This window comes from Pseudoalteromonas sp. P1-7a, from assembly GCF_001401855.1.
Classification (GTDB): Bacteria; Pseudomonadota; Gammaproteobacteria; order Enterobacterales; family Alteromonadaceae; genus Pseudoalteromonas.
In genome coordinates this window covers 1-57,671 of sequence record NZ_LKDU01000010.1, presented here as the reverse complement: position 1 = coordinate 57,671, position 57,671 = coordinate 1, and the positions used below count along the sequence as shown (strand labels likewise).

Annotated in this window: 48 protein-coding genes and 2 tRNA genes (1 of these 50 running past the window's edge); 22 read left to right on the top strand and 28 right to left on the bottom strand. The window is 41.0% G+C overall.

The window, feature by feature from the left end:
- A protein-coding gene (locus tag AN389_RS08670; RefSeq protein ID WP_408003053.1) for a S9 family peptidase crosses the window boundary here: on the top strand, nt 1–1,924 show its 3' portion. It extends 194 nt beyond the left edge of the window; 1,924 of the gene's 2,118 nt are visible here — the last part of the coding sequence; its start codon lies off the left edge, out of view; it ends in the stop codon at nt 1,922–1,924.
- 60 nt (nt 1,925–1,984) lie between these two features.
- The gene (locus tag AN389_RS08665) at nt 1,985–2,383 is read left to right on the top strand and encodes a hypothetical protein (protein WP_055015539.1); all 399 of its coding nucleotides are present in this window, start codon (nt 1,985–1,987) and stop codon (nt 2,381–2,383) included.
- Nucleotides 2,384–2,399: 16 nt separating this feature from the next.
- Here AN389_RS08665 and AN389_RS08660 read toward each other — a convergent pair whose 3' ends face one another.
- Nucleotides 2,400–3,155 (bottom strand): LytTR family DNA-binding domain-containing protein, encoded by a 756-nt coding sequence (locus AN389_RS08660; protein WP_055015540.1) that lies wholly within the window; start codon nt 3,153–3,155, stop codon nt 2,400–2,402.
- 242 nt (nt 3,156–3,397) lie between these two features.
- Here AN389_RS08660 and AN389_RS08655 point away from each other — a divergent pair, with 242 nt between their 5' ends.
- A complete protein-coding gene (locus tag AN389_RS08655) occupies nt 3,398–6,340 on the top strand; it encodes a TonB-dependent receptor domain-containing protein (RefSeq protein ID WP_055019632.1) in 2,943 nt (980 codons plus the stop codon).
- 236 nt (nt 6,341–6,576) lie between these two features.
- Here the strand turns inward: AN389_RS08655 and AN389_RS08650 are convergent, their stop codons facing one another.
- Nucleotides 6,577–7,050, bottom strand: a complete 474-nt coding sequence (locus AN389_RS08650) for a Dps family protein (protein ID WP_004585992.1) — start codon at nt 7,048–7,050, stop codon at nt 6,577–6,579.
- A 346-nt stretch (nt 7,051–7,396) separates the two neighbouring features.
- Between AN389_RS08650 and AN389_RS08645 the strand changes: the two genes are divergently transcribed.
- On the top strand, nt 7,397–7,606 hold the full coding sequence (locus AN389_RS08645) for a hypothetical protein (RefSeq protein WP_055015542.1): 210 nt from the start codon (nt 7,397–7,399) through the stop codon (nt 7,604–7,606).
- Here the strand turns inward: AN389_RS08645 and AN389_RS08640 are convergent.
- Together AN389_RS08640 and AN389_RS08635 are read right to left on the bottom strand one after the other, a co-directional pair.
- Nucleotides 7,603–8,208 (bottom strand): alpha/beta hydrolase, encoded by a 606-nt coding sequence (locus AN389_RS08640; protein WP_055015543.1) that lies wholly within the window; start codon nt 8,206–8,208, stop codon nt 7,603–7,605. The two genes, AN389_RS08645 and AN389_RS08640, sit on opposite strands and share 4 nt — an antisense overlap.
- Nucleotides 8,209–8,225: 17 nt before the next feature.
- Nucleotides 8,226–8,762 (bottom strand): YaeQ family protein, encoded by a 537-nt coding sequence (locus tag AN389_RS08635; RefSeq protein ID WP_055015579.1) that lies wholly within the window; start codon nt 8,760–8,762, stop codon nt 8,226–8,228.
- Between the two features lie 159 nt (nt 8,763–8,921).
- Here AN389_RS08635 and AN389_RS08630 point away from each other — a divergent pair, with 159 nt between their 5' ends.
- A complete protein-coding gene (locus AN389_RS08630; protein ID WP_055019631.1) occupies nt 8,922–9,689 on the top strand; it encodes an LlaMI family restriction endonuclease in 768 nt (255 codons plus the stop codon).
- Nucleotides 9,690–9,714: 25 nt separating this feature from the next.
- Here AN389_RS08630 and dcm read toward each other — a convergent pair whose 3' ends face one another.
- A complete protein-coding gene (gene dcm, locus AN389_RS08625) occupies nt 9,715–10,989 on the bottom strand; it encodes a DNA (cytosine-5-)-methyltransferase (RefSeq protein ID WP_082430548.1) in 1,275 nt (424 codons plus the stop codon).
- A 94-nt stretch (nt 10,990–11,083) separates the two neighbouring features.
- Between dcm and AN389_RS08620 the strand changes: the two genes are divergently transcribed.
- From AN389_RS08620 to AN389_RS08610, 3 genes are read left to right on the top strand one after another with little or no spacing between them, the layout of a single operon-like run.
- The gene (locus tag AN389_RS08620; RefSeq protein WP_055019629.1) at nt 11,084–12,763 is read left to right on the top strand and encodes an McrB family protein; all 1,680 of its coding nucleotides are present in this window, start codon (nt 11,084–11,086) and stop codon (nt 12,761–12,763) included.
- A 12-nt stretch (nt 12,764–12,775) separates the two neighbouring features.
- Nucleotides 12,776–14,026 carry an LlaJI family restriction endonuclease gene (locus AN389_RS08615; protein WP_055019628.1) on the top strand — a complete coding sequence of 417 codons (1,251 nt, stop codon included), beginning with the start codon at nt 12,776–12,778 and terminating at the stop codon, nt 14,024–14,026.
- Nucleotides 14,027–14,039: 13 nt separating this feature from the next.
- Nucleotides 14,040–14,798: a dCTP deaminase domain-containing protein gene (locus AN389_RS08610; RefSeq protein WP_055019627.1), complete on the top strand. Its 759-nt coding sequence runs from the start codon at nt 14,040–14,042 to the stop codon at nt 14,796–14,798.
- On the opposite strand, the gene AN389_RS08605 is transcribed toward AN389_RS08610, so the two are convergent.
- Nucleotides 14,772–15,500, bottom strand: a complete 729-nt coding sequence (locus AN389_RS08605) for an HAD family phosphatase (protein WP_055019626.1) — start codon at nt 15,498–15,500, stop codon at nt 14,772–14,774. The two genes, AN389_RS08610 and AN389_RS08605, sit on opposite strands and share 27 nt — an antisense overlap.
- Before the next feature lie 411 nt (nt 15,501–15,911).
- Between AN389_RS08605 and ylqF the strand changes: the two genes are divergently transcribed.
- The gene (gene ylqF, locus AN389_RS08600) at nt 15,912–16,865 is read left to right on the top strand and encodes a ribosome biogenesis GTPase YlqF (RefSeq protein ID WP_055019625.1); all 954 of its coding nucleotides are present in this window, start codon (nt 15,912–15,914) and stop codon (nt 16,863–16,865) included.
- Between the two features lie 813 nt (nt 16,866–17,678).
- The gene (fusA, locus tag AN389_RS08595) at nt 17,679–19,766 is read left to right on the top strand and encodes an elongation factor G (RefSeq protein ID WP_055015545.1); all 2,088 of its coding nucleotides are present in this window, start codon (nt 17,679–17,681) and stop codon (nt 19,764–19,766) included.
- A gap of 326 nt (nt 19,767–20,092) precedes the next feature.
- Here the strand turns inward: fusA and mdoH are convergent, their stop codons facing one another.
- From mdoH to AN389_RS08525, 14 genes are all read right to left on the bottom strand, one after another.
- Nucleotides 20,093–22,054: a glucans biosynthesis glucosyltransferase MdoH gene (gene mdoH, locus AN389_RS08590; protein WP_055019624.1), complete on the bottom strand. Its 1,962-nt coding sequence runs from the start codon at nt 22,052–22,054 to the stop codon at nt 20,093–20,095.
- On the bottom strand, nt 22,026–23,645 hold the full coding sequence (locus tag AN389_RS08585; protein WP_055015547.1) for a glucan biosynthesis protein G: 1,620 nt from the start codon (nt 23,643–23,645) through the stop codon (nt 22,026–22,028). Before AN389_RS08585 ends, mdoH begins: the two co-directional genes overlap by 29 nt.
- 326 nt (nt 23,646–23,971) lie before the next feature.
- Entirely contained in the window at nt 23,972–26,701 is a 2,730-nt protein-coding gene (locus AN389_RS08580) for an ExeM/NucH family extracellular endonuclease (protein ID WP_055019623.1), read from the bottom strand.
- 131 nt (nt 26,702–26,832) lie between these two features.
- Nucleotides 26,833–27,843 carry a porphobilinogen synthase gene (gene hemB, locus AN389_RS08575; RefSeq protein WP_055017876.1) on the bottom strand — a complete coding sequence of 337 codons (1,011 nt, stop codon included), beginning with the start codon at nt 27,841–27,843 and terminating at the stop codon, nt 26,833–26,835.
- A 12-nt stretch (nt 27,844–27,855) separates the two neighbouring features.
- Entirely contained in the window at nt 27,856–29,703 is a 1,848-nt protein-coding gene (locus tag AN389_RS08570) for a diguanylate cyclase (protein ID WP_055015550.1), read from the bottom strand.
- Nucleotides 29,703–30,488 carry a TatD family hydrolase gene (locus AN389_RS08565; RefSeq protein WP_055019622.1) on the bottom strand — a complete coding sequence of 262 codons (786 nt, stop codon included), beginning with the start codon at nt 30,486–30,488 and terminating at the stop codon, nt 29,703–29,705. The genes AN389_RS08570 and AN389_RS08565 overlap by 1 nt, the downstream gene beginning before the upstream one ends.
- Nucleotides 30,488–31,018, bottom strand: a complete 531-nt coding sequence (locus tag AN389_RS08560; protein ID WP_055015552.1) for a hypothetical protein — start codon at nt 31,016–31,018, stop codon at nt 30,488–30,490. Before AN389_RS08560 ends, AN389_RS08565 begins: the two co-directional genes overlap by 1 nt.
- A gap of 1 nt (nt 31,019) precedes the next feature.
- The gene (gene tatC, locus AN389_RS08555) at nt 31,020–31,760 is read right to left on the bottom strand and encodes a twin-arginine translocase subunit TatC (RefSeq protein WP_055015553.1); all 741 of its coding nucleotides are present in this window, start codon (nt 31,758–31,760) and stop codon (nt 31,020–31,022) included.
- A 48-nt stretch (nt 31,761–31,808) separates the two neighbouring features.
- Nucleotides 31,809–32,138: a Sec-independent protein translocase protein TatB gene (gene tatB, locus AN389_RS08550; protein WP_055015554.1), complete on the bottom strand. Its 330-nt coding sequence runs from the start codon at nt 32,136–32,138 to the stop codon at nt 31,809–31,811.
- 5 nt (nt 32,139–32,143) lie between these two features.
- On the bottom strand, nt 32,144–32,398 hold the full coding sequence (tatA, locus tag AN389_RS08545) for a Sec-independent protein translocase subunit TatA (protein WP_055017873.1): 255 nt from the start codon (nt 32,396–32,398) through the stop codon (nt 32,144–32,146).
- 79 nt (nt 32,399–32,477) lie between these two features.
- On the bottom strand, nt 32,478–34,082 hold the full coding sequence (ubiB, locus tag AN389_RS08540; RefSeq protein WP_055019621.1) for a ubiquinone biosynthesis regulatory protein kinase UbiB: 1,605 nt from the start codon (nt 34,080–34,082) through the stop codon (nt 32,478–32,480).
- A gap of 9 nt (nt 34,083–34,091) precedes the next feature.
- Nucleotides 34,092–34,775 (bottom strand): SCP2 domain-containing protein, encoded by a 684-nt coding sequence (locus tag AN389_RS08535; RefSeq protein ID WP_055015557.1) that lies wholly within the window; start codon nt 34,773–34,775, stop codon nt 34,092–34,094.
- 11 nt (nt 34,776–34,786) lie between these two features.
- The gene (gene ubiE, locus AN389_RS08530; RefSeq protein ID WP_055019620.1) at nt 34,787–35,542 is read right to left on the bottom strand and encodes a bifunctional demethylmenaquinone methyltransferase/2-methoxy-6-polyprenyl-1,4-benzoquinol methylase UbiE; all 756 of its coding nucleotides are present in this window, start codon (nt 35,540–35,542) and stop codon (nt 34,787–34,789) included.
- A 95-nt stretch (nt 35,543–35,637) separates the two neighbouring features.
- Nucleotides 35,638–36,624 carry a GGDEF domain-containing protein gene (locus tag AN389_RS08525; RefSeq protein ID WP_055019619.1) on the bottom strand — a complete coding sequence of 329 codons (987 nt, stop codon included), beginning with the start codon at nt 36,622–36,624 and terminating at the stop codon, nt 35,638–35,640.
- A 355-nt stretch (nt 36,625–36,979) separates the two neighbouring features.
- Between AN389_RS08525 and AN389_RS08520 the strand changes: the two genes are divergently transcribed.
- Both AN389_RS08520 and AN389_RS08515 read left to right on the top strand, forming a co-directional pair.
- Nucleotides 36,980–38,758: a DUF885 family protein gene (locus AN389_RS08520; protein ID WP_055019618.1), complete on the top strand. Its 1,779-nt coding sequence runs from the start codon at nt 36,980–36,982 to the stop codon at nt 38,756–38,758.
- A 95-nt stretch (nt 38,759–38,853) separates the two neighbouring features.
- Nucleotides 38,854–40,335, top strand: a complete 1,482-nt coding sequence (locus AN389_RS08515; protein ID WP_004587481.1) for an FMN-binding glutamate synthase family protein — start codon at nt 38,854–38,856, stop codon at nt 40,333–40,335.
- Nucleotides 40,336–40,371: 36 nt separating this feature from the next.
- Here the strand turns inward: AN389_RS08515 and mtnK are convergent, their stop codons facing one another.
- Nucleotides 40,372–41,589: an S-methyl-5-thioribose kinase gene (gene mtnK / locus AN389_RS08510; protein ID WP_055019617.1), complete on the bottom strand. Its 1,218-nt coding sequence runs from the start codon at nt 41,587–41,589 to the stop codon at nt 40,372–40,374.
- Between the two features lie 128 nt (nt 41,590–41,717).
- On the opposite strand from mtnK, the gene mtnA reads away from it, so the two are divergent.
- Nucleotides 41,718–42,743, top strand: a complete 1,026-nt coding sequence (mtnA, locus tag AN389_RS08505; RefSeq protein ID WP_055019616.1) for an S-methyl-5-thioribose-1-phosphate isomerase — start codon at nt 41,718–41,720, stop codon at nt 42,741–42,743.
- 48 nt (nt 42,744–42,791) lie between these two features.
- Here mtnA and AN389_RS08500 read toward each other — a convergent pair whose 3' ends face one another.
- From AN389_RS08500 to AN389_RS08490, 3 genes are read right to left on the bottom strand one after another with little or no spacing between them, the layout of a single operon-like run.
- Entirely contained in the window at nt 42,792–43,334 is a 543-nt protein-coding gene (locus tag AN389_RS08500; protein ID WP_055019615.1) for an acireductone dioxygenase, read from the bottom strand.
- Nucleotides 43,331–44,014, bottom strand: a complete 684-nt coding sequence (gene mtnC, locus AN389_RS08495) for an acireductone synthase (protein WP_055019614.1) — start codon at nt 44,012–44,014, stop codon at nt 43,331–43,333. Before mtnC ends, AN389_RS08500 begins: the two co-directional genes overlap by 4 nt.
- Nucleotides 44,014–44,637: a methylthioribulose 1-phosphate dehydratase gene (locus tag AN389_RS08490; protein WP_055015565.1), complete on the bottom strand. Its 624-nt coding sequence runs from the start codon at nt 44,635–44,637 to the stop codon at nt 44,014–44,016. Before AN389_RS08490 ends, mtnC begins: the two co-directional genes overlap by 1 nt.
- A gap of 212 nt (nt 44,638–44,849) precedes the next feature.
- On the opposite strand from AN389_RS08490, the gene AN389_RS08485 reads away from it, so the two are divergent.
- From AN389_RS08485 to AN389_RS08475, 3 genes are all read left to right on the top strand, one after another.
- A complete protein-coding gene (locus AN389_RS08485) occupies nt 44,850–45,992 on the top strand; it encodes a methionine aminotransferase (RefSeq protein WP_055015566.1) in 1,143 nt (380 codons plus the stop codon).
- Complete coding sequence (locus AN389_RS08480) at nt 45,980–46,753, top strand: amidohydrolase (protein WP_055015567.1); 774 nt, start codon at nt 45,980–45,982, stop codon at nt 46,751–46,753. The genes AN389_RS08485 and AN389_RS08480 overlap by 13 nt, the downstream gene beginning before the upstream one ends.
- Before the next feature lie 68 nt (nt 46,754–46,821).
- Complete coding sequence (locus AN389_RS08475; RefSeq protein ID WP_055015580.1) at nt 46,822–48,240, top strand: mannose-1-phosphate guanylyltransferase/mannose-6-phosphate isomerase; 1,419 nt, start codon at nt 46,822–46,824, stop codon at nt 48,238–48,240.
- A gap of 28 nt (nt 48,241–48,268) precedes the next feature.
- On the opposite strand, the gene AN389_RS08470 is transcribed toward AN389_RS08475, so the two are convergent.
- From AN389_RS08470 to AN389_RS08460, 3 genes are all read right to left on the bottom strand, one after another.
- Complete coding sequence (locus AN389_RS08470; protein WP_055015581.1) at nt 48,269–50,425, bottom strand: ATP-binding protein; 2,157 nt, start codon at nt 50,423–50,425, stop codon at nt 48,269–48,271.
- Nucleotides 50,426–50,541: 116 nt separating this feature from the next.
- Entirely contained in the window at nt 50,542–51,198 is a 657-nt protein-coding gene (locus AN389_RS08465; RefSeq protein WP_055015568.1) for a response regulator transcription factor, read from the bottom strand.
- 225 nt (nt 51,199–51,423) lie between these two features.
- Nucleotides 51,424–51,789 (bottom strand): histidine triad nucleotide-binding protein, encoded by a 366-nt coding sequence (locus AN389_RS08460; protein ID WP_055019613.1) that lies wholly within the window; start codon nt 51,787–51,789, stop codon nt 51,424–51,426.
- 88 nt (nt 51,790–51,877) lie between these two features.
- Here AN389_RS08460 and AN389_RS08455 point away from each other — a divergent pair, with 88 nt between their 5' ends.
- The gene (locus AN389_RS08455) at nt 51,878–52,489 is read left to right on the top strand and encodes a DUF2057 domain-containing protein (RefSeq protein WP_055015569.1); all 612 of its coding nucleotides are present in this window, start codon (nt 51,878–51,880) and stop codon (nt 52,487–52,489) included.
- A gap of 168 nt (nt 52,490–52,657) precedes the next feature.
- On the opposite strand, the gene AN389_RS08450 is transcribed toward AN389_RS08455, so the two are convergent.
- The gene (locus AN389_RS08450; protein ID WP_055019612.1) at nt 52,658–54,502 is read right to left on the bottom strand and encodes a M1 family metallopeptidase; all 1,845 of its coding nucleotides are present in this window, start codon (nt 54,500–54,502) and stop codon (nt 52,658–52,660) included.
- A gap of 133 nt (nt 54,503–54,635) precedes the next feature.
- Between AN389_RS08450 and murB the strand changes: the two genes are divergently transcribed.
- The 5 genes from murB (at nt 54,636) to AN389_RS08425 (ending at nt 57,669) form a co-directional block, all read left to right on the top strand.
- The gene (murB, locus tag AN389_RS08445) at nt 54,636–55,646 is read left to right on the top strand and encodes a UDP-N-acetylmuramate dehydrogenase (protein ID WP_055019611.1); all 1,011 of its coding nucleotides are present in this window, start codon (nt 54,636–54,638) and stop codon (nt 55,644–55,646) included.
- The gene (gene birA / locus AN389_RS08440; protein ID WP_055015572.1) at nt 55,643–56,635 is read left to right on the top strand and encodes a bifunctional biotin--[acetyl-CoA-carboxylase] ligase/biotin operon repressor BirA; all 993 of its coding nucleotides are present in this window, start codon (nt 55,643–55,645) and stop codon (nt 56,633–56,635) included. The genes murB and birA overlap by 4 nt, the downstream gene beginning before the upstream one ends.
- On the top strand, nt 56,632–57,351 hold the full coding sequence (locus AN389_RS08435) for a type III pantothenate kinase (protein ID WP_055019610.1): 720 nt from the start codon (nt 56,632–56,634) through the stop codon (nt 57,349–57,351). Before birA ends, AN389_RS08435 begins: the two co-directional genes overlap by 4 nt.
- Nucleotides 57,352–57,468: 117 nt before the next feature.
- Nucleotides 57,469–57,544: transfer RNA gene (locus AN389_RS08430), tRNA-Thr, on the top strand.
- Between the two features lie 40 nt (nt 57,545–57,584).
- Nucleotides 57,585–57,669: transfer RNA gene (locus AN389_RS08425), tRNA-Tyr, on the top strand.
- Nucleotides 57,670–57,671: the final 2 nt, after the last annotated feature.

Sequence of the window (57,671 nt, the reverse complement as noted above, 5' to 3'; positions counted from 1 at the left end):
TTTAGCAGCCGAAAATGCATATTGCGATGAGCAACTAGCCGCGATAAAACCGCTACAAAACAGTATTTTTGAAGAACTAAAAGGGCGCATCGTAAAAGATGACAACACGGTACCGGTAAAAGATGGTCAGTACTGGTACCACTCAGAGGTTCGGGGCGATGATGAGTATTCACGCCATTACAGAAGCACGAGCATTAATACTGATAACAAGCAGTTACTACTTGATGTAAATGTTTTAGCCCAAAACCATGAATTTTATGAACTAGGTGAAGTAGCGCTAAGCCCATGCGAGCAATTAATGGCCTACAGTGAAGATACCGAAGGGCGTAGAATTTACAGCGTACATTTTAAAAATTTGCAAACCGGTGAAATGCTCAGCGATGTTTTAGAAAATACCGAAGGGCAAATTGTTTGGGCTAACGACAATAAAACCGTATTTTACGTTAAAAAAGACTTACAAACGCTACTGGGTTTTCAGGTGTTTAGGCACGAGTTAGGCACAGCGCAAAGCCAAGATGTCATGGTGTACGAAGAGCACGATAAAAGCTTTTTTATGGGCTTGGGTAAAAGCCGCGATGAGAGCTTAATTATTATTGATTTAGCCACCACCGAAACAAATGATACGTGGGTGCTTGATGCCAATAACCCGCAAGGAGAGTTTTACCCCTTGCTGCCGCGTGAGGAAGGTCATGAGTTTGATATTGATAAACATGGCGATACTTTTTACATAGTAACCAACTGGCAGGCTAAAAATTTCAGACTGATGACGGCAACAAGCGAAACAATCGCAGATAAAACGCAGTGGCAAGAGCACACCGCGCACCGTGAGCATGTGTTGCTTGAAGGCGTAGAAATATTTGATGACTTTTTAGTATTAACTGAGCGCGAACAAGGCCAAGCTCGCTTTGTTGTGATTAATAAAGCCCAAGCACGCATGGCGCTTGAATTTAGTGACCCGTGCTACTATGCCGCTGTAGCGATGAACCCCGAGCCCCAGGCGCGCTCGGTCCGTATTTATTATTCAAGTCTCACCACGCCAGGAACGTTGTACAATGTTGATTTAGCCTCGGGTGAAAAAACATTACTTAAACAGCAGCAAGTACTGGGTGGGTTTAATAGTGCACTTTATGCCTCTGAGCGCTTACTTGTGACAGCACGCGATGGCGTGCAAGTACCTGTTTCTTTAGTTTATAGAAAAGACACCTTTACCAAAGATGGCACTAACCCGCTGTTTCAATACGGCTATGGCGCATATGGTTACACGATAGATCCGAGCTTCTCGAGTACTTCATTGAGTTTGCTAGACCGCGGCTTTGTGTATGCTATTGCACATGTTAGAGGCTCCGAAATGCTAGGACGCCACTGGTACGAGCAAGGTAAAAAAGAGCATAAACAAAATAGTTTTAACGACTTTATTGATATTACAAGGGCTCTTGTTGAGCAAGGCTACGGTGATAAAAACAAAGTGTTTGCCTCTGGCGGCAGCGCAGGAGGCTTATTGATGGGGGCTGTTTTAAACCAAGCGCCAGCGCTTTATTTAGGTGTAGGGTGCCATGTGCCATTTTTAGATGTGTTAACCACCATGTTGGATGAAAGTATTCCACTTACCACTAACGAGTATGATGAATGGGGCAACCCAAACAATGAACATTTTTATGATGTTATAGCTAAGTACTCACCGTACGATAATATCAGCGCCAAAGACTACCCGCATATTTTAGTGACCACAGGCCTGCACGACTCTCAAGTGCAATATTGGGAGCCTATGAAATGGGTGGCGAAAATGCGAGAGCTAAAAACGGATAATAACATATTGGTTTTTAAAACGGATATGGATGCCGGCCATGGCGGCGCATCAGGCCGCTTTAAAAGTCTAGAGGAAAAAGCGCTCGAAATGGCCTTTTTTATTGCACTAATAAATTAGCTGCAAAATACGCAAAATGTATTAAGCTTTAATGAAGCACTGATAAATATAAGGTTATTTATGTTTGGAGCACACGGAGAGTTTCAGATTTGCTCTCAGCCACCCACTATGTATTTAAAGCTCTTTGGTAGTTTTAATAACGAAGGAATTAATTTACTAACCAATGGTGTGGTTAACGAATTAAGTATGCACCCTAAAGGCGCAGTCAAGTTTGTTGTAGTTAACTTAGAAGAGTTTGAGTTAATAACGGTAGATAGTATGGACTCGCTAGAGACGTACTTTGCCAGCGTTAAAGAGCGTGGCTACGAACGCGTAGATTACTTGTATGCAAACATTATCGCTAAAAACATGTTTGAAAAAGTCTGGAACAGCAGTGATGTAGAGGTAAATTTTTATAAAGACTCAGAAAATTACCTACAACAACACCCAGACGATGAATACATAAAAAACTATTGGTAAAAAGCCATTATAAGCCCTATGCAACAGGGCTTATAATGCTCTCTAAGCAGTTTTTGTATCTTCTTGATAAATTTAATGAGATGTTGTTTTTAAGCTTAACTTTATAGTCGCCGCTATCTGTTGGCATAAGCTCCTTAATGGCATGTTTTCTAACAAGCGTGGAGCGGTGAATGCGTATAAAACCTTCAGGCTCTAGCTGTTGTTCAATGTTTTTCATTGTTTCACGATGTAAAACAGGGGCGCTGCTGCCATTAAAGTGTAGCTCTACATAATTACCCGCGCCGTTTATCCATACAATATCGTTAATATCTATTAAACGTACTTTTCCTACATCTTTAACAACAATATGTGCAGCAATAGGTTGCTCGTTTTCATGTGCTGTTTTTAACAGGCGCTCTGCTTGTGTAGCTAATGGACATAAATGAATAAGCTTCTCGAAACACTTTTCAAGCCTAGAGGTGGTTACATCGGTCGTTAAAAAATCGACTGCGCCGACTTCAAACGCAAAATTAGCAAACTCAGCCGACCTAGCAATTATGACCACTTTCATTGTTTTAGTCAGTTCAGTTAGGTGCACTATCTGAGTGGGATCATTTAAATTAGATAATTCGTAAAAAAGCACATTAAAACGAGTGGTATCTATTTGATCTAAACGCTGCTCGGGCAGCTGCGTTTGCGAGTCAAAATGGCGGTGAGCTTGTACTTGTTGAGCTAAGAATGTTGCAAGTTTGCTCGTGTTAACTCTAATTAGTGCATGAAAGTAAGTAATCATAGAAAATTCCATCTCTAAAGTGTGTAGTTATAAAGACCGTGTATTTAATAAAAAATGTTAAAAAAAATTCAATCTAACCTATAACAATCTGGGATAAATGCCTTCATCCCATAAATCCTGCTGCTTATACCAAACTAAACGCCAGTTAAATAATGCACATAGTGTCTTAAAATTATTCCACTTAATGTTTAATTGTTTGTAACTAGCTAGTTACAAAAATAACAATTCAGGGACATTATAGTATGAAAAAAATAAATAACTCAGGTTGTCGTACATTTAAACGATCTTCTTTGTCTTTAGCGCTTAGTGCGACAGTGCTAGCTGGCTTCTCTTTTCAAGGTGTAGCTGCAGAAGAAGACGAAATTGAAAAAATAGAACGCGTGCAAGTAACGGGTTCTCGTATTCGTTCAGCAGAGGCAATGTCATCAGCACCTATACAGGTGGTAAGTGGCGAGGCAATTGATGCATCAGGTTCTCTAAATATTCAAAACCTATTGCTAGAAAACCCGGCATTTGGCTCTCCGGCTATTAGCCGTACTAACTCTAACTTTTCAACGGCAAGCGCGGGTGTAGCTACTGTTGATTTGCGTAACTTAGGTTCAAATCGTACTTTAGTACTTGTTAATGGTCGCCGTTACGTATCGGGTGTGCCAGGTAGCTCGGCAGTTGATTTAAATACTATACCTAGCCAATTTATTGAGCGTGTGGAAATTATGACTGGTGGTGCCTCATCAGTATATGGCTCTGATGCGGTTGCGGGTGTAGTTAACTTTGTACTCAAAGATGATTTTGAAGGCGTAGAGTTTGAAGGCCAGTACGGCGAGTCAAGCGAGGGCGATGATGAATCGCGCCAGTTTTCTTTTACCTCGGGTTTAACTACGGGTGATGGCAAAGGTCAAGCCATGTTCCACTTAGGCTACTCAGACCAAGGCGCTGTGTTTTCACGCGACCGTGAGCGCTCTGCAGTAGATCAGTTTTCAGGTATTTATTTTGAAGACGATCCGGCGGCAAATCCAGGTTCTATTTTTGAAGCTGTAAATCCGTTTTTCTCATCATTTCCTCCGCAAGGGCGTTTTGATGCAGGCGATACACGCTTTACTTATGACCCAAACAACAACTTACAAGACTCGTTTAGCACCAATGGCGGTGACGGTATAGATGCTAACGGCTTTAACCGAAGTGGTGTACGTACTATCGCTATACCTACAGAGCGCTACCTGTTCGCCTCAAATGGTAGTTATGAGCTTACTGATAAACACAGTTTCTTTTTTGAAGGGACGTATGCTTCTAGTACCACTATTTCAGAATTAGAGCCTTTCCCGTTCGCCTCAGATGACATTTATGCTAATGGTCGTGTGCCTATTGAATTTGATGTAAATGGTGAAATGCTCAGAAACGCTTTTGTACCAGATGATATCTACAATGCAGCAACAGACACTGATGGTGATGGTGCGCGTGATATCTTCTTTGCAAAACGCTTAAGTGATGTAGGTAACCGTGGTGCTCGTGCAGAGCGTGATACATTCCGCTTAGCGGTGGGCTTTCAGGGTGAAATTAACGACAGCTGGTTTTACGATACCTATTATGTGTACGGTAAAACGAAAGAGTCGCAAGTCTCTGGTGGCTTAGTAAATGTACAAAGCTTTCGTCAAGGTTTAGAGGCCGTCATTGATAGCCAAGACTTAGATGGTGACGGCATTACCGACGAAGCGATTTGTATTGATGCAACAGCGCGTGGCTTTAATTGTGCGCCAGTGAACATTTACGGATTTAATTCACTATCGCAAGGTGCAATTGATTTTGTAAGTGCACCAAGCACGCTTTCTACATCGGTAGAACAAGAAATTATTGGCGGTAACGTTTCAGGTGATTTATTTGAGCTGCCTGCAGGTATGGTAGGTATAGCAGCTGGTTTTGAGTACCGCGAAGAGTTTTCTCGTAGTGAATTTGATGCTCTACAGCAGGCAGGCTTAAATGCCGGTAATGCAATCCCTGCAACCGAAGGCTCTTTTGATGTAACTGAATACTATGTTGAGGCGAATATCCCAGTGTTGGATGCCGTAACAATGAACGCAGCAGTGCGTTTATCTGACTACTCAACAGTGGGTAATACAGAAAGCTGGAACGTAGGTGTTGATTGGGAAGTGATGGATAGCTTACGCCTTCGTGCTACCCGCGCCCGCTCTACACGTGCGCCTAATATTGATGAGTTATTTTCACCGCCTTCGCAAACCTTCCCAAGTGGTTTAAATGATCCATGTATAGGTGTTACAAACAGCGGCGGTGGCGCTGTTGGTGATGCATGTCGTGCCGATGTGGGTGTTGCAAATAATATTGCATCAAACGGGGAGTTTACCCTTAATCAATCTGATTTACAGGGCATTAGTGGTTTTAACCGTGGTAACCCAGACTTAAAAGAAGAGGTTGGTGACTCAGTGACTGTAGGTGTGGTATTTACTCCAGAGGAGCTAATTTCAGGCCTTGACGTTACCCTAGATTATTTTGACATAGAAATCACGGATGCGATTGTATCTACACCACGTCAGTTTATTTTAGACCAGTGTTACGGTGGTGGCGATGATAGTTTCTGTAGCTTTATAACTCGTCGAAGCGGTCCATCAGGTAATAACAGTGCAGGCTCGCTTGAGTTTATCGATAGCGGTGTATCAAATAGTGGTGGTTTAGGTACAGAGGGTGTGGATTTAACACTTACTTACTCTGCCGATATTGGCCCAGGCGCATTTAGAACTCGCCTTGCATACACTTACTTGATTGATGGTTACACCATTCCGTTACCTGGTGCAGATAAAGATGAATTTGCTGGTGAAATTGGCGCATCTGAACACAAAGCTAACTGGAACTTAGGCTATAAGCTTGATGACTTTGACTTTAACTGGAGCATGACTTACATAGGGGCTGCTGACTTTGATGATCAATTCTTAAGTGGCTTTGGTATTCCTGCTGGTGGTGTGGGTATTGGCTCAGTAACCTACCACGATGTACAAGCAAGCTACCATATAAGTGACGCGGTAGAGCTATACGCCGGTGCTAACAACTTATTTGATAAAGAGCCTCCGCGTATACTGTCAGGTGTAAGTGGCTCAAGCACAGGTACTGAAACCGACGCAGGTACATATGACCCAATCGGACAAACCTTCTACATTGGTTTTAGAAGTAAATTTTAACCTTTAATACTGTTAACAAAAGCCTCAGCCATTGCTGGGGCTTTTTTATGCAAGTGCGATAAGGGTGGGCTGGATTACTTTAAAATGGTTTACGTACCGCTTAAACCAAAAACAACGCCACTGGTAACAGTGGCGTTGTTTAGTCAGTAGGGGGCGCTACTATAGTATCCGAATCGCAAAGAAATTTACGATTCTCCCTATTTGTAGCCCTCGCCTTTTGAGGGCTTTTTTTTGGCCTAGTCTAAGTACGCTTTTAACATCCATACTAGCTTTTCTTGCTCTGAAATATAATCACCCATTAATGACGCTGTACCTTCATCATCTGCATCACCTGCTTGAGTAAGTACTTCACGTTGCATTTTAATTAGTGTGCTGTAACCAGCTAATAGGTTTTCTACGGCTGCGGTACCATCGCTAATGTTTTTAGCTTCTTTAATTTCACTGACTTCTAAGTAATCAGAAAACGCATGTAATGGTGCGCCGTCTAACGTTAAAATACGTTCAGCAATTTCATCTACTTTTTCAAGCAGAAGGTTGTAAATCTCTTCAAATTTAATATGTAATTCAAAAAAGTTACGGCCTTTAATATTCCAATGAAAACCGCGCGCATTCATGTATTGAATTTGGTAGCTGCTCAATAATGTATTGAGTGACTTAACAATGTCTTCGCTTTTTGCGCTGTTTAAACCAATTGCATTTACCTGTGACATACCTTGCTCCTTGATGAACCGTTTATTTATGAACTGATGATCATTATTGCTTAGTGCTGTTAATTAGTAAAATCGTTTAAACCACTCGGTGTAATAGGTCTTAACTATTAGTAACGTAAAGCACAACAAATGACGCATACAATATAGATGGAACGAATTTATTAAAATTCTACCCCTTAACAATAAAATAAAGACAAAACATGGATAAATTATGATCTAAAACAAGTTTTCTACAAGGTTGAATATTGGCTATTTGATGTATTGATCTAAATCAGTAAATGCCTGTGGCTGTAGCGCATAATTCTCTCGAGCTATATAAATATTTTAAATTTATTGGAGAGCAATTATGGATGCAAAAACAGTAAAACAAAATAAAGCAGAATTAATAGTGGTAGGTATAGCCGTTATAGCCTTTGTGTTAGGGCTGGTGGCGCACTTGGCTGGCGCAAGCTTTGCCAATGCTGACACGTTTGGTTACATTGCCGCGCCAATGCCACTTATTTTAGGGGTAATATTTTTAATCAGTTATAAAATAGCAGAGGCGGGAGAAGGCTAGGCTGCTTCGTTAAGACACTTAATAATGTATTCAAGCACTTGGCGAGAGTAAATCATACTGGTGTGGCTTAAATGAAACACTTTATGCTCAGCCATGCCTTTAAGCTTGGTTTCATCAAGTAGTACAGTGCCGTCTGATTGGCTGCCTTTTACAATTAACGGCATTAAGCCAATGGGCAAATCGCCAGCAATACTGTAAAGCTTGGCCTTAAACGGCCAATTACCATTTTTGGTGAGTAAAAATTCAACGCTGTTTTTTAAAAAGGTTTCAAACCCTTTTTGCTTCATTTTTTTCGCTATGTGGCTGCCTTGGTGAGGCGTGCCGAGTGTAATTACTTTAGTGACGCACTGGCTCGCTTGCGAGCCTGCCTCTAAGTAAGCGCGCGCAATTAAACCGCCCATAGAGTGGCATACCAATGCAGAAGGCTCATCACCAATAAACTCATCAATTTGTTTAAATATGGTGCTTAAATTAGGGTCGAGCGTATTGTAAGTGAGATTAAGTACTTTAACGCCAGACTGTTCAAGACGAGAGCACAGCGGGCGCATAACAAAGCCCGACATATAAAGGCCGTGTAATACAATAACGTGGTTTATTTTCATACGCCCTTACCTACAATTTACATTAACTGTTGTGGTTTTATTTCAATATTAGCCGTATTAGAGCTGACCCACACATCACCATCTTGAACGGTAATGGTAAGTTTTATATTGCGGTCTGCTAAATCTGCAAGTGCCTGAGTAGCGGCGTAATCAAGGCTAAAAATACTTAAGTTTTTAAAATCGTACAACTTAGGTTGATGTTTTTGCCACCAAATAGCTTGGTTGTTTTCGCCATAGGTATAAAGCACTACTTTTTTAGCTTTATTACAGGCTTTTTTAAGGCGCTTTTCATCTGGCAAACCCAGCTCAATCCACAGCTCTATTTCCTCACTGTAGTTTACATGCCAAAGCTCAGGTTCATCGTCGGCACTTAAGCCTTTGGTAAATTCTAAGCCATCACAACTGTTTAGCGCATAGGCTAATAAGCGAATCATCAAGCGTTGTTCGGTTTCAGAGGGATGCTGTGCCAACGTTAAATTAAAGTCTTGGTACACGTGGCGGTCCATATCGCTTAACGATAATTGCGCTTTAATAATGGTAGATTTAAGAGCCATAATATCTAATCTAAAAAAATTTGCGCCAGTATAGCGCAATTAAATGAATTGCCAGTTAAAAAGTAGCTTATCGACAGCCTTAAATAATTTGTCTTTACAGGTACAAAACATTATATTAGCGATTAATTTTTTGATGAGTAAAGTTACAAGGATGATTAAATGGAGTTAAACAAGAAAAAAATTATTGAACTTTTTATCAACAATGTAAAAGGTAAAAAGCCAGAAGTTCAAGGTCGACGTCATCATGGAAGTCATGGTCATTGGTTAGAAAGACAGATGGGTATTAAGGCTAATTCTAGTAATTTAGCTGATATTTTTGGTTATGAAATGAAGACTCATACCGCATCTAAAACATCTTTTGGTGATTGGTCTCCAGACAAATCACTTTGGGGTCGCTATCGTTCTGAGCCAACAATAAAAAAATTAAATAGAGATAAAGAGTTTTTAGTTGCTTTCGGTCAAGCTAACCCAAATAAAGAAGATCGATACTCGTGGTCTGGAATGCCTGTTCCTAAAGTAAAACAGTTTAATCGATTTGGGCAAAAGTTAATCATCACACCAGGACAAGATATACAAGCAATTTACAATTACTCTGCTGATATGCGTAAAAATAAGTCTGATATAATTCCTAAGGAATTACAAAAGCAAAATTTACTAGTGGCTCAATGGACGAAAGCAAAAATAAAGCCTAAGTTAGAGCGAAAATTCAACCAAAAAGGTTGGTTCAAGTGTACTCTTAATGGTTGTGGTGTTTTTGACGCAATTGTTTTTGGTGAACCGATGAACTACGAAAATTGGCTTAATTTAGTGCGAGAAGGGCATGTTTTCTTTGATTCTGGAATGTATCAAGGAAACCGTAGACCCTATTCACACTGGAGAGCTAGCAATAACTTATGGGATAAACTAGTAGTTTCCCGCTACAGTTAATAATTTCGTATTTAAAGAAACTCTATTATTTATTAATATTTAGTAGAGTTTTTACTACTTCATTTGCTAATGCATCAACAACCTTCATACAAACAGAATTACCAAACTGCTTATATATTTGACCTTGAGAAACTGCATCTACAATATATTCTTCAGGAAAGCCCTGTAATCGAGCACACTCTCTGGGCGTTAGCTTTCTAGGGCGCTTACCAAGTTCTGATTGATCAATTAAAATCTCAGAGCCGTCTTTGTAGTAACGAGCACTGATTGTATTTGCATATTCACTTTCAGCATTAAACAGCGAGTAACCAAAGCCATTCCCTTTAGTTTTATGCTCTTCTTTTCTGCGCTGGTGGCCTGCCCATAATTTCTCCGATATTGTAAACTTATCATCACTAGGGGCTATAGCGCTTAAGTCTTCTAAAATATCACCTACTCTTGTTGGTGTTTTAGGCGGGGTCGGCCAGTTAAATAGCTCACTAAAGTCACAGTCTTTAAAGTAATTCTTATCAAACCCTACAACGAAAACGCGCTCTCTGTTTTGAGGAGCGCCAAAGTCACCCGCCCTAAGTACTTTATAATCAACCCAATAATTTAATTTCTCTGATAGCGCATGCCTTGTCTCTTCACTTAAAGGCACATCATCAGGTATTTCTAAATCAAAGTTACCCCTTAAAATATCTAAGATAGTATTTAAGGTACGGCCTTTATCATGCCCCTGAAGTTGCTTTACGTTTTCAAGAACGAAAGCTTTAGGCTTTTTCTCAGTGAGTATCCTTTGAATTTCAAAAAACATGGTTCCACGGGTATCACTAAAACCTTGTTTGAGGCCAGCTTGAGAGAATGCTTGACACGGGAAGCCTCCTAAAAGGATGTCATGATCAGGAATGTCTGAAGCAGCGATTTGAGTAATGTCACCATTTGGCATTTCACCAAAATTAGTTAGGTATGTTTTTTGCGCAAACTTATCCCACTCAGAGGTAAATACACAGTGCCCACCAAGTTTTTGAAAAGGCAATCTGATCCCACCAATTCCTGCAAATAAATCTATAAATGTAAATTCAGACTCTGATAAAGGTTTTTGTTTAAAAGGAGCACTCTCTAAATGAGATTTTAACTCTGATTCTAGATTGAATATATCAGTTAGCTTTTTTGCTGTAGGTTTATGCTCGCCAGTTTCCCACCCCCTAACTGTTCTCTCACCAGTAGAAGCCATACCAAGTAAGTTCGCAAATTCTGTACGTCCTAAGCCTAAGTTTTCTCGTATACTTTTGATTTGACTTGCTATATCTTTATTCATTGAAACAGTACTCATTATGCTATTTAACTTATCCGGTTTTAATCCTGGTAGGATAGCACTGTATAAATGATCAGACAATATGTGAGAGGGAATTTTGCTACAAAATCTCAATACCTTAATTGATAAATGTCAAAATCAATTCACCAAATTGAATTATTCTAGTGATGTTCAAATCGATGAAGAGCTAAAAGCACGACTAATAAAAGCTCTCGGCAATGTTGATTCGTCTGGAACACACGTCATAAACCCATTCTCAATCACGTTTATTGGAAAGGCAGGCCTACGTGCAGATGTACCATCTTCTGGGTTGTGGTATGCCCTTTGCTTTAGTGACTTATATGGTGCTATTTTTGAGTATAAAAGTGTTATAGATGAGATCAAAAAAGGTTTAAGAGCAGAAGGCTATAACGCAAAAGATATTGATACCTACTTGAAACAATTTCCAAGTGAGCTTTGGGGGAATCAAGGTTCAGAAATAGAGAAAGACTTTATCGAAATTTTGGATACCCTCATCACTAATACAGATGAGAAAGACTTTTTTATAAAGTTTATGTCAGATCGTGATTGGTGGATAAAAACTGGTCGTAAGTCTGAGGCTGCCAAAGGTAAAACTTTAGATCGTAGTGATGTTTATGAATCAAGTATCGCATTAGCTTGTAATTTAGTTGTAGCTAACTCGTCAAAGCTTAAAGTCCTTATAAATGCCTTTAATCAAGATATAGATTTAAAGACATACTTCTCGAAAATGAATGTAGAAGAGTTTGAGATCAAAGATAATACCATTACAGAGTTACAAACAACTTATACAACTAATAACTTAAAAGCCATAAATAAAATTTACTATGGTGCGCCAGGGACAGGGAAGAGTCATCGTATAAACAAAATAACTGAGTACCATTGTCGCTACACAACGGTTTTTCACCCTGACACACAGTACAGTGATTTCGTAGGCGCTTTAAAGCCAGTTATGATAGATTCGAATGGTGAAAAAAAGATTTCTTATGAGTTTAGACCTGGGCCATTCACTAAGGCATTAATAGAAGCCTTAAATGATACGAGTAAACATGTTTATCTTGTAATTGAAGAGCTTAATAGAGCGCCTGCCGCAGCTGTTTTTGGTGAGATTTTCCAGCTGCTAGATCGAAATATGCAAGGTGAAAGCCAATATAAGATAGAAGCTTCTGATCCCGATATGTTGCTTCACATTAAAGAAAATCTAAATGAACCAGATAAGTTTAATGAGCTTTACTTGCCTTCTAACTTATCAATTCTTGCTACTATGAATAGTAGTGACCAATCGGTCATGCCGATGGATACCGCCTTTAAAAGGCGTTGGTTATTTGAATATTTACCTATAGATTTTACTCAGGCCGGTGTTGGTAATTTCAAACTAACGTTTGCTGATGATTCAAAGCCTGAAGTACCTTGGAAAGTATTTGCTGAAGTTGTTAATGATACCTTGTCTTCCTTGCAAGTCCCTGAAGATCGCCTTTTAGGCCACCGCTTTGTATCCGATGAAGAGCTCACTACTATTGTAGAAGCTAATAATACACTAAAAGGTAAAATATTAGTTTACCTCTGGGATGATGTACTTCGTCATGGAAAGCGTGATGTGATTTTTAATACATCAGTAGCAGGTACTTTCGGTCAGTTGTCACATCAATTTGGAGAAGGTAATCCTATCTTTTCTGAAAACTTTGAGGCTAAGTTATCTGAGGCATTAAGCGAAGCGCAAAAAGTTCAAGAAGTTGTCGCAGATGAACAACCAGAATAGATTTAATTAAAAATGCGTAAATTATATCTATTTGAAGATAGGCAAAGCATTGTTAAAGCTATGCCCAAGAAGCTAGTTCAAAATTTGAATAAGCAGGGGCTACTTTACGGTAATGGACAAAAAGTTATGTTTTGCGGCTTAATTAACTTTGACGATCAAATTGCTGTATTTCTTCCCCGAAATAGTGACTATGTAGAAATCGATGAGTCAAGCACGAAGAAAGTATGTGCAACTTTATTGAAAGCACTTAAACGTTATTTAGATGATAAAGATAATGCCATAAGTGCTGATGAATTAGTTGATGAAGGTATTCATGGGCAAGAGTACCTAGGCTTAATATTTGCTTTATTTGAAGACTACTTCAACAACGGTCTTTTCACACGTAGAGTATCTGAAAGGAAAGTAAACTCAGGGAAAGTAGATTGGAACCGTACGATTAAGCAATCTATACCGTATACGTCTGGTGATAGTCCTGTTTACTTAGAATTAGCAGGTTCTATCAAGCGAGTATATTCCAACTGTGAAACCGCGAAAATTCATGCGGAAGTTTTACGTAATTTAGATCAAAAAGTCGGCTGGTTAATTAACGATGATGATGGAGCTATAACTAAGCAGCTTATCGATGTCCCTACCTCATTAATGGGTAATGATGCGAAGATTTATCACCTAAACAATGAGTTAACACGCGCTTACTCTGACCGTGATATCTATCTGATTAAACAATTAATTAGCTACCTAAAATTAGAAAGTATGTCACAAAAAAGTGATTTTTCTATTGGCGTGAAAAGGTTTGAGGGTATGTGGGAGCATATGCTATCAAAAACGCTTAAAAATATTTTTCCTATTAATAAAAAGCTAGCTAAGCCAGTATATAAAATAAATGGTGAATTGAAGTTAGCGAGTAGGAAAGGGCAAAGAACCGATATAGTTCTTAGAGATCCCTATACAGAGGACTTTACAGTTATTGATGCTAAATATTACGCTGCGAAAAGTTTAGAAACAGCGCCAGGTTGGCCAGATTTAGTCAAGCAGTTCTTTTACGCAAAAGCAGTGAAATCAATATACCCTGATAACAATGTCTCTAATATGTTTATATTCCCTGGTAATAATGGGCCAATTGAGTCTGCGTACATGGCTGAGCCAAACATGAAAAATATTTTGGAAGAAGATCTGCTAGATGATTACCCTGTTATTATATGCAGTTTTATAGAGCCTTTAGAGGTAATAAAAAGCTTCGTTTTTAAACAGTTAATTAAGTTATAAGGAAGTAGCATAAGTGCAATTATCCCCGTTTGAAGCAATTAATTTAGGTTTGGTGAAAAGCTTTTCAGATGGTTCATTACTAGACACAACCTATCTAGGTAAATCAAGTATTGATTTACATGTAAGAACAATCATTTCAAAGAATGATGATGGTAATGTGGCAACTTCGGATTCTCATAAACTGAAGCCGCAAGAGATGGTATCTTTAGTATCTTCCGAAATAATAGATGTGAGGCTAGGCTATGTCGCCTACGTCTTTTTAAAAAATAGACTGTCGCAAAAAGGAATGTTGGCATTAAACACAGGAATTGTAGATAGTGGTTTTAAAGGGCCTCTGTCCACACTAGTTACTAACTTTTCTACAAAAGAATTTGATATAGATAGTGAGCAGGAATTTTTTCGAGTTGTTTTTCATAAACTTGAGAACTTTGATGAAAAAAATATAAAAGCAGTCAAGCCTAGAGTTTATGATTACTATACATATTTAAAGTATAAAATAGAGGATATTTCTCGATTACCAAAGTATTTTTTAAACAGGGATTTGTTAAAAACCCAAATTGCAGAAGAGGTAGCAAGTAAAGCTGCTGAGATAAAGTTAGGTAAAGCAGCTATATGGCTTTCTGTTTCGTTGGCTTTAATTACTATTATAGCGCCAATAACTATTTCGAAGTATGAACTCCTTGTAACTGAAAAGCAAAAAGCATTAGAGCTTAAAATTGAGGTGTTAACCAAAAGAATAGAGTACTTAGAAAGAGTCGGGACTAAAGATTAACTCTTTTATATAGGCAAGGTTTTCTTGGCCTTTTTTTTGTTTGATAGAAAATGTTGCTATCTGTGATAGCTCAATTTGTGCATTAAAGGCAACTGAAATACCAACACTTTTAGCTAGCGCCACATCATTTTTTCCATCTCCAACAAATGCACATTCAGACGGAGGAACACCATATTCTTTTGCAATCTGTTGCATGAAGCTTGCTTTACCTTCGTTGTCTGTAGGTAAAAGGTTATAAAAATCTAGGTTACCGAAGTCATCGAAAAAGTACTCACATGCACTAAAAGCATGGTCTATCTTTAGCTCTCGCTGTACCTTATCGGCTAAAGCCTTTATTCCACCACTAATTAATACGACCTTGGCATTAGTCGCTTTTATTAATGTTATTAGCTCATGAGCACCATTATGTAATTTTGCTGACTTTACAATTTCATCTACATGCCATTTCTTTATGCCATGTTCTTGTTGAATACGAATTGTATCTTTCATCCAGTCTAAGTAGCCGTTATATTCACCAGCGTTCCACCGATCTTTTGATAACTCTTCCTCTAAGTAACATTCCTCACTAATTAATTTAGCTAAAACGGTCCAAGCACTAGGAGCAACCTTTCCATTATCTAAAGCGAAATCTTTTTGGAGTAATGTGCCCTCCATATCGAAGAACCATATTTTAGGAATGAAGTTTATTTTTGAATTGCTCATTTATATCTCTAGCTACTAAATCAAGTTCATTTTAGCATACTGATGAAATAGTCCTTAAGCTTTCTTTGTGGCTATTAAGTACTTTGTGGTTAGCAAACTATAGAGCACTCAAAGTAACTTTCAAAGGAAGTTATTAACACTAAATTCATTACTTAACCTACACAACTTAGCCAAGTAGTCTAAATCTAGGGGGGTATCTTATTGACCATTAAAAAAGAAATGAACCATGCAACATTCTTTTTTTATCAAATATGATTCTTATTATGGCTTAACCATAAACTTATGCAATAGAGCCAGTAAATGCTGTAAACTTATAAGTATTAGTTGAGGTGATAAATCGAAATTACTCACCCAGTACCCCACACAGTACCCCATGGTGTTATGGGTTGATATAAAAGGTTTATAAATCAAATGAGTAGAGCAGGAATACAGTGGTTCCCTGGGCACATGAATAAAGCCCGTAATGAGATTAAAGAAATAATGCCGCAAATGGATGTGATCATTGAAGTGCTTGATGCACGCATTCCTTACAGTAGTGAAAACCCGATGGTAGCCACGCTTCGTGAAGGCAAGCCGGTCATCAAAATTTTAAATAAGGCTGATTTAGCCGACCCTAAAATGACCCAAGCGTGGAAAGACTATTTTGAGCAAGAAAGTGGCGTAAAAGCCATTGCGTTTGGTCATGATAAAGCCGCTGAGGTACACCGCATTAATGAGCTGTGTAAAAAATTGGTGCCACACAAAGTAGGGGCTGATAAGCAAATTAAAGCCATGATCATGGGTATTCCAAATGTGGGTAAATCGACATTAATTAATGTACTAGCCGGTCGTATAGTGGCAAAAACAGGGAATGAACCTGCGGTTACCAAGGCGCAGCAGCGCATTAAGCTTGAAGACGGCATTATGCTTTACGATACGCCAGGCATGCTTTGGCCAAAAGTAGAAAACGAGAACTCGGGTTATCGCTTAGGCGCTACCGGTGCGATACGTGATACCGCGCTTGAATACGAAGATGTGGCAAGCTATACGGCAGAATATTTATTGAAAGCCTATCCTGAACTTTTAAAAGCACGTTATAAAATAGATGAACTGCCAGAAAGTGATTGGGAATTTGTTGAAATGGCGGGCAAAAAACGTGGCTGCATTCGTGGTGGTAATCAAATAGATACTTATAAAATGTCTGAAATACTCATAAACGAACTTCGTGATGGCATTATTGGCCGCATTACCATGGAAACCCCTGCCATGCGTGAAGAAGAAGAAATAATGGTCGCCGGTTTACGCGCCGCGGCAGAAGCTAAAAAGGCAGCCAAAGAAGAAGAGAAAAAACAGCGCCGTGCACGTGCACGTAAAAACCGCCGTTAATGGATTAATTTATGTGAGCATGTTGTTCACTAAATTACAGACATAAAAAAAGCCCGTAAGGGCTTTTTTAGTTTCATATCTACCGTCACCGATATGAGCAATGTAGCAAGTAAAATAGTAGGGCGGTTACTCATCATCAACATCAAGGGGCGTTGCGGTTCATAACAAGTAACCATAGCTGTTTACGTGCGCCACACGTTGTTTCAGGGTCGAGAAACAAATTAGTTCATTCCGTCACAAGTGGGTATGCATTCCCGCCTTGTTGATATTGATTATCAGTTAGATCTAATAAACTGTCAACACCCAAATGCAAATAATTCTTATTTTATTTAGTTTGTTTTTTATTCATCTTTTATGGCGATTACTTGTGTTGGTTTTTAGTCATTCAAGAGTTTGATATATAATTTGGAAGCATCGAATATAGGCAAGCCGACTCGAGTTGATTTATAAAAAAGTATTTTCTGCTTAATAAAAGGCAATTAAATAGCTATAAAGAGGCGAAATATTTATGGTTTTAAGAGATTTTAATCAAAATAAACGCGCTAGCGGGAGATTAATACGGCGTCAGTATTGTGCACTACGAAGGTGGTTACAAAATAATTAAATAACTAAGTGCACTTCAGTTTACCAGAATAAAATTCCACATTATTAATGGGTTACATAATAATCAGTGCTATTTAACCAGTGCTGAATGTAAATCTAAAAAAATTTTATTGAATTGATTGCATTTTAATCGACTTGTATGGTGATGTTCGCTTTAAGTAATGCTATACTCCCGCCGAATAATTTATCGACTTTATTAAGAGTAAAATAATGGCAGATTTATCGAAGTACAGAAACATTGGTATTTTCGCGCACGTTGATGCGGGTAAAACTACCACCACTGAGCGTATCCTAAAGCTTACGGGTAAAATTCATAAGACTGGTGAGGTACACGACGGTGAGTCAACAACTGACTTCATGGAGCAAGAAGCTGAGCGTGGTATTACTATCCAGTCAGCAGCTGTTACGTGTGAGTGGAAAGATCACCGTTTTAACGTTATCGATACTCCAGGACACGTTGACTTCACAGTTGAAGTTTACCGTTCATTAAAAGTTCTAGACGGTGGTATTGGTGTATTCTGTGGTTCTGGTGGTGTTGAGCCGCAATCAGAGACTAACTGGCGTTATGCGAATGAGTCAGAAGTTGCGCGTGTAATTTTTGTAAACAAATTAGACCGTATGGGTGCAGACTTCTACCGCGTTGTAGGCCAAGTAGAAAAAGTACTTGGTGCGAACCCACTAGTGATGACTCTACCAATTGGTATTGAAGATCAGTTTACAGGTGTTGTAGACGTACTAGAGAAGAAAGCGTACGTTTGGGATGACACTGGTCTTCCTGAAAACTACGAAATCCAAGATGTTCCTGCTGACATGGTAGACAAAGTTGAAGAATACCATGAGATGCTGGTTGAGTCTGCGGTAGAGCAAGACGAAGATCTAATGATGGCTTACATGGATGGTGAAGAGCCGTCTCTAGAAGACATCAAACGTTGTATCCGTAAAGGTACACGTGACCTTGCATTCTTCCCAACTTACTGTGGTTCTGCATTCAAAAACAAAGGTATGCAGTTAATTCTAGATGCTGTAGTTGATTACCTACCTTCACCAACTGAAGTAGACCCTCAACCTCTTACAGATAAAGAAACTGGTGAGCCAACAGGTGAAGTAGCAACTGTTTCTGCTGATGAGCCACTTAAAGCGTTAGCATTCAAAATCATGGATGACCGTTTTGGTGCACTTACTTTCATTCGAATCTACTCAGGTCGCATGAAGAAAGGTGATACGGTTCTTAACTCAGCAACAGGTAAAACTGAGCGTATCGGCCGTATGGTTGAGATGCAAGCTGATGAGCGTAATGAGCTTACAGAAGCGCAAGCGGGTGACATCATTGCTGTAGTTGGTATGAAAAACGTACAAACAGGTCACACACTATGTGATCCTAAGCACGAATGTACACTTGAAGCGATGATTTTCCCTGATCCAGTAATCTCAATTGCTGTTGCTCCTAAAGATAAAGGTGGTAACGAGAAGATGGGTATTGCGATCGGTAAAATGGTTGCAGAAGATCCGTCTTTCCAAGTTGAGACTGATGAAGATTCAGGCGAAACTATCCTTAAAGGTATGGGTGAGCTTCACTTAGATATCAAAGTAGATATCCTTAAGCGTACTTACGGCGTAGACCTTATTGTTGGTCAACCACAGGTTGCTTACCGTGAAACTATCACTCGTGAAATCGAAGATAGCTACACGCATAAGAAACAATCTGGTGGTTCTGGTCAGTTCGGTAAAATTGATTACCGTATTAAGCCAGGCGAGCAAAATTCAGGCTTTACATTCACCTCTTCAGTTGTTGGTGGTAACGTACCTAAAGAATTCTGGCCTGCAGTTGAGAAAGGCTTTAAGTCAATGATGGACGAAGGTGTTCTTGCTGGCTTCCCTGTGCTTGACGTTGAAGTAGAGCTTTTTGATGGTGCTTTCCACGCCGTGGATTCATCTGCTATCGCATTTGAAATCGCTGCTAAAGGTGCTTTCCGTCAATCTATCCCTAAAGCAGGTGCACAACTTCTTGAGCCAATCATGAAAGTTGACGTGTTCACGCCAGAAGACAATGTAGGTGACGTAATCGGTGACCTTAACCGTCGTCGTGGTATGATCAAAGACCAAGAAGCTGGCGCAATGGGCGTTCGCATCAAAGGTGAAGTACCTCTTTCTGAAATGTTTGGTTACATTGGTCACCTACGTACAATTACATCGGGCCGTGGTCAGTTCTCTATGGAGTTCGCACACTACTCTCCATGTCCACAAAACGTAGCTGAGACAGTAATCGCAGCAGAAAAAGAGAAAAAAGCAGCTAAGTAATTAGCTCTTTTACTCTAAAAAAACCCGTACATGTTGCGGGTTTTTTATTGCCTATGATTTAATTACTTACAGAGCTAGCGACTCTCTAACACTGTAATATCAGCAATGATAGCCTAAGTAAAAGCGCTAAAGTACGTGATGTAATTAAAGCCAAAGTGACCGTGGGAGCAATGACTGTTTAGTTTCGCAAAGAGTGCGCAAGAGCGGTTATTTGATTCAGTCAGTTTTAGGTGTTAATTATAAAAGGGAAATTATATAGCAGCTTGTTTAAGGTATAAAAAAAGGAGCAATCATGCTCCTTTTATATTTAGTGCGAGACTATTGCGCTAATTAAACTTCTTAATCGCTTTAGCTCTTAGCGCTTTCATCTTTGGCTGGCGAGGCTTATTAAAGCTTTGTATTGGCATAACCACTAAATGCTCTTTTGGCAGGGCTGGCACCGTTTTAGGGTATTTCCCAGGCTCTGGTACCGAAATTTCTTTTAAATGCACTTTAAGGTTGTTTAGCATAGGGTCGTTATCAACTTCGCTAGGGCAAATAAATATACCCATTTTACGCAGCTGTACCCCTAACTTAATGCTACTGGTGTAGCGTATTATTGGTGCCCCAAGTAATAGGCCCAGTAATATCGGTGATAGCCACCAAAAGAATACTGGCGTAAAGTAATAGGCTGTAGCGCCCCATACTATAGCAACTAAAGTAGAGAAGAGTGTGTAATTAAACGCTTCTTTCCACGGTACCATGCGGCCTTCGCGTGGCTGTGCATCCCACTTAACTTTTTTACCTAAAAATACACATACTACAAAGTAAGCATGGAACACCATCATAAGTGGTGCCACTATAATGGCAAACACAGTCTCTATTATTGAGCCTAGTATTAATTTAAATGAGCCACCGAAACGCTTATTTCTGTGTATGAGCGTAACTATTACACCCATTAATTTAGGCACCAGTAATATAATAATGGTTAAGTAAAGCAATGAATCTATTAGATCTGTTTTAGCTATTTGCCACGTAGGGAACAACTGATAGACCCGGTTAAAGTAGACATCGCTATTTAAAGCACGGGTTACTGCATCTATGGTGCTTAAGGCCAGCATTGATAGCCAAATAAGCGATGAAATATAAGCGGTTGCACCCAATAAAAAGTGAAACTTACTCATTAGCTTTAATTTAGACGAACCTAGTAAACCAAGGTGCTGAATATTACCTTGAACCCAACGTCTGTCGCGTATGGCGTAGTCTAAAATGTTACTTGGCACTTCTTCGTAGCTGCCTTCAATATCGCTAAGTAAAAGTACATCCCAGCCTGCACTGTGTAGGAGTGATGCTTCTACAAAGTCATGGCTTAAAATTTCGCCACCAAACGGTGCATTGCCTTCAAGCGTAGGTAAACCACAATAGTTAACAAATGCTTCAACGCGAATAATGGCATTATGGCCCCAATAGTTAGCTTTGTCGGTTTGCCAAAAAGCAGACCCCGTTGCCAGCATTGGGCTATAAAGCACAGAGGCAAATTGTAAAAAACGACCAAAGTAGGTGTCCTGGCGAACCGGAATAGGGATAGTTTGAATTAAACCCGCTTGCGGGTTATTGATCATGCTAGTGGTTAGTTCTAGCATACATTTACCCGTCATTACGCTGTCGGCATCAAGTACAATCATGTGGTCGTATTGGCTGCCCCAGCGCTCGCAAAAGTCGGTTAAGTTACCTACTTTACGGTGTTTATTATCTTCGCGACGACGATAGAAAACCTGTTTTGCAGTATCACCTAAACGCTCACATAGAGCATGCCAAGCGCTTAGCTCGTTTTGTGCTATTTCAGGGTCTTGCGTGTCACTCAATAAGTAAAAGTCAAAATTGGCAAGTTGCCCTGTCTCTTTTAGTGATTGTAAGCTAACTTCAAAGCCGGCGATAACACGGTGCGTGTCTTCGTTATAAATAGGCATAACTACCGCGGTTTTTTGCTGGGCAAGCGCGGCATTGTCCAGCTCAATAGGCTTAATGCGTCTTAAGGTGAGCGGGTCAATACGAAATAATTGCAGTACAAACCCTATTGTGCCGCTACAAAATGCTGTAACAATCCATGCAAAAGTGATTGAAAATAAAACCAATAGCGCGTATTCAAGCAAGGTCATTCCGTTTGAGCTTAAAATCTCAAACATAATGGAGATGCCGTACCCTGAAACAGTGAGTGCTGCAATGGCAAATAACCATACGCGCAGTGTTTTGAATGGCATTGGTGTGCCTTTTCCTTTATTACTTGATGTCATTTGGGTACCAAACATAGCTCCATACCTCACTAATTTCTTTGTCACGAAGTTTTAACGATAAACGCATATCTACCGGTTGATCGTCCTGAGGTGCAATTTTAAACGCTACTCGCCAACCAAGAGATTTAGGAAGTTTTTGCACTGTTACATCCCTTACTTCACCTGTTGTTAGCTGAATGTCGGCGTCAAGTGTTAGCTTTTCAGACAGGTTGTTTAAATCGGGACCAGCAAAGTCAACGGTAAATTGGCGATGGCTTTGCGGTGGTGGATTATCTTCACCTGGCAGCGCTGCGCTACCAATACGTGTGCGTGTTACACGTGCTTTTTGATGCTGAGTTAAATGGGCGTTAAAAGTGCTCATTTTGTAGCTTAACTTTAATGAATCGCCCGCTTTCATTGGCTTTTCTGGCACCCAGTAACTTACTATATTGTCGTTTGTTTCAGTGTCTGTTGGTATTTCTACTAGCTCAACTCGGCCATTCCCCCACTCACCTTGTGGCTCTATCCATAGGCTTGGGCGGTCGTGGTAGTGTGCTTCAGTATCTAAGTAGTTATTAAAGTCACGGTCACGCTGTGCTAAACCAAACCCCTTGGGGTTGGTGTACGAAAACGAGGTGACGCTTAACTGAGATGGGTTATTAAGCGGGCGCCATACCCATTTATTATCAGCTGACTGGGTTAATAAGCCGTCTGAGTCGTGTACTTCTGGGCGGTAGTCATCAAAAAACTTAGTGCTGTTTTCACCGTGGTAAAACATACTGGTTAAAGGGGCTACGCCTAGCTTTTTAATATCTTTACGGGCAAATATTTGCATATCAACATCAACTAGCATACTGGTTGTAGGGTCAATATCAAATTTGTAAGCGCCTGAAACCGATGGGCTATCAAGCAATGCAAAAATAGTGATGTTGGTTTGCTCAGCTTGGGGTTTAACAAGCCAAAACTCTTTAAACATAGGGAATTCTTCACCCGATGTTTCGGCGGTGTCGATTGCTAAACCACGCGCAGATAAACCATATACTTGATTAGGGCCAACCACTCTAAAATAAGAGGCACCTTGAAACACCATCACCTCATCTTTGTACTCGTTTGTATTAAGTGGGTAATGTAAACGAAAGCCCGCATGGCCGAGCTGCGTGTCGGCTACGCTTTTTGCTATTTCGTCTTTTAATGGGGCAGCCGTACCATCGTATTGATAAAAATCAGTGCTAAAAGGGAGGCGGTTACGTTTTGAGTCGCCTTCTACTGTATTAATTGTGACCGGTGTTTTATATAAAAAACCAGGGTGAAAGAGTTGTAGCTCATACAGGCCTTCATCTTTCCACACGGATTTTTCCTGCTTAAAGCGAATCGAGCGGTAATCTTGGTAATTAATGTTGTTTAGCGCATCTAGCTCTATATTTTTAGGAGGTGTGTATTCTTGTTCGGCTAATTTTTTAGCGCGGGCGCTTATTACTTCAAATAGGCTTTCTTGCGGAATTGCTGCATCAACACTTGCTGCTATTGCCTGCGTGCTATAGCCCCAACCAGAAAAAATAAAAAGAAGACCCAATAATGGCGTTGCTTTTTTCTGCCAAGTAGGAGGTGTTTGGGTTAATTGTTTCATTTTCATTCCTTTATAAAAACACGACTTATTTTTACGCTTAGGGTTAGTTACTTAACTACTACACAAGGGTGACGAATTTATAGTGCAACTTTTAATCCGCAAATGAAGTGTTTATATTTTCAACAGTTAGTCATATTGAAAAGGGTTCTAACTACGGCTTATATGTAAAAATTACTCATTTAATGTATTTGTTGCGCGGCTAAATCGTTCAATAGTTAATAAGCGGTATGGAAGATATTAAGGGATGTTTACTGAAGCTTGTCTGAATTACATTTTTATAAACATAAAAAAAGCCGCAAAAATGCGGCTTTAAAACAAATCGCTCGTTATTTTTTCTTAAATCTGCGCACTAGTGAAAGTGGCGCTAATAAAAGTGATAACCAAAGTAGTGATCCTGAGTCATTGTCGTCATCACCACGTAGGTTGTTGACTCTAACTACAACTGTTTGCGCTTCAGATACGTTACCTACACTATCTTCTGCTTGTACTGTCAGAGTAATACGGTTTTCAAACTCGTAATCTACTTCGCTTGCAACAATTAACTGACCTTGCTCGTTAATTGATACAGAGTCGTTACCTGATACAATAAATTTAACCACAGGTGATACATCAGCGTTAGGGTCACTAAAATCAAGTGTACCAATGACTGTGCCTATTGCGCTGTTTTCATCTACTGTGAATATTTGATCAGGTGCAATTACCGGTGTTTGCTCTTCAGGGGTAAGTACCACCTCAGATTTTATATCAACAATAACTGGGTCGTGATCAGATGCACGGTATGGTCCTTCTGCGTATAGCGTAGACTGATGACCTTCACTCTTATACTCTAGGTTGTAATCAAGCACGATAGGTTCATCAGCATTGATATGCCAATCATTTGCTGCAACAACTTTGCTTAGTAAAGACTCGGTTGCTAAAGCATGATCAAGGCTACCTGCACGGCCAGAGAAGCTATAAGAGTAGCTTAGTGTATCGCCATCAAGCTCTGCGACTACGTTTTTATAGCCTTTCTCATCAAACTTACGGATTGGATCTTCCATTGCGTAAGCGTTCATATCACCAACAAGAATGATATCTTCATCATCTACACCAGTAGGTTTGCTATCTAGCCAATCAGTAAATGCATCAGCAGCTTCGGTACGAATTTCATTCCAACATCCTTGGCCATCACCTAGGTCGTCGTTATTATCATCACCACAGCTTCCTTTAGATTTAAGGTGGGCTACAGAAACGGTAAATACTTCATCAGTTGAAAGTGACTTAAAGCTTTGCGCAATAGGTGCACGGTTGCTGTAATCAAATGGGTAATCAGTAGTAATAGCGGCTGTGCCTACCTCTTCAACTTTATCTGCGCGGTAAATAAGTGCAGTGGTAATTGCATCGGTACCAATTTGGGCTACGTTAAAATCTACAAACGCGTAGTTGTTAGCGCTGTCAGCATCGTTTAATGCATTCACTAAACTTGCAATAGCGCTAAATTCACCAAAGCCGTCGTTTTCTATTTCCATTAATCCAACAACATCAGCTTGCATTGCACTAATTGCACTCACAAGTTTTGCTTCTTGGCGAACAAACTCTTCTTCTGAGTCTGCACCACGGCTAGTAGGGAAACCACCACCTTGGCCATCACCATTAAAGTAGTTAAGTACGTTAAAGCTAGCAACGCGTAAATCGGCCTCTTCACTTTGCTCCGGCGCATCTTCACGTGCATTAGTCGCTATAAACTGCGGTGTAACAGTTGGGTGAATACGATAGGTGCTAAAGCTGTATGCAACTACGCCTGTCACTGCATTTACAGTATCGCCAGTGCGTAGTGTGTTTTCTGCTGATAAACCTGCCGCAGGGTAAGCCGTTGGATCTGAGTTTTGAGCTGTAGAGCCATCATCTAATAAGATTTTTTTAGTTAAGTTAGCTGCTTCAACTGCATTTGCAGCATCGCCTGGTAAGGCAACTTGCGTACCTTGGTATAAACGCTCAGTGGCAAGTTCTACTTCACCATAGCGACCTAAACCATAGTTGTTTGTAACAACTAACGTTTGATCTAGGCTTACAAGCATACCTTCGTAAGCTTCTAAGTCGGCTTGGCTATTTAGAGGCAAGCTTATAGAAGTTGCAGTAGCTACTTCGTCAGTACCACATACTGCAATTTGCGTTACATCTGCTAACTGGGTTGAATCATAGTATTCATCAACCGTACCTTGTACGCGAACGTGATCGCCTACATTTACATCGGTATCGGTGAAGTATACAAATAGACCTTCAGAGGTCATTGGGTCGTTATCTACATCTGCTGCAAGCGAGGTCACAAAGAAACCATCTAGGCCATCTTCACCTTGAAAATCAGCGGTGACAATACCTTCAATTTCAACAAGGGTATTAACTAATGGGCTTGCATCACCAGCACCTTGTACAGCGCTAATCAGCGTTTTATCTGCGCCACATACAAGCGGTTCTAGTGGTTCTGGCTCAGGGTCTGGCGCAGGAGCCGTACCACCGTCGCCAGCGTGTGAGCCTAAGCCGTCAAAGGTGTCAATATCAAACTGTTCCCACTCATCGCTCGGGCTAAATACTGAGGTTGAGTCAGTTCGTCCCGTTGTAATGCTATTTTTTCTTCGTAAGGTTTTATTTTGAGTTTGAACGGTATCATCAGACCAAAAAGAGCCAGGATCAACACCGACTTGGCCAAAGCTGTCAACAACCACACCATCTTTAGTTAAAACAAGGGCATCGTCACCGTTGTAATAAGTTACAGTGCTCGTTGTGTCTGCAATATCAAGTATTTCAGCGGCTGCTCCGGGGTTTGAAATGATATAGGTGGTATTGGCAGCCAATGTGCCTGTTAAATCAATTGAGTTGCCAACCGAACTACTACCATTTGAATAAAGGCCTAACGTATACCCTTCAAGAGAAAGCTCGGTATCAGCATTGTTATAAAGCTCAATCGCTTTATTGTTGCTGCTGCCTTCAATGTATTCAGAAATGATTAGATCGGCGGAGACTGGTGCACTGAGACTCGCTAATACAAGCGCCAGTGGCGTTATTTTCGTTTTTAACATTTTTTATTATTCCCGTGTATTTAAATCCCAAAATGGGACACCAGTTTAGGCAATCTAAATGACAAAAAGAATACAAATATGTTAATGATTGTAAAAAAAATTAAGGCGGCGTACCGCCTTTGATAACATGTTTACTTATTTTGCAGCCATTGCGCGGCCTGCTTGGCAAAATACGTTAAAATACCATCCGCTCCAGCGCGTTTAAATGCCAGTAAAGATTCCATAATTGTGGCCTCTTCACTCAACCAGCCGTTATCGATTGCCGCTTTGTGCATTGCATATTCGCCACTAACCTGATATGCGAAAGTAGGTACACCAAATTCATCTTTAACACGGCGGACAATATCAAGGTACGGCATACCGGGTTTCACCATCACCATGTCGGCGCCTTCTTGTAAATCAAGTGCCACTTCACGAATTGCCTCATCAGAGTTGGCAGGATCCATTTGATACGTTTTTTTGTCGGCCCCTTTCAAGTTACCTGCAGAGCCTACAGCGTCTCTAAACGGCCCATAATAGCTAGAGGCATATTTAGCTGAGTAAGCCATTATGCGTGTGTGAATATGTCCATCTGCTTCAAGTGCTTCGCGAATAGCACCAATACGGCCATCCATCATGTCAGAGGGTGCAACTACATCTGCGCCTGCCTCGGCGTGCGAAAGCGCCTGCTTAACAAGAATTTCAGTGGTTATGTCATTAATTACATAACCTTCATCATCAATAATGCCGTCTTGGCCATGAGTAGTAAATGGGTCAAGGGCTACATCGGTAATAACCCCAAGCTCAGGAAAAGCTTCTTTTAAAGCGCGCACTGTACGTTGTGCTAAGCCATCTTCATTGTAGGCCTCTTCGGCCATTAAAGATTTTTTGTCAGCAGGGGTGACCGGAAAAATAGCGATGGCAGGTACACCTAAATCAACTAATTCTTTAGCTTCTTCGAGCAGTAAATCAATCGATAAGCGCTCAATTGAGGGCATCGATTCAATTGCTTCACGGCGGTTTTTACCTTCAAGTACAAATACCGGAAAAATTAAATCATTTACCGATAGTTGGTTTTCGGCCATTAAACGGCGAGAAAAATCGCTACGGCGCATTCTACGCATGCGGGTATATGGGAAAAGGTCGAGTCCTGATTGGGCCATATTACTAAGCTCCTACTGTGGGATTGGAAAACTAATTACTTGATTTCGGCCATGTTGTTTAGCGAAATAGAGCGCTTTATCTGCGCCGTCTGTAAATAGCTCAGGGTTACTAATATCGTTTACTACAGCGCTGTTTACGCCAGCACTAATGGTTACTTTTACGGATGTTCCGGCTACGTTTACGGTATGACTCTCTACGGCCTGGCGAATTTTTTGGGCAATATCAACCGCCCCTTCTTTTGAGGTATTAGGTAGCAACACAACAAACTCTTCGCCGCCGTAGCGAGCCACTTCATCCAACGGGCGTTTTAAATGCTGTTTTATAATGTCGGCTACAGCGCGTATAACTTGGTCGCCGGTTAAGTGCCCGTAGTTATCATTTACGCGTTTAAAGCGGTCTATATCGAGCATAATTATACTCAAAGGCGTTTGTTCACGGCGAGAGCGACGCAGCTCCATCACTAATTTTTTATCAAAAAAGCGACGATTTTTAACGCCACTCAGTGCGTCTTCCATATTAAGTAGTTCAAGCTCGCGGTTTTTATCTTCTAGTTCGCGCAAAGTAACTTGTAACTCAAAGGTGCGCTCATCAACTAGCGACTCTAATTCTTTTTGTGTTTGGGCTTGCAGCGCGAGTCGCTCGTTTAATAGTGTATCTTGGGCTGCATTTTCAGCAATCAAGGTTTGTTGAGCAATAACTTGTTCGTCACGCTCTAAAATAAAGCGCTTCATAACGCCATAACATAGGCAAAATGTACTACCAAAAAAGCATATAAAAACAAAAGCTAAGCTACTTCTGCCTAAAGGGTATAAGCCAAATACAGCAACAATCAGGTACAGCATAACAAGTAAAAATAGTATAAGTGCAATAAGCAGTGCTTGAATCGGTTTTGCGGGCGTGTTTTGTTGGCAGATGTAGGTGCTGATCAAGCAGTAAATAATAACAATTGGGGTCGCCAGCAAGCTAAAATAGGTTAACACTATACTAGGTAAAGCCCACATAAACAGCAGGCTAATAGCATAAATATTAGCAATAATGGCTTGCCATTTTAGTAGTTTAGAGGCTTTAGGTTGGCACAGTTGTTTTTGTAGCGGCACAAAAATAAGCGTAGTGAGTATTAGTAAAACAGGTATCATTACTTGCTGTAATGATGGCGAATTAGGATGGAAATAACGCGCGCCAAAACCACACAAATAAGCCAGTAGCACTCCTAAGGTCAGCGTGATAATGCCAGCATAAGCAAAATACAATTTGCGTGAAAACCCATACAAAACCAAGCAACTCATGGCCAACGAAAATAAAAAACCAATAAGTAGGCCGTAAATTAAATTAAGCTTACCTTTATGGGCTAAGTAGGCATCTTGTTGCCATAAAGTAAGCGGGATACTCAGCCCAGCAATGTTGCTTACCTTAACTATTACGGTACTCGAACTATTTGGCGGCAACCTCAATTTTTCTAATAAAGACTCGCTTTTTATTAGCCGTGATGAGAGCTTAAAGTTATCGCCAGTTTGCGTGTGGGAGAGCAGTGCTGAATTATAAAAATGAAAAATATGTGCTTCATTTAACAGCGGGTTGTCGAGTGACAGGATAGGGCTAACATTCTTATTTAAGGCGTTTTTAACCGTAAACTTTACCCATACAGGGCGTTGTTCAAACCCTAAATTTAGTGGCTTATTGCTCACTGTATGCCAGTCGTTAACCTCATGGTAGGCATTGTTTGCTGTGGTGGGCGTAAACGAATAGTTTAGGGTGTCTATTTTTATTGATTTAAAGTTGTCAGAAATAACAGGGCTTGCAACACTGCAAAATGCACAAAGGAGCATAAATAGGCTAAATAGCGCCTTTGGGCTTGTCATTAGCGACCTGCTATATCGAATAAGCTATAAAAGTTAGCCGTACTATGGGCGGCAATAGTACTTGGTTCAACGTTGTAAAGTTTAGCGAGTGTTTCACACACATAACTCAGATAAGCCGGCTCATTTTTACGTGATTTAGGTTTAGGGATAATCGTGCGTGGAATTAAAAAAGGCGCATCGGTTTCTATTAATAACCGCTCAAGGGGGATACTCGGCACCAATTGTTGCAATGCTTTACCGCGGCGCTCGTCACACACCCAACCAGTAATGCCAATATAAAGGCCTAATGCTAAATAATGTTTAAGCGCTTGGGCATTGCCTGTAAAGCAATGCAGCACGCCACGTACGTTATAGTCAGCCAAAATGTTTAGCATATCTTCGCTTGCGTCACGTTCGTGTAAATAAACAGGTAGGTTTAGTTTTTCAGCTAACGCTAACTGGCGTTTTAATACGCTGCGCTGAATATCGCGAGGGGAAAAATCGCGATTATAATCAAGCCCGCACTCGCCAATGGCAACAACGCAATCGTTACTAGCAAGCTGCGTTAAAGTGGTTTCAAGTTCATCGGTGGCGTCTTTGGCGTCATGTGGGTGCACGCCAGCAGTAGAAAACTGATTATAGTGTTTAGCTAATGTAAGCGATTGTTCGCTACTAGGCACATCGCAACCAATCAGTAACATCGCTTGCACGCCCGCGGCATTTGCGCGGGCAATAATGGCCTGATGCTCACCATCAAACTGGTTATTGGTTAAATTAACGCCGGCATCAACTAACGTGTAGGTCATTACTGAGTGCGCTTCACACGAATAGAACGGTTTTGGCCATCTTTACGTAGTAAAAATGAATTAAATACACCGCGGCTAATAACCACTGTATCCGACTCTTTTAATTTAAGGCTGTCAGAGCCGATTTGGCGCCATTGTTGACCGTTATCAAGGGTAATAATGAGTTCGCCATAAGGGGCTTTTCTCACTGATGATACTGACGCTGTGACGTTTTCGTCTTTATCTTTAGTGATCTCTTTATGCTCAAGGCCAAAATCATCTGCTTTGGCAGCAGGCGCAGCCTGTGATACAGCTGCAACTGGTGCGCTTACATTTGGCGATACATTCGTTACCGCTTTAGGTGGAGTTAATGTTTTTTTCTCACTAGGTTTAGTAAGCGGTTTACCTGCCACTGTGTTGTCGTAACATAGTAAACGGTTGAAATCGTTTTCAATAAAGCTACATGCTTGTAAAGCTTGTACGTTAATTTCTTGCGCTGCAAAGGTTGGCGCGCTTAGTAAAACCAGTAGTGAGAGTAGTTGTTTTTTCATTTTATTCCTCAGATTCCTGTTGTTCTTTAGCGCTATAAAATTTCGCTAAAATTAACCCTAGCTCAAATAAAAGCAGCATAGGAAGTGCTAATAATGTTTGTGATAACACATCGGGCGGCGTTAAAAACATTGCTACAACAAATACACCTACCACAATATACGGACGTTTTTGTTTTAAACTCTGTGTGGTTGTCGCACCACTCCAACATAGCAACATTATGGCTACGGGAATTTCAAATGCTACGCCAAATGCAAAAAATAATTTAAGTACAAACCCTAAATAGCTACTAATATCAGGTGCTAGGGTCATCATTTGAGGCCCTACACTGGTAAAAAAGCCTAATATAATCGGGAGCACTATAAAGTAGCAAAAAGCAATACCACCATAAAATAACAAAATGCTAGAAGCTAATATTGGCATCAGCATACGTTTTTCGTGTTGGTATAAACCAGGTGCTATAAATCCCCAAATTTGATGCAATATCCACGGAATAGCGCCAAACAAAGCAACAAATAGCGTGAGTTTAAACGGTGCAAAAAACGGTGCCGTCACATCAGTAGCTATCATAGTGGCCGTGCTTGGTAAATGTGCAACTAAAGGGGCGGCTACAAACTCATAGATGTCATTGGCAAAATACACTAGACCAATAAATATTACTAAAATACTTAAAAGTGATTTAATAAGCCGATCGCGCAGCTCAATTAAGTGAGCGACAAACCCTGATTTAGCTTGTTCAGACATTATTTTTTATACCACGTAATAAGTTGACCACAAATAGGGGAATTAATTTCACTTTTTTTCATCGAGTTGTTCGTTAGATGACGTGCTTGAAGTGTTTTTATAGCTATGGGTAACCGACTGCGCTGCTTTTTGCAGTTCATCGACTGATTGCTGTAGCTCAGGGCTTAAATCCTTCAGCTCTTGTTGCTCTGCTTTTTTTAGGTTTTCGTGAAGCTCGTGTATACGCAGCTCTTCACTTACTTCTGCTTTAACTGAGTTGGCCATCGATTTAACTGTTTTTATCCAGCGCATTACAGTGCGAATAGCAACGGGTAATCGCTCAGGGCCAAGCACCACTAGGCCAACAATAAAAACAACAACGAGCTCCCACATTCCCATATTGATTAAACCTTAGTATCGTCTTTGGTTTTTTCAGTATTTTGCCCTTGTGTAGGTGCTGCTTTTTGAGACTCTTGGATTTGTTCAGCTTTTTCGTTTTCAGTCTCTTTGGGATGATCATCAGACATGGCTTTTTTAAAGCCTTTTACTGCACCGCCTAAATCACCACCCATACCACGCAGCTTTTTAGTACCAAAAAGAAGTACGATAATCGCTAAAACAATCAATAATTGCCAAATACTAATGCCGCCTAAACCCATGATTATCTCCAAATGATAAATGCTTAAATGTTTATTTTAAGTACTAATTATACGCCCTGTGGCACAAATAGCACTTAGTTTATGTGTTACGCCACGCCACGATAAAACTCACTACCGACGCTGCTAATGTTACGCCTGCCGCTATAAAGTCGTGCTGTAAATAACACAATGCCGACACAATCAGTGAAGCACTGCCAAATAGGCTAAGTACGAGCGCTTTGTGTGACACTTTATTTGGCTGAGAATGCTGCAATTGCGGACTACGTTTTAAATTTTGATAAATCAAATCAGGTAGTTCCGGCATTTTTTCAGCCCAAAATGGCAAGTTAGCATACATTTGTTTCATTACTGATAATGGGCCAACTTGTTGTTTTACCCAATCTTCTAAAAATGGCTTAGCGGTTTTCCACAAATCAAGCTGTGGATAAAGCTGACGCCCTAAGCCCTCAACGTATAATAATGTTTTTTGTAATAATACTAACTGCGGCTGTACTTGCATGTTAAAGCGTCGTGCGGTGTTAAATAAATTAACCAATACATGCCCAAACGATATCTCAGCCAAAGGCTTATTAAATATAGGTTCGCACACAGTACGAATAGCAAATTCAAACTCTTCTATGCTGGTATCAGGTGGAACCCAGCCTGAGTCAACATGTAGCTGAGCAACTTGGCGGTAGTCACGATTGAAAAAGGCGATAAAGTTTTCAGCGAGATAACGTTTATCTTCTTTGTTTAACGTGCCAACAATACCGCAGTCGATACCAATATACATGGGGTTTTCAGGGTGCTCGCGAGAGACAAATATATTGCCTGGGTGCATATCAGCATGAAAAAAGCTGTCTCTAAACACTTGCGTAAAAAACACTTCTACACCGCGCTCAGCCAGTAATTTCATATTGGTATTTTGCGCAATTAATGACTCGGTATCCGAGACGGGTATGCCGTAAATACGTTCCATAACCAATACATTACTGCGGCTGTAATCGCTATAAACAGTGGGGATATATAATGAGTCAGAGCCTTCAAAATTACGCTTAAGTTGTATACCATTTGCGCCTTCGCGCATTAAGTCGAGTTCATCGAGTAAGGTTTTTTTATACTCTTTGACCACTTCAACAGGGCGTAACCTTTTTGCTTCGCTGTGTACTTTGGCAAGGACTTTAGCGAGCTTTTCCATAAGTGCTAAGTCGGCATTAATTTGTGTTTTTATATTTGGACGAATTACTTTTATAACAACATCTTGGGCATTGTTATGGGCATCAACTAGCGTTGCAGTATGTACTTGTGCAATAGACGCTGAAGCCAATGGAGTTTGCGAAAATTCACTAAATAATTGGCTTATATCGCTAATTTCGAGTGACTTTTCAATTATTTTTTGGGCAAGTTCGCCTTCAAAAGGCTCAACTTGATCTTGTAAAAAGGCAAGCTCTAACGCAATGTCGTGCGGGAGTAAGTCTCTACGGGTAGAGAGCATTTGGCCAAACTTAATCCACACAGGGCCAAGCTCTTGTAAAGCTAAGCGCAGTCGCAAGCCCGCTGGCTTGTTTTTGTGCTGGTTACGTAACCAGAATAAACTACCGCGCGCAATTTTAGCGTACCACGGTACTTTTTGTTTTGGTATTAACTCATCTAATCCGTAGCTAAGTAATGTTTTAGTGATGTAATACAATCGAGCAGTCGACACAAAAAATCCTTAGCGGTTGCTAGTGTTAGAAGAGTTGATTAATGCATTTATGCGTTGTTCAATAGCGGCCACCTGCCCTTTTAATGCTCGGTTTTGTTGTTTAAATTGTTCAAGCTCTAAAGGGTGAATAGTTACAGCGAGCTCATCTTGGCATAGGCTGGTTAAAGTGGTGCTAATTTGCTGACGTGCTTTGCGCTCTTTACTGCGTAAAGCGTTTAGCTGTATGTAAAGTTGTTGTGCGGGCGCATCGCCAATATAGTGCGATAGTTGCTCAGGCCAATCTATATCTAGCCCAGAAAAGGCGGCACTGTATGCCTGAGCGACATTTAAGTCGCCTTGCAGGTCTAGCTTATCTTGACGAATGAGCTGTGTTAGCATAGCTGGGTCTTTAAGCGCCATGAGTGTATCTATATCTGCGCTGATCATACACTCTGCGCTATTTTCATCGGTGGCGCTGTAAAGGTGTAATAGTTTACCATCAAAGGTTAATACTATTTGCTGCTGCCAATTGCGGATTTCGACCTTTAAAGGTTTGTGCTTAACGGCACTGAGCTTATCTATCAAGGTGGCGTCGAGTTGCAGTACCTTATTAAGTACTCGCTCTACAAGCGAAAGTACAAAATTAGGTAACATAAAAAACTGCGAATCGGGTTTTGCTGCGATCACATGCTCGTTTTTTTGCTCAAACGCCATAATTGCCTGCCTTAATATTTAAAACCACGGTGCAGTGTAACAATACCACCGGTTAGGTTTTGATACGTTGTTTGTTCAAAGCCTGCTTCTTCCATCATTGCTTTTAAGGTTTCTTGGTCTGGGTGCATACGAATCGACTCAGCTAAGTATTGGTAAGACTCGCTATCGTTCGCCACTACTTTACCCATAGTTGGTAATAGGTTAAACGAGTAAAAGTCGTACGCTTTACTTAAAATTTCATGCTCGGGCTTGGAGAACTCTAATACCAATAAACGTCCACCTGGCTTTAAAATACGGTACATAGAGCGCAGAGCTTTGTCTTTATCGGTTACATTACGTAGGCCAAAGGCAATCGTGATCACATCAAAACTGTTATCTGGAAATGGCAGCATTTCGGCATTCATTTGCACGTAGTCGATATTGCCAACTAAGCCCAAGTTGTGCAGCTTTTCACGGCCCACTTTTAACATAGACGAGTTAATATCGCCTAAAACCACTTGGCCGGTATCACCGACGAGTTGGCTAAATTTTGCTGTTAAATCGCCAGTGCCGCCTGCTAAGTCAAGGACGTGGTGGCCTTTGCGCACACCAGAGCTGGCTATAGTTTGACGTTTCCATAAACGATGTACACCAAAAGACATTAAATCGTTCATGACATCGTACTTTGCTGCAACCGAGTGAAATACGTCTGCAACCATTGAGGCTTTATCGTTTTCGGCTACGGTTTTATAGCCAAAATGCGTGGTCTTTTGCTCTGTTTCGTTCATGATTAGTCTCTATCGTGGCAATAAAGACTAGTGTACTTGATTGTATACTGCAGGTGCAATTTGAATATGATTTATCAGGTAATTTAGCGTAAAACCTAGTGGCCAGCTGTAAAGCTACTTTGCCCCAGTGAGCGTGCTTTAAATGCCGCTTGCGAGGCTTTTTTAGCTAACTGGTTAAAGTCATCATTTTTGAGCTGCTGCGCTATACCTAAAGATAAGTTTATGCCAGGTAGCTTAGTGCCACTTTTAGAGCTAACAAAACGAAGTTTTTCTACGCCATTACGCACTTTTTCAGCAATAACATTGGCGGTTTCGGGGTCTATATCTGGCAGTAATACGGTAAATTGGTCCTTTGCTGTGCGCCCAGGTAAACCACTTTGAAAGACATATTTTTTTACTTGTTTAGCCACTTTGTTCAAAATAACTTCGCCAATTATATCGCCGTAATTATCTACAAAATGATCTAAATTATCTATTTGAATAGCAATTGCGCAAATTGATTTGTCTTGGTTGCTCCATAGTTGGGTTTGCTGCGTTAAATAATGACGTTTATACAGCCCCGTTTGTGAGTCAATAATGTGCTGCTTACGTAATTGCGCCAGCTGTTTTTGGGTTTTTTCGTGTAACTTTTTAGCTTTATATAGCTCGTGTTTAAAGTGCTTGTGTTGCTCAAGTAACGTGGCTGATTGCGTGTTTAACGTATCGAGTGCTTGGCGGCTTTGCTCTATATTATTCTCATCAAGCGTGTGCATGCACTCACTTACTTGGCCGGCAAAGCTAACAATTTGTTTTTCGGTTGATTGCGCATTGCGCGACAGTGAATCAATAACCCCATTTACGTTATTAATCATTGCCACTTGCGTGGTATGCCCTTCGTTTAAAAACTCAAAGTAGAGCTGCTCAATCAAAATACTATCAATTTGGGCTTTATTAGTAATGGCCTCATCTATGGCGTTATTTAGCTGAGGATTTACTTTACTAATATAGGTATAGGCAACGTGGTAATTTAACGGAGAGGGAGGCAGCGTATGACGTTCTAAAAACAGGCATACATTCGTCATTTTTTCTTGAGCTACAGCCATGGAATCATGGAACATCATTTTAACTACCAACTAAGTACGCATTAAATTACACATTAAAATAACTCTTCAATGAGGCGGCAATGCATCCAAGCTTTATTATTTTTTTACTACAATAATCGTTAAGCAGGCTATTTAAAAGTAAAAACCAGTATTAGTGAACTTAAATTTTTACTTTTGCTGCCTAATAGCTGATTTTATCATCAAAGAGCACGTATTTAGCTTAATTTAGGCGGGTTCGGCTTATTTTACCCGCTCCAATTAAGCGTGTGTTATTGAGATTAATCGCATTTGTCTTGCTATTTACTCAGCCTACGATAGTTTTGTGAAATCTATTGTATGGTTAAGTAAAACTAAAATGAATTATTCCTTACCCCCGCGAATTTGCCGCACACTGCTTGTGCTATCACTTTTTGGCACGCTAAGCGCATGTACATTAACAAGCCCCAATGCAAACACGCAATTTGAACAAGTGGCGCAAAGTATTGTTGATTACCGCAAACGTGTTAATCCCTACACACAGCCTGAAGGGGTTGATGGCTATTTATTACCTAATTTATCGGCCGAATTTTTAAAGCAGCAATATGAGGAAAAAACAGCATTATTAAGTCGTTTAGATGCAATTGATAGCGATGAGCTTTCAAGTGAAAACAGTATTAACCTCAGTATTATTCGTGCGCAAGTACAAAACAGTGTTGATGAATATGTATTTAATGCGCACTACATGCCGCTAACTTCTGAGTATGGGTTCCATTCTAGCTTGTCTTATATGATTAATAGTTCGCAGTACAAGCAACCACAACAGTTAGAAACGTATTTAGCCCGCCTTGAACAAGTGCCGCGCTTTTTTGAGCAAAATATACATTGGATGAAAAAGGGGCTCGAAACGGGGCTTACTCAACCACAAGCGGTATTAGCCGGGTATGAAGACTCAATAAGCGCATACATAGTGGATGATGTAACACAGTCAGACTTTTACTCCCCGTTTAAAACGAACACAGCAGGGCTAAGCGAAAACGACTTTAAAGCGTTACAGCAAAAAGCTAAACGCATCATAAAAAACGATGTTATTGCCTCTTACAAAGCATATTTAACATTTTTTACTACGCAATATCAGCCAGGTGCACGCACTACGATTGGTATTTCGCAAACCCCTAATGGCAAGGCGTTTTATAAAAACCGCGCACAGTATTACACCACCACAAATATGAGCATTGATGAAATACATCAGCTGGGGTTATCTGAAGTGGCGCGTATCCGCAGTGAAATGCAGGAAATAATTAAAGAAGTAGGTTTTGAAGGCACGTTTGCCGATTTTATCCACTTTTTACGTACCGATCCGCAATTTTACGCCACCACTCCAGAGCAGCTATTAAAAGAAGCTGCTTATATAGCTAAAAAAATGGACGCGCAGCTGCCTAAGTTATTTCATACACTGCCACGTATGCCCTATGGCGTTGCACCTGTACCTGCAAATATAGCCCCTAAATATACAACCGGTCGCTATGTTGGCTCGAGCCGAAGCGATCAAGCAGGTTATTACTGGGTTAATACATATGCGCTAGATAAGCGCCCGTTGTATGTATTAGAGGCGCTGACCTTACACGAAGCCGTACCAGGGCATCATTTACAAATATCGCTTAATGCAGAGCTTGAAAACTTACCAAGCTACCGACGTGATGCCTACCTTTCGGCTTTTGGTGAAGGGTGGGGGCTTTATTCTGAATACTTAGGTATAGAAGCAGGCTTTTACCAAGACCCATACAGCCGATTTGGCCGTTTAACCTATGAAATGTGGCGTGCAGCTCGTTTAGTGGTTGATACAGGTATGCACATGTACGGCTGGAGCCGAGAGCGCGCTATGAACTTTATGAGCGAAAACACGGCGCTTTCATTACACAATGTTAAAACCGAAACCGACCGCTATATTTCGTGGCCGGGGCAAGCTTTGTCGTACAAAATTGGCGAGCTGACTATCAAGCGTTTACGCACAGAGGCCGAGCAAGCGCTTGGGCCACGTTTTGATATTCGTGAGTTTCATCATCAAGTATTGCGTCATGGTTCTGTGCCGTTATCAGTGCTTGAAGAGCAAGTTCGTTTGTATATAAAAGCTGAGCTTGAAAACACGCAAAGCTAATTATCTAAAGGTATAAACCTTGAACAACGAAAGGTGTTGTGTCATTTTGACGCAACACCTTTTTTATTTTAAAAACAGCCATCAAGGGGCCTTGGATGAGCGATTTTATTATTTTTAGTATTGATGTATTTGCGAGTATTTTTATTGTTGCATTAGGATTAATTGTACTTACCGTTATTGTTTTCTATTTTCGTGATATTACTCAAACAAAGCATGCAATTAGGCGAAATTACCCAGTTATTGGCCGCTTTAGGTACTTTTTTGAGCGCCAAGGCGAGTTTTTTAGGCAGTACTTTTTTGCCCTCGATAGAGAAGAAATGCCGTTTAACCGAGCAGAGCGCAGCTGGGTGTATCGGGCTGCAAAAGATGTCGATCGTACCGCTGCATTTGGCTCCACGCAAAGCTTAGAGGTAACAGGTACAGTGATGTTTATGAACTGTGCTTTTCCTACCTTAGATGAAGAGGCGTTGGACCCAAGTAATGTAACGTTAGGCCCTTATTGTAAAACGCCGTACACCACTAACTCATTGTTTAATATATCGGGAATGAGCTTCGGCGCGCTCTCAAAACCGGCTGTTAGAGCGTTATCAAAAGGGGCAAAATTAGCCGGCTGCTGGATGAATACTGGTGAAGGCGGGTTAAGTCCTTATCACTTAGAGGGCGGAGCCGATTTGGTGTTTCAAATTGGTACGGCTAAATATGGTGTGCGCGACGAGCTTGGAAATTTAAGTATTGATAAACTTAAAGAAATTGCGGCGCATAAAAACGTAAAAATGTTTGAGCTTAAATTAAGCCAAGGTGCCAAACCAGGTAAAGGCGGTATGTTACCTGGTAAAAAGGTTAATGCTGAAATTGCTAAAATAAGGGGCATCCCTGAGGGTAAAGATTCAATTAGCCCAAATGGGCACCCAGAGATCAAAAAGCCAAGCGATATATTAGATATGATTGCCACAGTGCGAAACGCCACAGGCAAACCTACCGGCTTTAAAGCCGTTATTGGTGATTACACCTGGCTAGAAACACTATTTGCAGAAATAAACCATCGCGGGCTTGAATCAGCACCGGATTTTATCACTATTGATAGTGCCGATGGCGGTACGGGCGCAGCGCCACAACCCTTATTAGATTCGGTAGGTTTACCGCTGCGCGAAAGCTTACCGCTGGTTGTTAATATGCTTGAAAAACACGGCTTAACAGGGCGGGTTAAAGTCATTGTTTCGGGTAAGTTAATTGTGCCCTCTAAGGTAGCATGGGCGCTTGCTTTGGGTGCTGATTTTGTTGTTTCTGCGCGTGGTCATATGTTTGCGTTAGGCTGTATACAGGCTATGCAATGTAATAAAGACACCTGCCCAACCGGTGTAACTACCCATAACGAGCGGCTACAGCGTGGTTTAAATGTTGCAGATAAAGCCCAGCGAGTTGCCAATTATAATAAATATATTCATTACGGCGCTGGCTTAATTGCCCACTCATGTGGTGTAACGAGTGCGCGGGAATTAAGGCGTAAACACGTGCGTATAGTGCAAGAAAGCGGGCTGTCGGAGCCGCTCGATAAAATTTACGAAAACTACCAATAACGGTATTAGTATAAAAAAGGCGCTTTGGCGCCTTTTTTAATTTAGTTGGCTTATTAATAAACTAAAAAAGGCATCTTTGTTGTCGCAGCTTTTGGCATTTAAAATAAGTTGCTCACCTAAGCTCAGCGTTTGTTTTTGTACTGCAAGGCGCGTATTTTCATCTTCAATGCTGTCAATATCTACCACATGCGCGAGCCCTATGGTGCGCCTAATTAGCTCTGTTCCACAATAACCTATGGCGTCTTGTAATACGGTTTTCATAAAGTACTGTGGGTAGCCGTCGGTATTAAGGGTGTGATCTGTGCTGTGGTTGGCAATTAAAGTTAACCATTGTTGCTCAAATAAATTATAGCTTTCAACAATGCAGCTAAGTAAATGCGTTTGATAGTTTCGTCGTGCTACAAACTCTTCAATATGCCCTGCTTGTGCGCAGTAATTTAATAGTAAATTGCCAATAAAAGAGCCTATATCAAAGCCAACAGGGCCAAAAAAGCCAAACTCGGGGTCAATCACTTTAGTGGTATTGGTATCTACAAAAATACTGCCGCTGTGCATATCGCCGTGCAGCAATGTTTGCGGGTTAGATAAAAAATTAGCTTTTAATTTCGCAACTTCTAACTTAAGTGCCGTGTTATCACGCAAAGCGTGTACATGTGTAGTAAGTTGCTCGTCAAAGTGATTGCGTTCGTGATCTGTATACGGATCGCTAAAAAATAAATCTTCTGTAATTTGGCAAAGCTCAGGGTTAGTAAATTGCTGTACGAGGGCCTTTTTATGCTGGGCGGTTAGGTAAAAATCTGAATTATAAAACCCGGTATGGCTCAAATACGTAGCTACGTGCTCGGCTAACCTAGGAAATTGCTCCGCGTTATTTTGCGCGGTACGCAATATTTTTAAGTGACCTAAATCTTCTAAAATGGTAAGTGCGTAAGCTTGGTTATAGTGCAGTACTTTAGCGGTGTTTTGTGGGCAAATAGCCCCATGGTTAAGTAACACTTGCGCCTCTATACGGGCTCTATCAAGCGTGAGCGGCCATGATTCACCTACACAACGAGCATAAGGCAGTGCCTGCTTTAAAATAATGCTGTTATGGTGCTCATCGCTAATTCTAAATACTAAATTAAGGTTACCGTCACCAAATTCGTACGCAGTTAAGTGTGCGCCAGCATTAAAAAAATCATACTGTTTAGAGTCAATTAGCGAATTTACATATTCAATTGCGCGCTGCGCATCAAACGCGACATAGTTAGCCATAGTGAGTTCTCAAATAACCTTTTTGGGCATTCTATACCTTTAAATGTTTAGATGTCTACAAGTCTAACTTGAGAGTTATTCAAACTGATGTAAAATACCCTTACGCATTTTATTTAAGCAGCCTCACCATGCAAAACCTAATCGCAAGCAGTTTAAAATATGAAAACGGCACATTAAGTGTGCTTGACCAGTATTTACTTCCTCATCAGCAGGTATGGCACGAATGCCATAGTGTTGAGACGATGAAGGAGCTGATCATCAGTTTAAAAATTCGTGGCGCACCATTAATAGGCTTAGGTGCGAGTTTGCTGGTTGCTCATTTAGCACAGCAGGGGGGAACTCAAGCGGCGCTTGCAAAAGCAATTGATGAGCTTGAAGCCACAAGGCCAACCGCTGTTAATTTAATGCATTGCATGGCTACATTAAGAGAGGCCCTTAAAAGCGATGACTTTGTAGCAGCTGTGGTGTGCAGCGCAGAGCGCCTTTTTATTGAAGACATTGCCCTATGTGAGCGCATGGCAACGCGCGGAGCTGAGCTTATAAACAGCGGCGACAATATTTTAACCCATTGTAATACCGGCGCATTAGCGACTGCTGGTATTGGTACAGCATTAGGCGTTATTTACAAAGCGCAGCAACAACACGGCAATATACATGTGTGGGTTGATGAAACGCGGCCCTTGTTGCAAGGCGGGCGTTTAACCGCGTTCGAGCTTGAGCGCTGGCAAGTACCGTATACGCTTATTTGCGATAATATGGCAGCAAGTTTAATGGCCGCAGGCAAGGTAGATAAAATAGTGGTAGGCGCCGATCGTATTGCTGCTAATGGCGACTTTGCTAATAAAGTGGGAACTTATAATTTAGCTGTATTGGCGCATTTTCATGATATTCCTTTTTATGTTGTCGCGCCTTTAACTACGCTTGATACACAAACAGCTTACGGTAGCGATATAGCAATAGAGCAGCGAAATAGCGCAGAGGTACGCGGCGTAAGTGGCAGTTTTGGTGAGGCGCTGTGGGCACCCACTAATGCCAATGTGTATAATCCCGCATTTGATGTAACACCTGCAAAACTAATAACAGCTTGGGTGTTAGATACCGGTGTTTACAATAAAAGTGATGTAGAGAGTGGGGCGTTAACAGCGCTTAAGTAGTTTTTAAACAGCGCTCCACTTATCCCTTTGTGGAGCGTATTACTTTTGCTATGCGAGCAACGGAAACTGCTTCGCTATTTCAGACTCGGTGCTTTTTGCAACCCAGCCCTCGGTATTATTAAATAATCTAATGGCGGTAAACTCTGGGTCGCTCCCCATATCAAACCAATGTGGGGTAAGAGTTGGGACCGAAATTAAGTCACCTTGCTGGCATAATACTTGGTAAATTTTAGCACTTATATGTAAGCAAAATAACCCTTGGCCTTTTACAAAAAAACGAACTTCGTCTTCACTATGAGTGTGCTCAAATAAAAACTTTTCTCGCATTTGTGCCGCTGCAGGATTACCTTTTGCAAGCGAAATAACATCCACCGTTTGGTAGCCATTTTGCGCTTTTAAGCGTGCTATATCATTTTTATACGCTGCGATAATTTGCTCATTTGTGGTGTGCTCATTAATGGGTGCGGTTGCTTGCCATTGTTCAAAACGTACATTTACCTTTGCTAATTGCTGAGTAATTTCGCTTAAATCGCGGGTGTTTACCAGCGCATTACTCGGATTGTTGTTAGCATAAATTGTTAATTGGCTCATGCAAATTGCTCCAATTTAACTGTGCTAAAGTCATGTACGTATGGGTGCGCGCTTTGTGCTTGGCCATCACGTATTAAGTGCAAGGTTTTAAGCCCTGCGGCTTTGGCTGCATCAAGCTCACCTGCAACATCACTTAAAAACAAGATTTCGTTAGCACTAAAGGGGAGCTGGTTAACTATAGTGTTATAGGCTGCTTGCTCTTGCTTTGCGCCGACTTTGGTATCAAAAAAATCATTAAACAGGGGGCGTATATCGCCATAGTCACTGTATTTGAAGAGTAACTGCTGCGCCCTCACTGAGCCTGATGAATACACATAGAGTGCGGTGCCTTGAGCATGCTGAGCTTGTAAAAACTCAAACGCATCTGCGTATAGGTGGCCTTTAAAATCACCGTGCTCGTAGCCCGTTTGCCAAATTAGCCCTTGTATTTGCTTTAAAGGGGTAATTTTTTTATCTTCTTCAATCCACTTTAATAATACGCTAATGACAGTTTCTATATCGGCATCGGGCTCATTAATAATGGCTTTTACTGCAGCTATTTGTTCAGCGACTTGGGTTTTATTTTCGTTTAAGCGTATAAATGTTGCTAATTGTTTGGCTGCATACGGAAAAAGCACCTCTTTAACAAATGAGATACGTGTGATGGTGCCTTCAATATCAGTTAAAATTGCCTTTATCATTATAGCTGTGCCCCAATACCTTCTATTTTTAACCGTTCTAGCTCGCAACTAAATAAAAACTCCAGCCCCTCTAAATGACGAAGTGCTTGTTTGTAATTACTCCCTACTACATAAACGCCATGCCCACGAATTAACACGGCATGCTCAATGGGTGTATGTAAGTGGTGATCGCTAAGGAGTAAGCTTAAACGTTCTATGTCTTGGTCGTTTTCAAAAATAGGAATGCTGAGCGTATCTAAATGCGAAGTTACTCCACTGAGTGACTTTTGCATTTCGTAACCGCTTAAATTTAATGCATGGCTTTTAATTACACGTGACAGGACGGTGGCTGCTACTGAGTGAGTATGCAGCACCACGTTAGCATGCGGAATAAGCTTATACATGCCTAAGTGCAGCTGCGTCTCAGCCGATGGGTTGCCTGCACCTTTAGTGCGATTACCTTGATGATCAAGCTCAATGAAGGTGTGTGTACCAAGCTGACCTTTATCAAAGCCGCTAGCGGTAACCACGAACCCGGTTGCGGTGCGCGCCGAAAAATTTCCGCCGGTGGCGGGAACCCAGCCTTTTTGACTGATCCATTTTCCAGCTTCAATAAGTTGCGAAATAGCGGTATTGTTGTGCATACATTCCTCACCAATGAGTGTAATACCAAGGCGCAATAATAATTAATGCTTTTGAGGCGCTAAACCATACGCTAGCTGCGTTTTTACTACCTCAAAATAGCTCAGTTAATTAAGCGAATTGATATAAAGCTATTTAATTTTAGACGGCTATACTTCTGTTTTAAGCAATGATAGCATCGCTTTAAGCGCAAAACCATCATTAAGGGCCTGTCGTGTTTGAAAGTAAATTACCAAATTCAAGTGTTAGTATATTTAGCCAAATGAGTGGCTTAGCAAGTCAGCATTCGGCAATAAATTTATCGCAGGGTTTTCCTGAGTTTGATGCGCCAGAGTTACTGAAAAACCAACTGAATTTTTATGTTCAGCAAGGGGTTAATCAATATTCGCCATCCAGTGGAGTACCCCGTTTACAACAACAGATAGCCAATTTGGTGGCGCGTAAATATGCGGCAAAAATTGATGCAGCTGAGCAAGTTACAGTTACATCGGGCGCCACCGAAGCATTGTTTGTCGCTATTCAAACTATAGTACGCCCCGATGATGAAGTCATTGTGTTTGACCCCGCCTATGACTCTTATCAACCAGCCGTTGAGCTTGCTGGCGGTAAAACTGTTCATATTGCACTGCATGCACCCGATTATGCTATTGATTGGCAAACTGTTCGCAGCGCAGTGAGCAAAAACACGCGCGCTATAATTATTAATACGCCACATAACCCAAGCGGTAAAATACTTAAAAGTCATGATATAAACGCGCTTAAATCGTTAGTAAGCGATCACAATTTATATGTCATAAGTGATGAGGTTTACGAACACATTACTTTTGATGGCGACATACACCTAAGCATGCTTTGCGATGAGCAGCTACGTGAAAAAAGTTTTGTTATATCAAGCTTTGGTAAAACGTTTCACAGCACCGGCTGGAAAATGGGTTACTGTATTGCCCCTGCACCGCTTGCTACTGAATTTAGAAAAATACATCAGTATGTTACTTTTTCAAGCTTTACACCTGCACAACACGCGTTGGCCGACATGCTTGAGCAACAAGGCGAGCATGTAGATGCGCTAAGCAATTTTTATCAGCAAAAGCGCGACTTACTAGCGCAGCACTTAAGTGACAGTCGTTTTACTATTTTACCAAGCCAAGGTACGTACTTTTTATTACTTGATTACAGTGAGGTGTCTGATCTTAATGATGTAGATTTTTGCCACTGGCTAGTAGAGCAAGCTGGGGTTGCTGCTATTCCTTTAAGTGTGTTTTACAAGCAACCTTCAAATGATAAAGTGATTCGACTGTGTTTTGCTAAAAACGATGAAACTTTAATAGAGGCCGCGCAAATATTATGTCAACTTTAACGCTTACACTCGTGCAAAGTACGCTGCATTGGCTTGATAAAGACGCCAATTTAGCCATGTTTGATAAAAAATTAGCAGAGATAACCGCTAACCCTGATTTAATTTTACTACCTGAAACTTTTGCTACTGGTTTTGCAATTAATCTTGATTGCGCAGAGCCCGAAAATGGCAAAGTGCTAAGCTGGCTAAAAACCCAAGCACACAAACATAACGCCGTTATTGCAGGGTCAGTGTTGGTTGCACAAGGCGATAAAAAAGCAAACCGGTTTTATTGGGTAAAACCCGATGGTGAGGTGAATTATTACGATAAACGCCATTTGTTTCGCTTAGGGAGTGAGGGTGACTATGTCGTAGCAGGGCAAGCGCGTAAGATATTTGAAATTAATGGCTTTAAGCTATTACCGCAGGTGTGTTACGACCTGCGCTTTCCGGTTTTTCAGCGCAATAATAACGACTACGATGTAATGATAAACGTAGCCAACTGGCCTGCGGTTCGTCGCCATATTTGGGATACATTATTAATGGCGCGCGCTATGGAAAACCTGTGCTATGTAGTAGCCGTTAACCGTGTTGGCGACGATGGCAATGGTGTGGCGCATAACGGTGGCACGGCCGTGTACGACTTTAAAGGCGATACGGTCGCTAAAGCAAAAGACAATACACAAGAGTTACTCACTGTAACGCTTGAAAAAGCTCCGCTCGATGATTTTAAAACCGCGTTCCCCGCTTATTTAGATGCCGATGCGTTTACCTTGGTATAAATCGCTAAGCATTAGCGCCTAGCCAATAAAGTGTTAAAATAGCCGCTGATATGTTTATTGGCGGCTCTATGAATACATCCCTTATTACACCGGTTATTTTAGCGGGTGGCATTGGCACTCGGTTATGGCCGCTTTCTCGCCAAGCTATGCCCAAGCAATTTTTACCCTTGCTTGATAACACACATTCGTTATTACAAAGTACGTTAGCGCGTGTATCAGGCAAGGGGTTTGCAAAGCCAATACTCGTGTGTAACGAACAGCACCGCTTTATTGCTGCTGAGCAAAGTGCACAAGTAAACCCTCGTGCACTGTTGTTAGAGCCGCAAGGTAAAAATACCGCTCCGGCCATTGCGCTGGCAGCACATTACGCGCTTCAGCAAGATATAACAGGGCCAATATTGGTGATGCCCGCCGATCATCATATTGAAAACTTTGCTGAGCTCACACTTAAATTAAATGATGCGGTTAAGTTAGCTGAGCAAGGTATGCTAGTTACATTTTCAATTACACCTACCAAGGCGCACAGTGGGTTTGGCTATATAAAGCAAGGTAGTAAAATATCAGGCTCAAATTGTTTTGAAGTCGCTGAATTTAAAGAAAAGCCAAATCTAGCTACGGCGAAAAAATACTTAGCTGAAGGCGGTTATAGTTGGAATAGCGGCATGTTTTTATTTACGCCACGTGCGTATTTAAATGAGCTTGAACGTTTTGCGCCAAAAATAGCGCACAGTGTAAAAGCGGCATCTCAGTTTTCACACGACTTAGGCTTTATAAGGCCGGTAAGTGAGCCACTTAAAAACTGCCCAAGTGACTCTATCGATTACGCTATTTTAGAGCGCAGTAATAATGTAGCCGTGCTGCCTGTAGCGCTTAATTGGAGTGATGTAGGCAGCTTTAGTGCTTTGGCTAGCCTTATAAAAAAAGATGCATATGGCAATAATGAAAACGACAGCCATACCGCGCAAAATAGCACTAATAATTTTGTTATAAGCGAAGACGATCACAGCGTTGCTACCCTTGGGGTCAGCGACTTAGCTATTATTCATACTCACGATGCCACCCTCGTTGCTAATAAAAATAAGCTTGACGGTCTGCCTTTATTGCTCAAGCAATTAGCGGTATGCCAAAGCGATAAACTCAACCACCATCAGGTTGTGTATCGGCCGTGGGGTAACTACCGCACCTTAGTAGCGGGGGCAGGATTTAAAGTTAAAAAAATAACAGTTAATAGCGGTGCTAAACTTTCGACGCAGCGCCATCAGCATCGTGCAGAGCATTGGGTGGTGGTATCGGGTATTGCTGATGTTCGTATTGATGAGCAAACATTAACACTCAACCATGACCAATCTTGCTACATTGCAGCAAAACAAATACACAGTTTAGCGAATAATCAAAAAGAGCCGCTAATTGTCATTGAAGTACAGACTGGCGCCGTACTAGATGAAAGCGATATAGAGCGATTTGATGATAAGTATGGAAGGGAGTAAACAGCTTAACCTGTAATAGAAAAGCCCATTAACTTAACTGCCCGCGCACGTACTTTAAGTATTGTTCTAGGCTGCGCTGCCATAGCTCTAACGCCTCATCTAGCAGGTTATTATGGGGTTTGTTATCAAGCAAACGACGCTCTATTTTTTTAAGCTCAATACCGTAGCGGTTAAAGCCTAATTGCAGCGCGGTGCTTGCTTGGCGGTGCAATAATTTAATGCACTGCTCTGGTTGCTGGTCAATTAGCTCTTGGCAGCGGGTTAGTTTTGTCCGTGCGGAGAGTACAAATTCATTGTAAATCGACGACACTTCGTCCTCACTAAATGAGCTAGTTAGTGTTTCTGCTGCGGTTTCGTCGTATAAGGTGTCTACTAGCTCTACAGCTATATTTGCAGTTTGATTTGATTGTGAATCACTCAGTGCTTGGCGAAGTTTTTGCTGCTTAATTGGTTTGCCGACTATGTCTTTTATACCCAAAGCTAAGTATTCTTTTACCTCATCAGGGCTTAAGCTTGCTGTAAAGGCGAGTACGGGGGTGCGCTGGTTTTTATGCTCCAACCGCTGCAGTCGTTTTAACACCTCTTGACCAGTAAAGTCAGGTAGGTTCATATCCAGTAAAATAACGTCAAAGTGATGTATTTGCATTAGTTCAATAGCGCTTTTACCATCTTTGGCGAGTTTTATTTTATGTTCATCTTCAGCCATAAACTCAATGGCAATTTTTTGATTTAAATCTAAATCCTCGACGAGTAGCACTTCTAGGCCAGTTAAGTAGTCTTTGTTTTGATGGCGCTGCTCTACCAAGCTAAGCTCCCCTAGCGTAAACGTAGTAGTAAAGCTAAATACGCTACCGGTGCCTAATTGGCTGGTTATTTCTAAGCGGCTTCCTAGCTTTTCGAGCAGTCGGCTGGTTATTGCAAGCCCAAGACCGGTACCGCCTTTTTCTTTACCAGCGCTACTTTGTACGTAGGGTTCAGTTAAGTACGCTATTTCGTCTTTTTCGATACCTGGGCCTGAGTCTTTAACACTAATTTTTATGGTGTGTTCAAGGTGTTTGTCGCTTATCAAATCAACCTGAATTTTTACTATACCGTGGTCGGTAAATTTTATGGCGTTACCTACAAGGTTAATAATTATTTGCCTTAACTTTTGCTGATCGCAGTAGTAACAAGCTTGCTCAGGGATATTACATACCAGTTCAAACTTAAGCTGTTTTTGCTCCGCTAATGGGCTGAGCAATAAACACAAATTATTTAACCAGGTTTTAAATTCAATATCTTCTTCGTAAAGTGCTTCATCGCTTTGGTCAAGGCTTGCGTAGTCGAGTACTTTATCAACCAATAAATTTAATGACTCGGCCGAATTAATAATAGCCTCACAATAGGCTTTATTGCGGGTGTCGGTGCTTTGGTTCATAACTAATTGGGCGCTGCCCAATATGCCATTAAGAGGGGTGCGAATTTCGTGGCTAATAGTTGATAAAAACAGACCTCTAATTTCTAAATCTTTTTGGGCTTTGTCGGCCAGTTTGTTGAGGTTTTTTTCCCTGCGCTCATTACACATTAGCGCCATGCCGGCAGCATAAAACATCGGAGCAATAACGCCATTTAAAAACAGTAAGCTGCTAAACCATGGGCTTTGCAATAACTGGGGCTGTTCAATATTAGCCATAAATAGTGAGCGGCTAATAAAACTCAGGGCAACTAACGTTAATATTAAAATATAAACAATGGTGCCATTGGGGTAGGGTTTTCGAGCATATTTAATAAATAAAAACAGCAAAAACGCGGCTTCAGCAATGTGCTGTACATCTGAGACGTAAATCCGTTCGCGTAATGAAGGGTCAAAAAACGAATAATACCCTAACATGACGGCACTAAACGCAGTAAATGCACACAGTAGTTTAAACCCAGGCCCCTTATAATCTAAAAATTGGCATATGGCCAAACTGTGCACAACCGATGCGCCAAACATCATGCTACTGGCGATACTAATCACAATAAGGTTGTGTGTTTTACCAATTAGCGTAAAGCCAATGACTGCGCCCAGTAATAAAACCGGGTAAAAAATATAAAGCAGCGTACCCGGGGTATTTTTGTTTGTGCGCCAAGTTAAAAAGTTAAGAAGAGTCATTACAATGATAACGGCAATGCTGGCAAAAAAGAGGGTAGATGAGTCGAGCATAAAGGTTCCAGCAATGGGTACTTCAAGTAGAGTAATAAAAAGCGAATAATTTAACAAGCATATAGCACAAACAAAAACAGGCACCCTAAGTGCCTGTTTTTAAAATACGAAATTGATTAACGAATTTCGTCTGGAATATTTTGTTGAGCCCAAGATAGTAGCTCAATACGGTTACGACACTTCGTTTTTCTAAAAGCGCTGTATAAATGTGTTTTAACGGTATGTGGGCTGATGCTTAGATCTTCAGCTATTTCTTTGTTTTTAGATCCCTTACTCATTAACGAGATTATTGCTTTTTCTCGTTTAGTAAGTTTAATTGGCTCTATATCGCCTTCGGTCAGCTTGTGCAGTGCATCTTTATTGAACTGCAACATGCGGTTCAGCGCATTACACATAATGTCACGTCTGTACCAAAGCTGATCTTCTAAAAGTAAGCGAATACCTTTCATTAATACATCAGCGTTATCAGTCGTATAAAACACGCCACGAATACCGCTCAAAAGCGCGCGGTTAGCAAGCTCAGGGTTTTCGTCTAGGTTAAATAATACGATATCGCACTTGGTGCGCAGGTTAACTAACTGCTCTTTTAGTTTACTCCATGCATCGTTACTTGATGTTTCAATAAACAGTAATCGAGTCCCTTCTGGTACATCTAAAATATTTGTACCCGTGGTTACGTCAAGGCCTTGCGTTTTTAACAAAGGTTCTAAAACGTTAATGCCAATGGTGTTAATTGGCTCTTGATCTAATAACAAAAAGGCTGAACTGCTCATGTTTTTATACTCTTTTTATAAAGCTGACTAGTTAAGTTTACCACGACTTCCACACCTTTTGTATTAGAAAGTCCGGTTTCGCCTTGTGAACAAGTACGATTTTACGATTATTTAAACATAAAATGTTGCAAATAAGTAATTATTTTTCACTTTATATACATGGTAAACAATAACATTTGTAACTAGAGAAATACCAATAATTCCAGTGAATTTTTATTATTAATTTTATATTTTTTTAGCATCTTGATATGGAGGCCAGCCCATTTCTTTGCCTGCAAGCATATGTAAATGTATGTGATACACGGTTTGCCCGCCGTGTTTATTGCAGTTCATTACGACTCTGTAGCCGTCTTCACTAAAGTTAAACTGCTTGGCTAACTTTGCAGCCACTTCGTATAAATTTCCAACTAAATGAGAGTTTTCGCTATTTATATCATTAATAGTTGCAATTGCTTTTTTTGGAATAATTAACACATGAAAAGGGGCTTGTGGGTTTATATCTTTAAATGCAAGGGTAGTTTCGTCTTCATAAATAATGTCTGCAGGGATTTCACGGTTAATAATTTTTGTAAATAGGGTATCTGTGCTCATAATCGTTTAAATGTAAGGGTTGAATTTAAAGTCACTAATGACAAATTTTGTTTGCAGTGTCAAACTCAAAACAAATAAAGGAGTTTTTATGCGTAAACCAATGTTAATAACCTCAGTTGCGGCATTCTTGATGAGTATGTCGGTGTATGGCGCAAATATTCACTTCCCTGAAGAATTAGTGCCCTTACAAGTCGGCGAAAGAGTGATTGAAAGCTCTCTATTTAGTCGAGTTGATGATATTGAACTTGCCTCAGGCTCTTATCGGTTAAAATTAAAGTACACCGATTTATACGAGACAGGCTTTGACGACCATGAGGTAATTGAGTCTGAACCTTTTTGGGTAGATATTACTGTTGATGATAACAAAGATTATGACATGGTGTTTAATCGTGCCGATAACGCAGTATCAGCAAAAATATTTGCTGAGGCACCGCAGGTAAGTTTAAAAGCAAAGGGAGCTGCGGTTGCACAGCCGCTTAGTGTTATTTCAAATACACAGCTGGCAAGTAAAAAGCCTGCTTTACAAAAGGCGGTGCCAGCGGGCCCAGTGCGTCCAAGCCAACCTATTAAGCCTATTGCGCCCATTAATGGCAAAGGCATGCCAAGTGCACCGCAAATGCTAGAATTTTGGTGGCAACAAGCAACGCTGGCTGAACGAAAAGCCTTTTTAGAAAAGGTAACGAACCAAGGCGCTGAATAATAAACTTATCTCAGCTACTAATTTTAAGCACTAAATGCGCTGAGCTTAGTTACAGTTTTTAGTTTGAGAAAATTACAGTATTAAAAAAGGCCGATAAATCGGCCTTTTTTATTGGTTTTACTGTTTTACCCTAAAGGTGTGAACACCTTTAGGGGCGGCACAGGTTGCTTATTTATCAAATAAAGCGTCTATGGTGCCTTGGGCAAGTGGGTGGTAGCCTGGGCGTGCTTTGATGTATACATCGTGTGCCCACTCACGCTTACCATTTTTAATAAGTGCTTTGTATAATGGCACAATTAGCTTACGACGACCTATACCTGATAAGTGCTTATCAAGCGCTGGGTAAATAGGTTGGTAACCATTACCTACCGCTAACATAAACCATGCAAACGCGCGCTCTGCATTGGTTGATTGCGTTAGGTTAAATTGCTTATCAAGCTCTGCCATTTTATCTAAGCTTAAGTCGCGTGGTAGGTTGTTTAAAAAGTGTAACCATTCGTGCACTGTCCACTGAGCCGTAGGTAATTGTGCAGCGTTTGATTCACCTTTTAGCCATGCCGCGCTTGCTGCATCTACTTTGTCAAACGCATCAGATGTTGGGTTTGGCGCATCGCTTGGTAAACCAGGCTCAAAAATCCACTCATTTACTTTATCCATGCTTACAACGCCAGGGTACTTTTCAATTAAGTTAGCTTTTAAGTAAGTAACAAATTGCGCAGTCGTCAGCGATTTGAAGGCAAACTCATTAAAGTAGGTCTTAACAAAGTCATCAAACTTATCACGGCCGTATTTTTCTTCTAGGTAGATTAAAAATAGCTGCCCTTTAGTGTATGGCACTGAGCTAAATGCATCATCTGGGTCACGGCCATTAAGTTTTAAATTAAGGCGGGTATCAGGTGCGTCAATCGTTTTAAGCTGGGCACGTAAACCTGCTGTATCTAAAGCTTGCTCCATTACAGCGCGGTCGCGGCCAAACACTTCTTCCATAATGCGGTTTTCAACGTATGAGGTAAACCCTTCGTTTAACCATAAATCTTCCCACGTAGCGTTGGTAACTAAGTTACCAGACCAAGAGTGGGCAAGCTCATGCGCAATTAAGTTAACTAAGCTTTTATCGCCTGCTACTACGGTAGGAGTAATAAACGAAAGTCGCGGGTTTTCCATGCCACCAAACGGAAAGCTCGGCGGTAACATTAATAAATCATAGCGGCCCCATGCATACTCACCATACATTTCGTTGGTTTTGTCGATCATGGCTTGGGTGTCGTTAAACTCGGCAACCGAAGCGTCTAAAATTTCAGGCTCGGCAAATATACCAGTTTGTTTTGACATGGCTTTAAATTCTAAATTACCTGCACCAATTGCAATTAAGTACGGCGAAATTGCTTGCGGCATATCAAAGTGGTAGTCGCCATCTTTGTATAGCGCATCTTTGTTATCGGCGCTCATTACGGCACGTATATCTTTTGGTGTATGTATACGAGCAGAGTAAGTAACGCGCATGGCAGGGGTATCTTGTACTGGTAACCAGCTACGAGCGTGAATAGCCTGCGATTGGCTGTACATAAACGGGTGCGTTTTGCTGGCTGTTTGCTCTGGTGTTAACCATTGCAGGCCAGATGCTTCTGGGCGGCTGTTGTAGTAAATACGTACTTTGGGCGCTTGGCTTTTTAATGTAATTGTTAGTTTTGAGCCTTTAACATCATCGCGCTCAGCCAGTGTAAATTTAGCTTTGTGCCAATCACCATTTGCTGTTTGGTACATAACTTTATCAATGTCTAAGTCGCGGGTATCTAGTACCAGCTTTTTACTCGTGTCATTGTTCCACTTTAGCGTGTGCTCAACAAAACCTTCTAATTGCTTGTCGGCAAAATCGACATCTAAATCAAGGTTTAAGTGTGTTGTTACCACATCATCTAGGTTGGCGTATGAGTTTTGATCAATCGCGTTTGCCATTGCTTGCGAGCACATACCGGCCATAGCGAGGCTTAAAAAAAGAGGTTTAATTTTCATAAAATACCCTGAACACTAATAATAAGTGCAGGTTTTATATCATGATTGATACAGCGGGTTGAGTGATTTTTACATTCTTTGCGACAATAAGGTAAACTACTGCGATTAGTTACCAGTACACTCAGAGACCTTTGTGGCGCACTCATTAAAACCTTTACATACCTTTGCACTAAACAATCAATGCCAGCATTTTGTTGAAATAACCTCGGTTGAGCAACTTAAAGCACACCGTTTTAGTGCTCCGTTTTGTTTATTAGGGGAAGGTAGCAACACAATATTTTTAGAAAACTACACAGGCACCGTCATTAAAATGACCACTAAGGGTATTACTATTACCGAGCGTGAAAATGACGTACTGGTGAGTGCAGCTGCGGGTGAGAACTGGCATAACCTTGTAAGCTATTTACTTGATAAAAATATTGCAGGGCTTGAAAACCTAGCCCTTATTCCGGGCACTGTTGGGGCGTCGCCGGTACAAAACATTGGTGCTTATGGTGTTGAGCTCGCCCAATTTGTAGAGTCGATTGAGTACATTGATATAGCCACTAAAAACAAGGTGACTTTAACTAACGCTCAATGTGAGTTTGCTTATCGTGATTCTATTTTTAAGCACACCTTAAAAAATAAAGCAGTGATCACTCAAGTCAATTTAGCATTGCCTAAAAAATGGCAGCCAGTTTTAAGTTATGGCCCACTCAAAGTATTGCAAAACCCCACCCCTAAAAAGGTATACGAGCAGGTTATTGCAATTCGTAACGCTAAGCTGCCAAACCCATACACTTTAGCCAACGCGGGTAGCTTTTTTAAAAATCCGATTATTAGCAATGCGCGTTTACAAGCGCTACTTTTGCGCTTTGCCGATGTACCGCATTACCCTTATGGAGAAAGCCATCACAAAGTGGCAGCAGGTTGGTTAATTGACCAAGCCGGCTTGAAGGGCTACGCAGTAGCAGGTATTGAGGTGCATAAACAGCAAGCGCTGGTATTAGTTAATCATGGTAATAGTAAAGGTAGCGATTTAATCGCTATGATCACGCACATACAAAATACGGTATTTGCACGTTACGGCATAACGCTAGAGCACGAAGTAAGGCTTATAAACACACATAGTGAATGCCATATCATTACGGAGCATGCTCAATGAAAGCACCTGATGGGAATAAACTCGCTATATTAAATGCGCTTAATCAAGGTGGCTTTATATCGGGCCAAGCCCTTGGCGAGCAGCTAGGTATAAGCCGTGCGGCTGTGAGTAAGCATATTCAAACATTGCAAGATATGGGACTCGACATATTTAAAGTGACGGGTAAAGGTTACAGTTTAAATAATGCGGTGGGCTTGCTAAACCAAGGCAATATAACTAAGTATTATCATGCGTTAGGCGCAAATAAAGCCCAAGTAGAAGTGCACCCTATTATTGATTCAACCAACAGCGAGCTAATGCGCCGTATTCAAAATAAAGCAGCGCTTGAGTCTGGTACTGTAGTGGTTGCCGAAATGCAGCAAGCTGGGCGAGGAAGGCGAGGGCGTGTATGGCAATCACCGTTTGGGGCTAACTTATATTACAGTTATTTTTGGCGGTTAGATGATGGCCTACAAGCAGCTATGGGTGTATCAATTGCCGTAGGGCTTGCTGTATACGATGCCATTAAAGCTCTTTACGGTATTGATATAGAGCTTAAATGGCCAAACGACATATACATAAATAAGCAAAAGCTAGCGGGAGTGCTAGTTGAGCTAGATGGACAACCACAAGGCCCTTGTCAGCTAGTCATTGGTATTGGCATTAATCTACACATGCCGCAAAACACCAGCGAGCACATTGACCAAGCATGGACCGACTTAAGCCAACATACCACCGCGCTTGATAAAAACCAGTTAGTTGCTTCTCTTACCTATTACTTAGAGCAGCGTTTGGCAGATTACCAGCAAGATGGACTAAACAGCATGTATGCCCAGTGGAACGCGCTCAATGCCTTTGCGGGTGAGTGCGTAGAGCTCAATACTGGGCACAGAAGTTGGCGGGGGATTTGTGAAGGTATTGATCAGCACGGCGGAATACGTATCCGCCAAGACGGCGAAGTAAAAAGTTACTACGGCGGTGAAATCTCGTTAAGAAAGGCTAAATTATGAAGCTGTTGATAGATGTGGGTAATACATCATTAAAAGCGGCCTTATGGCACGAGCAACAAGCAACGCCCGTGACTATAAACAACGTGCCGTGGCAGGCAATAACGGCTGTTGTGTATGCCTGTGTAGGCAAAAGTGAACTATTAAATGATGCGCTCACATTAGCTGCTAAAAAAAATATTCCGTGTTTTGAGGCGCATGTTAGCAAAAACCTCAGTGGGCTAAGCTGCGCATATGACCAGGTTGGCAATTTAGGCATTGATCGCTGGCTTGCGTTGGTGGCGGGTTTTACACTTTACCCTAATACCCCCTGTATTATTGTTGATGCCGGCACTGCAACCACAATTGATGTATTGAGCGGTGAAGGCGAGCACTTAGGGGGCTGGATATTACCTGGTCTTGATTTAATGACTCACTCATTGACACAAAATACCCAACGTGTGTTTGATGATGCTAATACCCCCTTTTTAAATGAGTTAGGGAAAAACACACCCAATGGATTAAAAAATGGCGCGCTGGTGGCAACATTAGGTGCTATTGAGCAGGCCAAATATCAACTTAAACAGGTAACAGCAGAACAAAAACCACAAACTTTGTGCGCTGGAGGTTATGGTTTGCTGTTACAACAGCAAATAAATGGCAGTATTTTTGATTCTTTACTCGTTATGAAAGGATTAAATTACTGGTATGAGCTCAGTAAAAACGACGAAAAACAGTAAAATTAAGCACTTTTGCATGAAATCTGAGCGTTTAAGCTAAAAAATTACATTTTTTTTAATTTTATAGTTGCATCATAATAAACCTTACTCTAATATCTCGCCCCGTACTAAAGCAGTGCCGACTTAGCTCAGCTGGTAGAGCAACTGACTTGTAATCAGTAGGTCAACCGTTCGACTCGGTTAGTCGGCACCACTTTCCTTTTACCGAAAGTGAATTAGTAAAGAATTATCGTGGAGGGGTTCCCGAGCGGCCAAAGGGATCAGACTGTAAATCTGACGGCTCAGCCTTCGCTGGTTCGAATCCAGCTCCCTCCACCACT

Excerpts from the sequence above, each read along its gene's own strand:
- AN389_RS08500 (WP_055019615.1), bottom strand. The coding sequence starts at position 43,334 with ATGAGCCAATTAACAATTTATGCTAACAACAATCCGAGTAATGCGCTG.
- ylqF (WP_055019625.1), top strand. The coding sequence starts at position 15,912 with ATGAGTAGAGCAGGAATACAGTGGTTCCCTGGGCACATGAATAAAGCC.
- dcm (WP_082430548.1), bottom strand. The coding sequence starts at position 10,989 with ATGAATAAAGATATAGCAAGTCAAATCAAAAGTATACGAGAAAACTTA.
- mtnK (WP_055019617.1), bottom strand. The coding sequence starts at position 41,589 with ATGGCTAACTATGTCGCGTTTGATGCGCAGCGCGCAATTGAATATGTA.
- AN389_RS08450 (WP_055019612.1), bottom strand. The coding sequence starts at position 54,502 with ATGAAAATTAAACCTCTTTTTTTAAGCCTCGCTATGGCCGGTATGTGC.
- AN389_RS08460 (WP_055019613.1), bottom strand. The coding sequence starts at position 51,789 with ATGAGCACAGATACCCTATTTACAAAAATTATTAACCGTGAAATCCCT.
- mdoH (WP_055019624.1), bottom strand. The coding sequence starts at position 22,054 with ATGTTTGGTACCCAAATGACATCAAGTAATAAAGGAAAAGGCACACCA.
- fusA (WP_055015545.1), top strand. The coding sequence starts at position 17,679 with ATGGCAGATTTATCGAAGTACAGAAACATTGGTATTTTCGCGCACGTT.
- AN389_RS08640 (WP_055015543.1), bottom strand. The coding sequence starts at position 8,208 with ATGAAAATAAACCACGTTATTGTATTACACGGCCTTTATATGTCGGGC.
- AN389_RS08650 (WP_004585992.1), bottom strand. The coding sequence starts at position 7,050 with ATGTCACAGGTAAATGCAATTGGTTTAAACAGCGCAAAAAGCGAAGAC.
- AN389_RS08490 (WP_055015565.1), bottom strand. The coding sequence starts at position 44,637 with ATGCACAACAATACCGCTATTTCGCAACTTATTGAAGCTGGAAAATGG.
- AN389_RS08565 (WP_055019622.1), bottom strand. The coding sequence starts at position 30,488 with ATGACCTACACGTTAGTTGATGCCGGCGTTAATTTAACCAATAACCAG.
- AN389_RS08560 (WP_055015552.1), bottom strand. The coding sequence starts at position 31,018 with ATGAAAAAACAACTACTCTCACTACTGGTTTTACTAAGCGCGCCAACC.
- AN389_RS08525 (WP_055019619.1), bottom strand. The coding sequence starts at position 36,624 with ATGGCTGTAGCTCAAGAAAAAATGACGAATGTATGCCTGTTTTTAGAA.
- AN389_RS08570 (WP_055015550.1), bottom strand. The coding sequence starts at position 29,703 with ATGACAAGCCCAAAGGCGCTATTTAGCCTATTTATGCTCCTTTGTGCA.
- tatA (WP_055017873.1), bottom strand. The coding sequence starts at position 32,398 with ATGGGTTTAGGCGGCATTAGTATTTGGCAATTATTGATTGTTTTAGCG.
- ubiE (WP_055019620.1), bottom strand. The coding sequence starts at position 35,542 with ATGAACGAAACAGAGCAAAAGACCACGCATTTTGGCTATAAAACCGTA.
- AN389_RS08645 (WP_055015542.1), top strand. The coding sequence starts at position 7,397 with ATGGATGCAAAAACAGTAAAACAAAATAAAGCAGAATTAATAGTGGTA.
- AN389_RS08455 (WP_055015569.1), top strand. The coding sequence starts at position 51,878 with ATGCGTAAACCAATGTTAATAACCTCAGTTGCGGCATTCTTGATGAGT.
- AN389_RS08515 (WP_004587481.1), top strand. The coding sequence starts at position 38,854 with ATGAGCGATTTTATTATTTTTAGTATTGATGTATTTGCGAGTATTTTT.
- AN389_RS08615 (WP_055019628.1), top strand. The coding sequence starts at position 12,776 with ATGCGTAAATTATATCTATTTGAAGATAGGCAAAGCATTGTTAAAGCT.
- AN389_RS08480 (WP_055015567.1), top strand. The coding sequence starts at position 45,980 with ATGTCAACTTTAACGCTTACACTCGTGCAAAGTACGCTGCATTGGCTT.
- AN389_RS08580 (WP_055019623.1), bottom strand. The coding sequence starts at position 26,701 with ATGTTAAAAACGAAAATAACGCCACTGGCGCTTGTATTAGCGAGTCTC.
- AN389_RS08475 (WP_055015580.1), top strand. The coding sequence starts at position 46,822 with ATGAATACATCCCTTATTACACCGGTTATTTTAGCGGGTGGCATTGGC.
- AN389_RS08605 (WP_055019626.1), bottom strand. The coding sequence starts at position 15,500 with ATGAGCAATTCAAAAATAAACTTCATTCCTAAAATATGGTTCTTCGAT.
- AN389_RS08585 (WP_055015547.1), bottom strand. The coding sequence starts at position 23,645 with ATGAAACAATTAACCCAAACACCTCCTACTTGGCAGAAAAAAGCAACG.
- AN389_RS08630 (WP_055019631.1), top strand. The coding sequence starts at position 8,922 with ATGGAGTTAAACAAGAAAAAAATTATTGAACTTTTTATCAACAATGTA.
- AN389_RS08465 (WP_055015568.1), bottom strand. The coding sequence starts at position 51,198 with ATGAGCAGTTCAGCCTTTTTGTTATTAGATCAAGAGCCAATTAACACC.
- AN389_RS08535 (WP_055015557.1), bottom strand. The coding sequence starts at position 34,775 with ATGGCGTTTGAGCAAAAAAACGAGCATGTGATCGCAGCAAAACCCGAT.
- AN389_RS08655 (WP_055019632.1), top strand. The coding sequence starts at position 3,398 with ATGAAAAAAATAAATAACTCAGGTTGTCGTACATTTAAACGATCTTCT.
- birA (WP_055015572.1), top strand. The coding sequence starts at position 55,643 with ATGAAAGCACCTGATGGGAATAAACTCGCTATATTAAATGCGCTTAAT.
- mtnA (WP_055019616.1), top strand. The coding sequence starts at position 41,718 with ATGCAAAACCTAATCGCAAGCAGTTTAAAATATGAAAACGGCACATTA.
- hemB (WP_055017876.1), bottom strand. The coding sequence starts at position 27,843 with ATGGCCCAATCAGGACTCGACCTTTTCCCATATACCCGCATGCGTAGA.
- tatB (WP_055015554.1), bottom strand. The coding sequence starts at position 32,138 with ATGGGAATGTGGGAGCTCGTTGTTGTTTTTATTGTTGGCCTAGTGGTG.
- AN389_RS08665 (WP_055015539.1), top strand. The coding sequence starts at position 1,985 with ATGTTTGGAGCACACGGAGAGTTTCAGATTTGCTCTCAGCCACCCACT.
- AN389_RS08470 (WP_055015581.1), bottom strand. The coding sequence starts at position 50,425 with ATGCTCGACTCATCTACCCTCTTTTTTGCCAGCATTGCCGTTATCATT.
- AN389_RS08660 (WP_055015540.1), bottom strand. The coding sequence starts at position 3,155 with ATGATTACTTACTTTCATGCACTAATTAGAGTTAACACGAGCAAACTT.
- tatC (WP_055015553.1), bottom strand. The coding sequence starts at position 31,760 with ATGTCTGAACAAGCTAAATCAGGGTTTGTCGCTCACTTAATTGAGCTG.
- mtnC (WP_055019614.1), bottom strand. The coding sequence starts at position 44,014 with ATGATAAAGGCAATTTTAACTGATATTGAAGGCACCATCACACGTATC.
- AN389_RS08635 (WP_055015579.1), bottom strand. The coding sequence starts at position 8,762 with ATGGCTCTTAAATCTACCATTATTAAAGCGCAATTATCGTTAAGCGAT.
- AN389_RS08435 (WP_055019610.1), top strand. The coding sequence starts at position 56,632 with ATGAAGCTGTTGATAGATGTGGGTAATACATCATTAAAAGCGGCCTTA.
- AN389_RS08520 (WP_055019618.1), top strand. The coding sequence starts at position 36,980 with ATGAATTATTCCTTACCCCCGCGAATTTGCCGCACACTGCTTGTGCTA.